The 56,570-nt window shown below is 73.1% G+C and carries 54 protein-coding genes and 1 pseudogene (2 of these 55 running past the window's edge); 32 read left to right on the plus strand and 23 right to left on the minus strand.

Features of this window, described 5'->3' with window-relative positions:
* Positions 1-248, minus strand: partial view of a pseudouridine-5'-phosphate glycosidase gene (locus GA0070604_RS07560; protein WP_091116422.1) — the 5' portion only. The gene continues 688 nt to the left of window position 1, outside the view; the window shows 248 of its 936 coding nt (coding positions 1-248); its start codon is at positions 246-248; its stop codon lies off the left edge, out of view.
* An 88-nt stretch (positions 249-336) separates the two neighbouring features.
* Between GA0070604_RS07560 and GA0070604_RS07565 the strand changes: the two genes are divergently transcribed.
* The 3 genes from GA0070604_RS07565 (at position 337) to GA0070604_RS07575 (ending at position 3,170) form a co-directional block, all read left to right on the plus strand.
* Positions 337-555, plus strand: coding sequence for a DUF3039 domain-containing protein (locus GA0070604_RS07565; RefSeq protein WP_091116426.1), 219 nt, complete (start codon positions 337-339; stop codon positions 553-555).
* A 40-nt stretch (positions 556-595) separates the two neighbouring features.
* Positions 596-1,246: a trimeric intracellular cation channel family protein gene (locus GA0070604_RS07570; RefSeq protein ID WP_091116429.1), complete on the plus strand. Its 651-nt coding sequence runs from the start codon at positions 596-598 to the stop codon at positions 1,244-1,246.
* Positions 1,247-1,436: 190 nt separating this feature from the next.
* A complete protein-coding gene (locus tag GA0070604_RS07575) occupies positions 1,437-3,170 on the plus strand; it encodes a DEAD/DEAH box helicase (protein WP_091116433.1) in 1,734 nt (577 codons plus the stop codon).
* Between the two features lie 254 nt (positions 3,171-3,424).
* Here GA0070604_RS07575 and GA0070604_RS07580 read toward each other — a convergent pair whose 3' ends face one another.
* Together GA0070604_RS07580 and GA0070604_RS07585 are read right to left on the minus strand one after the other, a co-directional pair.
* Positions 3,425-3,658, minus strand: coding sequence for a DUF7455 domain-containing protein (locus GA0070604_RS07580; RefSeq protein WP_091126956.1), 234 nt, complete (start codon positions 3,656-3,658; stop codon positions 3,425-3,427).
* Positions 3,659-3,905: 247 nt separating this feature from the next.
* Positions 3,906-5,516, minus strand: a complete 1,611-nt coding sequence (locus tag GA0070604_RS07585; protein ID WP_091126957.1) for an RNA polymerase sigma factor — start codon at positions 5,514-5,516, stop codon at positions 3,906-3,908.
* A 283-nt stretch (positions 5,517-5,799) separates the two neighbouring features.
* Here GA0070604_RS07585 and GA0070604_RS07590 point away from each other — a divergent pair, with 283 nt between their 5' ends.
* Positions 5,800-6,621: an inositol monophosphatase family protein gene (locus GA0070604_RS07590; protein ID WP_091116436.1), complete on the plus strand. Its 822-nt coding sequence runs from the start codon at positions 5,800-5,802 to the stop codon at positions 6,619-6,621.
* Positions 6,622-6,690: 69 nt separating this feature from the next.
* On the opposite strand, the gene GA0070604_RS07595 is transcribed toward GA0070604_RS07590, so the two are convergent.
* Positions 6,691-7,206 (minus strand): LytR C-terminal domain-containing protein, encoded by a 516-nt coding sequence (locus tag GA0070604_RS07595; protein WP_208602236.1) that lies wholly within the window; start codon positions 7,204-7,206, stop codon positions 6,691-6,693.
* A gap of 435 nt (positions 7,207-7,641) precedes the next feature.
* Here GA0070604_RS07595 and GA0070604_RS07600 point away from each other — a divergent pair, with 435 nt between their 5' ends.
* Entirely contained in the window at positions 7,642-7,938 is a 297-nt protein-coding gene (locus GA0070604_RS07600) for a DUF4193 domain-containing protein (protein ID WP_073835372.1), read from the plus strand.
* Positions 7,939-8,139: 201 nt separating this feature from the next.
* On the plus strand, positions 8,140-8,970 hold the full coding sequence (locus GA0070604_RS07605; RefSeq protein WP_091116443.1) for a hypothetical protein: 831 nt from the start codon (positions 8,140-8,142) through the stop codon (positions 8,968-8,970).
* 6 nt (positions 8,971-8,976) lie between these two features.
* On the opposite strand, the gene GA0070604_RS07610 is transcribed toward GA0070604_RS07605, so the two are convergent.
* Positions 8,977-9,477: a DUF3093 domain-containing protein gene (locus GA0070604_RS07610; RefSeq protein WP_091116446.1), complete on the minus strand. Its 501-nt coding sequence runs from the start codon at positions 9,475-9,477 to the stop codon at positions 8,977-8,979.
* A gap of 86 nt (positions 9,478-9,563) precedes the next feature.
* Here GA0070604_RS07610 and dut point away from each other — a divergent pair, with 86 nt between their 5' ends.
* The 4 genes from dut to GA0070604_RS07630 all read left to right on the plus strand — a co-directional run bounded on the left by dut (position 9,564) and on the right by GA0070604_RS07630 (position 12,028).
* Positions 9,564-10,061: a dUTP diphosphatase gene (dut, locus tag GA0070604_RS07615; protein WP_091116449.1), complete on the plus strand. Its 498-nt coding sequence runs from the start codon at positions 9,564-9,566 to the stop codon at positions 10,059-10,061.
* 25 nt (positions 10,062-10,086) lie between these two features.
* Positions 10,087-10,764, plus strand: a complete 678-nt coding sequence (locus tag GA0070604_RS07620) for a DUF3710 domain-containing protein (protein ID WP_091116452.1) — start codon at positions 10,087-10,089, stop codon at positions 10,762-10,764.
* A 203-nt stretch (positions 10,765-10,967) separates the two neighbouring features.
* A complete protein-coding gene (locus GA0070604_RS07625; RefSeq protein WP_091116455.1) occupies positions 10,968-11,348 on the plus strand; it encodes an OB-fold nucleic acid binding domain-containing protein in 381 nt (126 codons plus the stop codon).
* Entirely contained in the window at positions 11,345-12,028 is a 684-nt protein-coding gene (locus GA0070604_RS07630) for a DUF3159 domain-containing protein (RefSeq protein ID WP_091116458.1), read from the plus strand. Before GA0070604_RS07625 ends, GA0070604_RS07630 begins: the two co-directional genes overlap by 4 nt.
* Before the next feature lie 37 nt (positions 12,029-12,065).
* Here the strand turns inward: GA0070604_RS07630 and GA0070604_RS07635 are convergent, their stop codons facing one another.
* Both GA0070604_RS07635 and GA0070604_RS07640 read right to left on the minus strand, forming a co-directional pair.
* Positions 12,066-12,755 carry a potassium channel family protein gene (locus tag GA0070604_RS07635; RefSeq protein ID WP_091116463.1) on the minus strand — a complete coding sequence of 230 codons (690 nt, stop codon included), beginning with the start codon at positions 12,753-12,755 and terminating at the stop codon, positions 12,066-12,068.
* Between the two features lie 3 nt (positions 12,756-12,758).
* Positions 12,759-13,424 (minus strand): potassium channel family protein, encoded by a 666-nt coding sequence (locus GA0070604_RS07640; protein ID WP_091116466.1) that lies wholly within the window; start codon positions 13,422-13,424, stop codon positions 12,759-12,761.
* 146 nt (positions 13,425-13,570) lie between these two features.
* On the opposite strand from GA0070604_RS07640, the gene GA0070604_RS07645 reads away from it, so the two are divergent.
* From GA0070604_RS07645 to dxs, 4 genes are all read left to right on the plus strand, one after another.
* Complete coding sequence (locus GA0070604_RS07645; RefSeq protein ID WP_091126958.1) at positions 13,571-15,640, plus strand: APC family permease; 2,070 nt, start codon at positions 13,571-13,573, stop codon at positions 15,638-15,640.
* Positions 15,641-15,711: 71 nt separating this feature from the next.
* Positions 15,712-16,941, plus strand: coding sequence for a class I SAM-dependent RNA methyltransferase (locus tag GA0070604_RS07650; protein WP_091126959.1), 1,230 nt, complete (start codon positions 15,712-15,714; stop codon positions 16,939-16,941).
* A gap of 12 nt (positions 16,942-16,953) precedes the next feature.
* Positions 16,954-18,201 carry an anhydro-N-acetylmuramic acid kinase gene (locus tag GA0070604_RS07655; RefSeq protein WP_279615671.1) on the plus strand — a complete coding sequence of 416 codons (1,248 nt, stop codon included), beginning with the start codon at positions 16,954-16,956 and terminating at the stop codon, positions 18,199-18,201.
* A 71-nt stretch (positions 18,202-18,272) separates the two neighbouring features.
* The gene (gene dxs, locus GA0070604_RS07660; protein ID WP_091116473.1) at positions 18,273-20,216 is read left to right on the plus strand and encodes a 1-deoxy-D-xylulose-5-phosphate synthase; all 1,944 of its coding nucleotides are present in this window, start codon (positions 18,273-18,275) and stop codon (positions 20,214-20,216) included.
* Positions 20,217-20,300: 84 nt separating this feature from the next.
* On the opposite strand, the gene GA0070604_RS07665 is transcribed toward dxs, so the two are convergent.
* Entirely contained in the window at positions 20,301-21,491 is a 1,191-nt protein-coding gene (locus GA0070604_RS07665; protein WP_091126960.1) for a hypothetical protein, read from the minus strand.
* A 147-nt stretch (positions 21,492-21,638) separates the two neighbouring features.
* Here GA0070604_RS07665 and GA0070604_RS07670 point away from each other — a divergent pair, with 147 nt between their 5' ends.
* The gene (locus GA0070604_RS07670) at positions 21,639-23,522 is read left to right on the plus strand and encodes a DUF6311 domain-containing protein (RefSeq protein WP_091116476.1); all 1,884 of its coding nucleotides are present in this window, start codon (positions 21,639-21,641) and stop codon (positions 23,520-23,522) included.
* Here GA0070604_RS07670 and GA0070604_RS32285 read toward each other — a convergent pair.
* The gene (locus GA0070604_RS32285) at positions 23,512-23,700 is read right to left on the minus strand and encodes a hypothetical protein (protein ID WP_167363367.1); all 189 of its coding nucleotides are present in this window, start codon (positions 23,698-23,700) and stop codon (positions 23,512-23,514) included. The genes GA0070604_RS07670 and GA0070604_RS32285 overlap by 11 nt on opposite strands.
* On the opposite strand from GA0070604_RS32285, the gene GA0070604_RS07675 reads away from it, so the two are divergent.
* Positions 23,690-24,967: an outer membrane protein assembly factor BamB family protein gene (locus tag GA0070604_RS07675; protein WP_167363408.1), complete on the plus strand. Its 1,278-nt coding sequence runs from the start codon at positions 23,690-23,692 to the stop codon at positions 24,965-24,967. The two genes, GA0070604_RS32285 and GA0070604_RS07675, sit on opposite strands and share 11 nt — an antisense overlap.
* A 5-nt stretch (positions 24,968-24,972) precedes the next feature.
* A complete protein-coding gene (locus GA0070604_RS07680) occupies positions 24,973-26,229 on the plus strand; it encodes an outer membrane protein assembly factor BamB family protein (protein WP_091126961.1) in 1,257 nt (418 codons plus the stop codon).
* A 1-nt stretch (position 26,230) separates the two neighbouring features.
* On the opposite strand, the gene GA0070604_RS07685 is transcribed toward GA0070604_RS07680, so the two are convergent.
* Entirely contained in the window at positions 26,231-27,451 is a 1,221-nt protein-coding gene (locus tag GA0070604_RS07685; RefSeq protein WP_244161782.1) for a peptidase C39 family protein, read from the minus strand.
* A gap of 163 nt (positions 27,452-27,614) precedes the next feature.
* Here GA0070604_RS07685 and GA0070604_RS07690 point away from each other — a divergent pair, with 163 nt between their 5' ends.
* The 3 genes from GA0070604_RS07690 to GA0070604_RS07700 all read left to right on the plus strand — a co-directional run bounded on the left by GA0070604_RS07690 (position 27,615) and on the right by GA0070604_RS07700 (position 30,007).
* The gene (locus GA0070604_RS07690) at positions 27,615-28,283 is read left to right on the plus strand and encodes a response regulator transcription factor (RefSeq protein WP_091116487.1); all 669 of its coding nucleotides are present in this window, start codon (positions 27,615-27,617) and stop codon (positions 28,281-28,283) included.
* Entirely contained in the window at positions 28,280-29,440 is a 1,161-nt protein-coding gene (locus tag GA0070604_RS07695) for a sensor histidine kinase (RefSeq protein ID WP_091116491.1), read from the plus strand. The genes GA0070604_RS07690 and GA0070604_RS07695 overlap by 4 nt, the downstream gene beginning before the upstream one ends.
* Before the next feature lie 180 nt (positions 29,441-29,620).
* Complete coding sequence (locus GA0070604_RS07700) at positions 29,621-30,007, plus strand: VOC family protein (RefSeq protein ID WP_091116494.1); 387 nt, start codon at positions 29,621-29,623, stop codon at positions 30,005-30,007.
* Positions 30,008-30,075: 68 nt separating this feature from the next.
* On the opposite strand, the gene GA0070604_RS07705 is transcribed toward GA0070604_RS07700, so the two are convergent.
* From GA0070604_RS07705 to GA0070604_RS07720, 4 genes are all read right to left on the minus strand, one after another.
* The gene (locus tag GA0070604_RS07705) at positions 30,076-30,963 is read right to left on the minus strand and encodes a hypothetical protein (protein ID WP_244161783.1); all 888 of its coding nucleotides are present in this window, start codon (positions 30,961-30,963) and stop codon (positions 30,076-30,078) included.
* A gap of 225 nt (positions 30,964-31,188) precedes the next feature.
* Positions 31,189-32,577: an IS701 family transposase gene (locus GA0070604_RS07710; RefSeq protein ID WP_091126962.1), complete on the minus strand. Its 1,389-nt coding sequence runs from the start codon at positions 32,575-32,577 to the stop codon at positions 31,189-31,191.
* A 1,019-nt stretch (positions 32,578-33,596) separates the two neighbouring features.
* On the minus strand, positions 33,597-35,663 hold the full coding sequence (locus GA0070604_RS07715) for a 3-hydroxyacyl-CoA dehydrogenase NAD-binding domain-containing protein (RefSeq protein ID WP_091116497.1): 2,067 nt from the start codon (positions 35,661-35,663) through the stop codon (positions 33,597-33,599).
* On the minus strand, positions 35,660-36,856 hold the full coding sequence (locus GA0070604_RS07720) for a thiolase family protein (protein ID WP_091116501.1): 1,197 nt from the start codon (positions 36,854-36,856) through the stop codon (positions 35,660-35,662). The genes GA0070604_RS07715 and GA0070604_RS07720 overlap by 4 nt, the downstream gene beginning before the upstream one ends.
* Positions 36,857-37,055: 199 nt before the next feature.
* Between GA0070604_RS07720 and GA0070604_RS07725 the strand changes: the two genes are divergently transcribed.
* Together GA0070604_RS07725 and GA0070604_RS33870 are read left to right on the plus strand one after the other, a co-directional pair.
* A complete protein-coding gene (locus tag GA0070604_RS07725; protein WP_091116504.1) occupies positions 37,056-37,421 on the plus strand; it encodes a PadR family transcriptional regulator in 366 nt (121 codons plus the stop codon).
* A 33-nt stretch (positions 37,422-37,454) separates the two neighbouring features.
* Positions 37,455-37,577 (plus strand): hypothetical protein, encoded by a 123-nt coding sequence (locus GA0070604_RS33870; protein ID WP_279615673.1) that lies wholly within the window; start codon positions 37,455-37,457, stop codon positions 37,575-37,577.
* A 116-nt stretch (positions 37,578-37,693) separates the two neighbouring features.
* On the opposite strand, the gene GA0070604_RS07730 is transcribed toward GA0070604_RS33870, so the two are convergent.
* Complete coding sequence (locus tag GA0070604_RS07730; protein ID WP_091116508.1) at positions 37,694-39,010, minus strand: ribonuclease D; 1,317 nt, start codon at positions 39,008-39,010, stop codon at positions 37,694-37,696.
* Between the two features lie 228 nt (positions 39,011-39,238).
* Between GA0070604_RS07730 and GA0070604_RS07735 the strand changes: the two genes are divergently transcribed.
* Positions 39,239-40,702, plus strand: coding sequence for a trypsin-like peptidase domain-containing protein (locus GA0070604_RS07735; RefSeq protein WP_091116510.1), 1,464 nt, complete (start codon positions 39,239-39,241; stop codon positions 40,700-40,702).
* A 124-nt stretch (positions 40,703-40,826) separates the two neighbouring features.
* Positions 40,827-41,846, plus strand: coding sequence for a hypothetical protein (locus GA0070604_RS33360; RefSeq protein WP_244162268.1), 1,020 nt, complete (start codon positions 40,827-40,829; stop codon positions 41,844-41,846).
* A gap of 61 nt (positions 41,847-41,907) precedes the next feature.
* Here GA0070604_RS33360 and GA0070604_RS07745 read toward each other — a convergent pair whose 3' ends face one another.
* A complete protein-coding gene (locus tag GA0070604_RS07745; RefSeq protein WP_091116513.1) occupies positions 41,908-42,483 on the minus strand; it encodes a DUF3000 domain-containing protein in 576 nt (191 codons plus the stop codon).
* A gap of 196 nt (positions 42,484-42,679) precedes the next feature.
* Here GA0070604_RS07745 and hemE point away from each other — a divergent pair, with 196 nt between their 5' ends.
* Genes hemE through hemQ form a run of 3 tightly spaced genes read left to right on the plus strand, consistent with a single transcriptional unit; the run spans position 42,680 to position 45,943 of the window.
* Positions 42,680-43,825, plus strand: a complete 1,146-nt coding sequence (hemE, locus tag GA0070604_RS07750; RefSeq protein ID WP_091116517.1) for a uroporphyrinogen decarboxylase — start codon at positions 42,680-42,682, stop codon at positions 43,823-43,825.
* Between the two features lie 10 nt (positions 43,826-43,835).
* Positions 43,836-45,245, plus strand: a complete 1,410-nt coding sequence (gene hemG, locus GA0070604_RS07755; RefSeq protein WP_091126964.1) for a protoporphyrinogen oxidase — start codon at positions 43,836-43,838, stop codon at positions 45,243-45,245.
* On the plus strand, positions 45,242-45,943 hold the full coding sequence (hemQ, locus tag GA0070604_RS07760; RefSeq protein WP_091116521.1) for a hydrogen peroxide-dependent heme synthase: 702 nt from the start codon (positions 45,242-45,244) through the stop codon (positions 45,941-45,943). Before hemG ends, hemQ begins: the two co-directional genes overlap by 4 nt.
* A gap of 47 nt (positions 45,944-45,990) precedes the next feature.
* Here the strand turns inward: hemQ and GA0070604_RS07765 are convergent, their stop codons facing one another.
* The 4 genes from GA0070604_RS07765 to msrB form a co-directional block, all read right to left on the minus strand.
* Positions 45,991-47,085 carry a lytic polysaccharide monooxygenase auxiliary activity family 9 protein gene (locus GA0070604_RS07765; protein ID WP_091116524.1) on the minus strand — a complete coding sequence of 365 codons (1,095 nt, stop codon included), beginning with the start codon at positions 47,083-47,085 and terminating at the stop codon, positions 45,991-45,993.
* Between the two features lie 136 nt (positions 47,086-47,221).
* Entirely contained in the window at positions 47,222-47,671 is a 450-nt protein-coding gene (locus GA0070604_RS07770; protein ID WP_091116527.1) for a GNAT family N-acetyltransferase, read from the minus strand.
* Between the two features lie 93 nt (positions 47,672-47,764).
* The gene (locus tag GA0070604_RS07775; protein WP_091116531.1) at positions 47,765-48,025 is read right to left on the minus strand and encodes a Prokaryotic metallothionein; all 261 of its coding nucleotides are present in this window, start codon (positions 48,023-48,025) and stop codon (positions 47,765-47,767) included.
* Between the two features lie 35 nt (positions 48,026-48,060).
* Positions 48,061-48,465 (minus strand): peptide-methionine (R)-S-oxide reductase MsrB, encoded by a 405-nt coding sequence (msrB, locus tag GA0070604_RS07780; protein WP_091116534.1) that lies wholly within the window; start codon positions 48,463-48,465, stop codon positions 48,061-48,063.
* Positions 48,466-48,512: 47 nt separating this feature from the next.
* On the opposite strand from msrB, the gene ligD reads away from it, so the two are divergent.
* Positions 48,513-49,541 (plus strand): non-homologous end-joining DNA ligase, encoded by a 1,029-nt coding sequence (ligD, locus tag GA0070604_RS07785; RefSeq protein WP_091116538.1) that lies wholly within the window; start codon positions 48,513-48,515, stop codon positions 49,539-49,541.
* 150 nt (positions 49,542-49,691) lie between these two features.
* On the opposite strand, the gene GA0070604_RS07790 is transcribed toward ligD, so the two are convergent.
* Genes GA0070604_RS07790 through GA0070604_RS07800 form a run of 3 tightly spaced genes read right to left on the minus strand, consistent with a single transcriptional unit; the run spans position 49,692 to position 50,478 of the window.
* Positions 49,692-49,967: a hypothetical protein gene (locus GA0070604_RS07790; protein WP_091116543.1), complete on the minus strand. Its 276-nt coding sequence runs from the start codon at positions 49,965-49,967 to the stop codon at positions 49,692-49,694.
* Positions 49,964-50,227, minus strand: coding sequence for a DivIVA domain-containing protein (locus tag GA0070604_RS07795; RefSeq protein ID WP_091116547.1), 264 nt, complete (start codon positions 50,225-50,227; stop codon positions 49,964-49,966). The genes GA0070604_RS07790 and GA0070604_RS07795 overlap by 4 nt, the downstream gene beginning before the upstream one ends.
* Positions 50,224-50,478, minus strand: coding sequence for a hypothetical protein (locus GA0070604_RS07800; RefSeq protein ID WP_091116550.1), 255 nt, complete (start codon positions 50,476-50,478; stop codon positions 50,224-50,226). The genes GA0070604_RS07795 and GA0070604_RS07800 overlap by 4 nt, the downstream gene beginning before the upstream one ends.
* Positions 50,479-50,684: 206 nt before the next feature.
* On the opposite strand from GA0070604_RS07800, the gene GA0070604_RS07805 reads away from it, so the two are divergent.
* The 4 genes and pseudogenes from GA0070604_RS07805 to GA0070604_RS07820 all read left to right on the plus strand — a co-directional run.
* Entirely contained in the window at positions 50,685-51,566 is an 882-nt protein-coding gene (locus GA0070604_RS07805) for a helix-turn-helix domain-containing protein (protein ID WP_091116553.1), read from the plus strand.
* Positions 51,556-51,735, plus strand: a pseudogene (locus tag GA0070604_RS33365) (DUF397 domain-containing protein); the annotation flags it as partial. The gene GA0070604_RS07805 and the pseudogene GA0070604_RS33365, both read left to right, overlap by 11 nt.
* A gap of 217 nt (positions 51,736-51,952) precedes the next feature.
* A complete protein-coding gene (locus GA0070604_RS07815; protein WP_091116561.1) occupies positions 51,953-55,132 on the plus strand; it encodes an ABC transporter permease in 3,180 nt (1,059 codons plus the stop codon).
* Positions 55,129-56,570, plus strand: partial view of an FtsX-like permease family protein gene (locus tag GA0070604_RS07820; protein ID WP_091116563.1) — the 5' portion only. It continues 1,279 nt past the right edge of the window; 1,442 of the gene's 2,721 nt are visible here — the first part of the coding sequence; the start codon lies at positions 55,129-55,131; the stop codon falls past the right edge of the window. Before GA0070604_RS07815 ends, GA0070604_RS07820 begins: the two co-directional genes overlap by 4 nt.

Genomic DNA, 56,570 nt, shown 5'->3' on the forward strand with positions numbered 1-56,570 from the left:
TCGACCGTGGCGAGCCGGGTCAGCTGCGCGTCGTCCAGGCCCACGATCAGCTCGCCGGCGACCATGCCGATGGTGGCGGGAACCGCCCCCGCGTCCCGGACCGTCTGCTCGATCCGCCGGGCGACCAGCAGATTGTCCGGCCGGGGGAGGCCGTGCGAGACGATGGTGCTCTCCAGGGCGACGACAGGACGCCCGTCGCGCCGGGCGTCGGCCACCTCGGGGCCGAAACTGATGTGAAAGTTGGTCACTTCCGTTACGGTACGGGCCGCGCTCGGGCCGGCCTGCGGTGGACCGGCCCCGCGGGACCTGCAAAACTGGAAAGTTGGAGGTGTAGACGTGAGCACACAGGTTCTCGAGCGTCCCGAGCTGAAGGACGCCGACACCGGTCCCGAGATGTTCCACTACGTGCGCAAGGACAAGATCGCCGAGAGCGCGGTCATGGGCACGTTCGTCGTCGCGTTGTGCGGGGAGACCTTCCCGGTCACCAAGGCCGCCAAGCCGGGGTCGCCGGTCTGCCCGAAGTGCAAGGAGATCTACGACTCCTGGGAGGAGTGACCGTGGGCGGCCCCGCCGCCCGCCCACGTACCCTTCGCCGGTGACCACCTCCACCGTCCTGCTCGTCGCCGACCTCACCGGTGTCGCGGTCTTCGCCGCCTCCGGCGCCTCCGCGGCGGTGGCCAAGCGGCTCGACCTCTTCGGGGTGGTCTTCGTCGGCGTCGTCGCGGCGCTCGGCGGCGGGATTTTCCGTGACCTGGTCATCGACGAGGTCCCGCCGCTGGCCTTCGCCGACTGGCGGTACGCGGTCACCGCGGCGGCGACCGCTGCCGCCGTGTTCTGGCTGCACCCACAGCTCGCCCGGCTGCGCACCACCGTGCTGCTGCTCGACGCGGCCGGTCTCGGCCTGTTCACCGTCACCGGCACGCTCAAGGCCCTCGACGCCCACGTCCCGGCGGTCGGCGCCTGCATGATCGGCATGCTCACCGCGATCGGCGGCGGCCTGGGCCGGGACCTGCTCACCGGGGAGATTCCGGTGGTGCTGCGCCGGGAGATCTACGCCCTCGCCGCGCTCGCCGGGTCGATCATGGTGGCCCTGCTGTCGGCGTACGGACAGGCGCACGCGGCCGGGCTGATCCTCGCCGCCGCCTTCGTCTTCGTACTGCGGGTGATCTCGCTGCGGCGGCGCTGGTCCGCCCCGGTCGCCACCCTGCGTCCGCCCCGCACCGGCGCCCGCGGCCCAGGGGGCTGAGCCCGACGGCGGGCGTGGACGGCGTGGGCCGGCGGATGTGACCAGCGTGGCGTCGAGTGGGGAGAAGCGGCCCCGCTGGTTATGCTGAGTCGGCCTTCGCGGCACGGATGCGCGAGGGCCTTTTCATGGGCGGCGATACCCGTGGCCCTCGGCCCGGACCCGCCGTCGTGCGGTCGGAGAGGAGCTACGGGTGGCACCGCGGTTGCCGGCGCTCGACACGTTCCCGCCCCTGCGTGCCTGGCAGCGCAAGGCGATGGTGGACTACCTGCGTCGCCGTGCCGAGGACTTCACCGCGGTCGCCACCCCGGGCGCGGGCAAGACCACCTTCGCCCTGCGGATCGCCGCGGAGTTGCTGAACGACGGCACCGTCGAGGCGGTCACCGTGGTCGCCCCGACCGAGCACCTGAAGACCCAGTGGGCGCAGTCCGCCGCCCGGGTCGGCATCCAGCTCGACGCCGCCTTCCGCAACGCGGACCTGCACTCCTCCGCCGACTTCCACGGCGCCGTGATCACGTACGCCCAGGTCGGCATGGCGCCGCAGGTGCACCGGCGGCGCACCATGACCCGGCGCACGCTGGTCATCCTCGACGAGATCCACCACGCGGGTGACTCGCGTACCTGGGGCGACGGGGTCAAGGCGGCCTTCGAGCCCGCGGTACGCCGGCTGATGCTCACCGGTACGCCGTTCCGCTCCGACGACAACCCGATCCCGTTCGTCAGCTACGAGCGGGGCGGGGACGGGCTGCTGCGGTCCCGCGCCGACTCCGTCTACGGCTACTCCGACGCGCTGCGCGACGGCGTGGTCCGCCCGGTGCTCTTCCTGGCGTACTCCGGGGAGACCCGGTGGCGCACCAACGCGGGGGAGGAGTTGGCGGCGCGGCTGGGTGAGCCGATGACCCAGGACCTGATCGCGCAGGCCTGGCGTACCGCCCTGGACCCGGCCGGCGACTGGATGCCGCAGGTGCTGCGGGCCGCCGACGCCCGGCTGACCGTGCTGCGCGACGCGGGCATGCCCGACGCCGGTGGCCTGGTGATCGCCACCGACCAGCAGACCGCCCGCTCGTACGCCAAGCTGATCGAGCAGCTGACCGGCGAGAAGGCGGCGGTGGTGCTCTCCGACGACCAGGGCGCCTCCGCGCGGATCGCGACGTTCGCGGCGTCCGAGCAGCGTTGGCTGGTGGCGGTCCGGATGGTCTCCGAGGGGGTCGACATCCCCCGACTGGCGGTCGGCGTCTACGCGACCAGCGCCAGCACCCCGCTCTACTTCGCCCAGGCGATCGGCCGGTTCGTCCGGGCCCGGCGGCCCGGGGAGACCGCCTCGGTCTTTCTGCCCAGCGTGCCGCACCTGCTCGGGCTGGCCAGCGAGATGGAGGCCGAGCGGGATCACGTGCTCGGCAAGCCGAAGGAGTCCGACGGCTTCGACGACGACCTGCTGGAGCGCGCCCAGCGGGACGACCAGGCCAGCGGCGAGCTGGAGAAGCGGTTCGCCGCGCTCTCCGCGACCGCCGAACTGGACCAGGTGATCTTCGACGGGGCGTCCTTCGGCACCGCCGCCCAGGCCGGTACGCCGGAGGAGGAGGAATACCTCGGCCTCCCGGGGCTGCTCACCGCCGACCAGGTCTCGTTGCTGCTCACCAAGCGGCAGGCCGAGCAGCTCGCCGCGCAGAAGCGTAGGGCCGCCCAGCGGGCCGCTGAGCCGGCCGCTGCGGCCCCGGCGACGGTCTCCCCACCGATGAGTGCCGCACAGCGCCGGGTGGCGCTCCGGCGGCAACTGAACGCTCTGGTGGCCGCCCAGCACCACCGGACCGGGCAGCCGCACGGCAAGATCCACGCCGAGCTGCGCCGGATCTGCGGCGGTCCGCCGAGCGCCCAGGCCACCATCGAGCAGCTCGAGGAACGCATCGCCACCGTCCAAACCCTCTAGCCCCACCCGCCCCCCGTGGCCCGGCCGCCGCAGTCCGAGGTGCCCCTGATCACTACTCCATGGCGGCGCCCTGATCGACTCCATGTGCGGCACGTGGCGGTGTCGGTGGGTGCCGGAGACCGCCCTTTGCGGTGCGTGGAGTGGATCAAGGGTCAAGCGGGCGGTGTGTCGGGGAGTGGGCGGTGGTGGTGCGAAAAGGCCGGCCGGAGGCACCTCTCGGTTGCCTCCGGCCGGCTCTATGTCGGGTTACGGACTCAGTTCGCCATCAGATCGGCGCCACGCCAGCTGAACTCCGGGTCCGTCGCGTACCGCACGGTGATCTTCACGAGATCCTCCGCGTACTTGTTCGCGTGGTGTCCACAGAACACCAGCTCGCTCCCACCCGCCAGAGTGATCCGGAGCTTGCCGGCAGCATTGCAGCGGTCGCACCGTTCATCGGCGGCCGGGGGGCTCACCGTCTCGGGCGGCGGCGTGAGGGTCGCGGTCATCGCCTTCCTCCTCTGGTCGTCACCGATGAACACTCTCTTCGGTCGTTGCTCACCTATCGTGCAACACCCTGCTCGGGCCCTGCCTTCCCTGTGTGCCCGCGGGGGACCGAGGTCACACCTGGCGTCGAGACAGTGTGCCGTGCACCAAGGGTGCCACGTCAACGATCACAAACTGGCAACCGACCGAGCACCATATGAGTGTTCTACGGTTGGTGATCGAACCGACACGACTGGTTGACGTGCGCGGTCAGTCCAGGTAGTCGCGGAGCACCTGGGAACGCGAGGGATGCCGCAACTTGGACATGGTCTTGGATTCGATCTGTCGGATGCGCTCCCGGGTCACGCCGTACACCTGGCCGATCTCGTCCAGGGTGCGGGGCTGGCCGTCGGTGAGGCCGAAGCGGAGGCGTACCACGCCCGCCTCGCGCTCGGAGAGCGTCTGCAGGACCTGCTGGAGCTGATCCTGCAGCAGCGAGAACGAGACCGCGTCGACCGCGACCACGGCCTCCGAGTCCTCGATGAAGTCACCGAGCTGGCTGTCACCCTCGTCACCGATGGTCTGGTCGAGCGAGATGGGCTCCCGGGCGTACTGCTGGATCTCCAGCACCTTCTCCGGTGTGATGTCCATCTCCTTGGCCAGCTCCTCCGGGGTGGGCTCGCGGCCCAGGTCCTGGAGCAGCTCGCGCTGGATCCGGCCGAGCTTGTTGATCACCTCGACCATGTGCACCGGGATGCGGATGGTGCGGGCCTGGTCGGCCATGGCGCGGGTGATGGCCTGGCGGATCCACCAGGTGGCGTAGGTGGAGAACTTGTAGCCCTTGGTGTAATCGAACTTCTCGACCGCGCGGATCAGGCCGAGGTTGCCCTCCTGGATCAGGTCGAGGAAGGCCATGCCCCGACCGGTGTAGCGCTTGGCCAGCGAGACGACCAGTCGCAGGTTCGCCTCGAGGAGGTGGTTCTTGGCCCGCTCGCCGTCCCGGGAGATCCAGAGCAGGTCGCGCTGCATGTCGCGGGTGAGCTTCTCCTCGCCCTCCTCGGCGGCGCGCAGCCGCTCGGCGGCGTAGAGGCCGGCCTCGATCCGCTTGGCGAGCTCGACCTCCTGCTCCGCGTTGAGCAGCGGCACCTTGCCGATCTGCTTCAGGTAGGCCCGGACGGAGTCGGCGGAGGCGGTCAGCTCGGCGTCACGGCGCGCCTGCTTGAGCGCCTCGGACTCCTCGTCGTCCCACTCGAAGTCGTTGTCGTTGGCCGAGTTGGCCGCGTCGGCCTCGGCGGCCTGGGCCAGCTCGGCCGGCTCGTCGACCACCACGTCCTCGATCTCGGCGGCCAGCTCCTCCGGGTCGATCTCACCCTCGGGGCCCTCGCCCTTGGAAGCGGCCTTGGCCGGCTTCGCCCCGGCGGCCTTCGCGGCCACCGTCGCCTTGGTGGCCCGGGTCGCCTTGGTGGCCTTCGCCGGAGCGGCGGCCTTCGCGGCCACCTCGGCGGTGGTGCCGGCGGCCTTACGCGCGGTCGCCTTCCGCGGGGCGGGGGCGGTGGCCTCCTCGGCGGCCGGCGCCTGCTTCGGGGCGGGCGCGGCGGCCTTCTTGGTGGTCTTGGCGGTGGTGGCCCGGGAGGCCGGCGTGGCGGACCGGGCGGCGGCCACCCGGCGGCGGGTACTGGCGGAGCCGTCCACGACCACCGTCACCCCCGCCTCGGAGAGCGCACGCAGGATCTTCTTGGCCTGGGCCGGGGTCACCTCAGCGGACTCGACGGTGCGCGCGAGCTGGGCCGACGTGAGCTGGCCGCCAGCGCTCTGCGCGTGGGCGATCAGGGTGTCGGTGAGCGAGCGAACGTCGGCGCCGGTCTGGCGGGGATCTGTCACGAAGACCTTCCGGAGGCGAAGAGCGAGCACGGCCGGGTCGTCCGGCGCAGCACGGAACGCCGTGCCGGGCGAGTCGTTGAGGAACCCTCGTGTCCCGGGCCGGCCGGTCGCGGGCGGTCCGTGGCGCGTGGGCAGGGTGAATTGTAACGCCGTCTGCGGCGAACATCCCCCGCCGCACGGCGTAACGGCGGTGTGGACCACCGATTCGACGCAGATGTGGACTTTGTAAGGATGATACTCGCGCTCGGCCGGCCGGTACCGGTCGTGCGGGAAGGGGACGAACATGATCCGCTCGGCGCCCACTCCGCCGGAACTGCTGGAGATCGCCGTCACGGTGGCCCGCGACGCCGCCGCCACCGCGTACCGCATGCGGGCCGAGGGGGTGTCCGTCGCCGCGACCAAGAGCACCGCCACCGACGTGGTCACCGCCGCGGACCGGGCCGTCGAACGGCAGGTGCTGGACGCCCTGCGGAAGCTCCGGCCGGACGACGCGGTGCTCGGCGAGGAGTACGGCCCGGGGGAGACCGGCCCGGCCGCCGACGGCGGGGTGCGCTGGATCGTCGACCCGATCGACGGCACGGTCAACTACCTCTACGGGCTGCCGTACTGCGCGGTCTCCCTCGCCGCCGAGGTGGCCGGCGAGGTGGTGGCCGGGGTGGTGCGCAACATCGTCACCGGGGAGGAGTGGACCGCCACCGCGGGCGGCGGTGCCTGGCGGGACGGGGAGCGGCTGCGCTGCTCCACCGAGACCGACCTGGGGCAGGCGCTGGTGGCCACCGGGTTCGGCTACGCCGCCGGCCGCCGGGCGCACCAGGCCCGGGTGGTCGCCGAGCTGATCCCGCACGTCCGGGACATCCGTCGGATGGGTGCCGCCGCGCTGGACCTCTGCCTCGCCGCGGAGGGGCGGCTGGACGCCTACTACGAGAAGGGGCTGGCCGCCTGGGATCTGGCCGCCGGTGGGCTGGTGGCGCGCGAGGCCGGGCTGTTGGTGACCGGCCTGGCGGGTCGGCCGGCCGGCCCGGACCTGGTGATCGCCGTGCCGCCGGCGCTCTTCGAACCGCTGCACACCCGGCTGGCCGCCCTGGACGCCTCCGGCGGGCCCTGACCCGGCGGTGCCGGGCCGGCCGGGAGGTGCCCCGACTCGCGGGGCGACACCTGGCCGGCCCGGGGCGGGCTACTTGTCGCTGGGTGCCGGGCAGGTGCCGGCCGGAGCCACCGGGGAGCCGAGGTCGCCGAGGGACTGGTTGACCTCGGTGGTGGTGGCCAACTGCTGGAAACTGTTGCCCAGGACCACGTCGACCGCGTCGTCCTTGCGGTTGATGTCGAACTGCCGCTCGGCATTGTCGAGGAAGTACGCGCGCAGCAGGTGCGCGCCGCCGACGCCCTTGGGGCCGAAGCGCAGCACCGCGACGCCGTCGAAACCGCTCGTCGCGTTGCCCACCTTCGCGACCTGGAACTTGCGGTTGCGGAAGTCGTCGGCCACGCTGCCGGCCCGACCGGGCTCGTCGGTGGCGTTGTAGACGTTGATCTTGACTTCCTTCGGCTCGTGCAGCGCGACGTCGGCCAGGGGCCAGCCCTTGGGGCAGCCCTTCCCCGTGCCCGCGTTGCTCTGGGTGTCGCGGACGATCGCGACGACCACGAAGACCAGGGCGAGGACCGCCAGCAGACCGACGACAACGAGTGCCCGCACTCGCGCAAAACTCATCTGGGCGCTCCCGCACAGTGGTTGGGTGGCGGCGGCCGCTGGCGGTCGGGCCGCCCCGCCGGCCGTCGAGTACGCCGCTGAGGTTAACGGTTGTCCGGCCGTCGCGTGGAAACAGTCCGACATGCCGGCGCGCCACCGGAGGAACGGGTACTACTACCCCTATCTTCGTGTCGCCTGAGTCACATTGGGAACAACTTCGGGGGCGGGGGCGTACATCTCTGCCACGAGGACGGTATACATTGCCTCGCCCAAAGGGGGGTAAGGTTCCGTGCTCGCGGGAAGTTCCTGTCCGGGCGGGACTCGGCCCACCGGTCGTGGGGTCGGGTGACCGACACAAATGGTGGCCGGCCAGTGGAACCGAAGCACGTCCTCCGGCGTTACAACCGGAAGCGACCATATCGATATGGGAGAGTGAAACCGATGGCCACCGACTACGACGCCCCGCGTCGCGACGAGGTCGACCTCGGCGAGGACAGCCTGGAAGAGCTCAAGGCCCGGCGGGTCGACTCACAGTCGGGTGCCGTGGATGTCGACGAGGCCGAGGTCGCCGAGAGTTTTGAGCTGCCTGGTGCCGACCTGGCCGACGAGGAGCTCACGGTCAAGGTGCTACCGATGCAGCAGGACGAGTTCCGGTGCGCTCGCTGCTTCCTGGTTCACCACCGCAGCCAGCTGGCGGTCGAGCGTAACGGCGAGCTGATCTGCCGCGAGTGCGCCTGATCGAGATCCGTGTCACCAGCGGCGGCCTCCGTGACGGGGCCGCCGCTGATCGAGTCACCGTGCACACCTGGCGATGAGCTGCTTGACTCGTACTGGCGGCTGCCGCGCCGGGTGAGTACGGGAGGGCGGGCACGTGAGCGAGCGAAGCATCCGGCTCAGTAGCGTGGCGTCTCGCGCTCGGGAGCGGAGCGAGGCGGCGGCGTGAGCGGGCGCGGGCCCGGTGGACCGGGCGCCGAGGGGCCGACCGACGGCGGCGACGTCGAGCGGGCGGCTCCGGCCGGCCCGGACGGTGAGGCGGACCAGCTCGGCGAGACCGTCGCGGCGCTGACCGCCGACGACATCGCTCCGGGCCGGCGTCGGCAGTTGCTCGCCCGGGTGGCCGGCCAGGCCCGGTCCCGTGGCCTCACCGACCTGTTCAAGCCGAAGGCCGCGCTCCGCTGGATGACGGAGACCATCGCCGAGGTCGCCCCGCACGTGCCGGTCCGCGACCTGGCCACGCTCCGGCGGCACTTCCCCGGTCTGAACGACGACGAGTTGGCCGAGCGCCTGATCCGCAACGCCGCCCGGGCCACCGCCGGCGTCGGCGCGGCCGGCGGTGGCGTCGCCGCGGTCGAGTGGACGGTCGCCCCGACGCTGCTCTCCGCGCCCGTGCTGCTGGCCGCCGAGACGATCGCCGTGGTCGCGATCGAGCTGAAACTGGTCGGGGAGCTGTACGAGGTCCACCGGGTGCCGATGCCCACCCGTGGCAGCGAGCGCGCCGTGACCCTGGTGCAGTCCTGGGCCGGCCAGCGGGGGGTCAAACCGATGATGCCGGGGGTCGGGGTGAGCGCCGTGCTCGGCACCGCCGCCCGGCGGGAGCTGCGCGACCGCCTGCTACGCCGGTTCGGCCGGAACCTGACCACCCTCGGGCCGTTCCTGACCGGAGCCGCCGTCGCCGGCTACCTCAACCGCCGGGCCACCCGGACCCTCGCCGACCAGCTCCGCAAGGACCTGCGCCGCCAGGCCCGGGCGCTGCCACCCGCCTGGCCCTGACCCGGCTCAGCCGGCGTCGCGGGCGGCGAGGATCGCCGCGGCGAGCTCCCCCGGGCGGCGCGTGCTCACCACCCAGAACGGGGTCGGATCAGCCGGGTCGTCGAGCACCACCTGCACCGCGCCGCCGATCCACGGGCGCTGCACCACGAAGGCGAGCGGATCGGAGCCGACGCCGAGCACCTCGCGCCGGCCGGCGGTGTCCAGCGGGACCGCGTCAGCCACGTGGCGCACCGGGAGGCGGGCGTCGTCCACCCGCAGCTCCCCGTCGTGGACCGCGACCCGGATCCGGCCCAGCCAGGCCAGCACGACCACCGCCGCCGGGATCAGCAGCACGAACGGCAGCCAGGACCGCAGCCCGGAGGCGCCCATCCAGAGTTCGGCGGCGAGCAGCCCGGCGGCGGCGAGCCCGGCCGGCCAGGCCCACCAGGGCAGCCGGAGCCGCTCCGCGTACTCCGGCGGGACGGCCACCGGCGACGCCGGGGCGGACGAGGACGACGACTGGCGCACAGTCCGAGGGTACGGCGCACGACGGGCCGGGCAACCGGCAGGATGGCAGGGTCACCCCCACAAGGACCGGACGGAAGAGGAAGAGCGTGACAGACGTCGTACCCGTGCCCGTACGGCAGCTCGACCCGGAGCTGCCGCTGCCGGCGTACGCCCATCCCGGCGACGCCGGCGCGGACCTGGTGGCCGCCGCGGACGTGGAGCTGCCGCCGGGCGGCCGGGCCCTGGTGCCGACCGGAGTGGCCATCGCGCTGCCGGAGGGGTACGTCGGTCTGGTGCATCCCCGATCGGGGCTGGCGGCCAGGCTCGGCGTGACGGTGCTCAACGCGCCCGGTACGGTCGACGCCGGCTACCGAGGTGAGATCCTGGTCAACCTGATCAATCATGATCGGGAGACGCCGGCGAAGATCAGCCGGGGCGACCGGATCGCGCAGCTCGTCGTCCAGCGGGTCGCGCGGGCCGAGTTCCGGCCGGTGGCCGAGCTGCCCGCGTCCCGGCGCGGGACCGGCGGCCACGGGTCGACCGGCGGACACGCCGGGCTGGTCCCGGCACCGGCGGACGGGCACACGGAAGAGGTGGCAGGGTGAGTGCGAACAGCGGAGGGTGGGCGCAGTGATCTTCTCCCGAAAGCGGGCCGACGAGGCGCGGCACGCGCGTGACGAGCGGACCACCGAGGTCCTCGACACCGAGGAGACCGGGGATCCGACCCCACCGGCGCGTGGCCCGTACGACGTCTCCGAGGCGCCCGACGAGCCCCGGCTCGACCTGGGCAGCCTCCAGATCCCGGCGGTGCCCGAGGTCGAGGTGCGGGTGCAGGCCGACCCGCAGGGCGTGATCCAGCAGGTCGTGCTGGTGCACGGCGAGAGCGCGTTGCAGCTCGGCGTCTTCGCGGCACCCCGCTCCGAGGGCATCTGGGACGAGGTGCGCGAGGAGATCCGGCAGTCGCTGTTCAACGACGGCGCCGCCGCCCAGGAGGTCGAGGGGGAGTACGGCACCGAGCTGCGCGCCCGGGTCCGCACCCCGGACGGCCTGACCGACCTGCGTTTCGTCGGCGTCGACGGCCCGCGCTGGATGGTGCGCGGGGTCTACCAGGGTGGCGCGGCCACCGACCCCGCCGCGGCCGGCCCGCTGGCGCTGTGCCTCAGCGGCCTGGTGGTCGACCGGGGGCAGGAGGCCAAGCCGGTCCGTGAGCCGCTGCCGCTGCGGCTGCCCCGCGAGGTGGCCGAGCAGCAGGCCGCCGAGCAGCAGGCCGCCGGGCAGCCGCCGGCACCCGGCCAGCGCGAGGCCTGAGCCCCGTACCCACACCGGGCCCGGCCCCGTCGGCATCTCGACGGGGCCGGGCCCGTGTCGCGGTACGCGGGTGAGGCACTCCGCACTTACGCCGGGTCCGCGAGCGGGGCGGTTCGGCGTACGCTGGCGGGACGGTTCCGGCATCCCGGGGCCGGGCGGCGCCGGCGCGGGCCGGCCAGCGTGGAGAGGGTGACGCGGAGGTCATGACGACCGACGAGAGCCGGCTGTCGCTGCGGCGTCTCCTGCATCGGCTCACCGCGAGCGAGGCCGAGATCGAGGCGCAGGAGCTGCGCCGGGAGAGCGCCGAGTCGGGTGGCACGCCGGCCCACCAGTGCGCACGGGGCCAGGTGGTCTCGGTCACCGGGCGGCTGCGCACGGTGGTCTACACGCCCCGGACCAACCTGCCCACCCTGGAGGCGGACCTCTACGACGGCAGCGACGTGGTCACCCTGGTCTGGCTGGGCCGGCGGCACATCGCCGGCATCGAGCCGGGCCGGCACCTCACCGCCCGTGGCCGGGTGGCCGTCCGGGACGACCGCAAGGTGATCTACAACCCGTACTACGAGCTGGAGTCGCCGAAGTGACCACCGGACAGCACCCGACCGCCGAGCCGGAGCTCGGCCCGGAGGACGAGGAGCGGCTGCCCAGCCTCGCCGAGCAGATGGCCGACCAGCTCGGCGGCTGGCGGGGCCTGGTCGAGTCGAGCATCCCCGTGGTGGTCTTCGTGATCGCCAACGTGGTGGGCGAGCTGCGCCCCGCGGTGATCGCCTCGGTGGCCGTGGCGCTGCTGATCGCCGGGCTGCGACTGGCCCAGCGTCGGCCGGTCCGGCACGCGGTCAACGGCCTGTTCGGCATCGCCATCGGCGCCGCCATCGCCTGGCGTACCGGCAACGAGCGGGACTTCTATCTCCCCGGCATCCTCTACGGCATCGGCTACGGCCTGGCCCTGCTGCTGTCGGCCGCGGTGCGGCAGCCGCTGGTGGGCTGGATCTGGTCGGTGCTGGTGGCCAAGGGCAAGTCGGAGTGGCGGGACGATCCGCGGCTGGTACGCACCTTCACCCAGCTCACCGTGCTCTGGGGCGTGGTCTGGCTGGCCAAGGTGGGCGTGCAGGCCGGGCTCTACCTGGCCCACCAGGACACCGCGCTGGGCGTGGCCCGGCTCGCCCTGGGTTACCCGCCGTACGCGCTGCTGCTGTTGATCACCATCTGGACGGTGCGCCGGGTGACCCGGGAGACCGCGCCGACCCCGTTGCCGGGGGCCTGAACAGCCCCCGGGCGCACCGGTTCGGGCGGATGGGCGCTCAGCCCTGGTCGTTGCCGCGCTCCACGCTGGCCGGACCGAGGATCACCGCCCGGACGTCGTCCTCCACGGCCGCCGTGCACACGAAGATCAACTCATCGCCGGCCTCGATCGGGTCGTCCGGGCTGGGCACCAGCACCCGCTTGCCGCGCAGGATCGCCACCAGCGCCGCGTCCCGGGGAAGCGGCACCGCGTGGATCGGCTGGCCCACGTACGGCGCGCTGGGCGGCAGGGTGATCTCGACCAGGTTCGCCTCGCCCTGCCGGAAGGTCATCAGCCGGACCAGGTCGCCGACCGTGACGGCCTCCTCGACCAGGGCGGCCATCACCCGCGGCTTGCTCACCGCGACGTCAACGCCCCACTGCTCGGTGAACAGCCACTCGTTCTCCGCCCGGTTGACCCGGGCGACCACCCGGGGCACCGCGAACTCGGTCTTGGCCAGCAGTGACACCACCAGGTTGACCTTGTCGTCGCCGGTGGCGGCCACCACCACGTCGCAGCCGGCGATGTTGGCCTCCTCCAGGCTGGCCAGCTCGCACGCGTCGGCGAGCACCCACTCGGCCGCCGGCACCCGGTCCGGGCGGAGCATCTTGGGTTGCCGCTCGATCAGCATCACCTGGTGCCCGTTGTCGATCAGCTCCTGGGCGATGGACCGGCCCACGTTGCCCGCGCCGGCGATGGCGATGCGCATGGCTCAGTGCCCTCCTTCCGGCGGCGCCGCCGCCACCGACGTGGCCGGACCGATGATGTCGTCGGTCACCAGCATGAAGACCTGGTCACCCTCCTGCACCACACTGGAGGCGGTGGGCAGGGTGCCGATCCCGAACCGGGTCAGGTACGCCACCCGGGCCCCGGTGGACTCCTCGAGCTGTCGCAGCGGCCGGCCGATCCAATCCTTGTGCACCGGCACCTCGATGATCGACACGGTGCTGGTCGGGTCCCGGAAGATCTCGACGTTGCCCTCGGGCACCAGGTGCCGCAGCATCCGGTCGGCCGTCCACCGGACCGTGGCCACGGTGGGGATGCCGAGCCGCTCGTAGACCTGGGCGCGGCGCTGGTCGTAGATGCGGGCGGCCACCCGGGAGACGCCGAAGGTCTCCCGCGCCAGCCGGGCCGAGATGATGTTGGAGTTGTCGCCGCTGGAGACCGCCGCGAAGGCGTCCGCGCGCTCGATGCCGGCCTGGCGCAGCACCTCGCCGTCGAAGCCCGCGCCGGTCACGGTGATGCCGGCGAAGTCCGGTCCGAGGCGGCGGAACGCGTCGGCGTCCTGGTCGATCACCGCGACCGAGTGGCCGCGGGACTCCAGGCTGTGGGCGAGGGTCGACCCGACCCGGCCGCATCCCATGATCACGACATGCACGGCGTCTGCTCCTCCCACGGTGCGCCCCGGTGGGCCCGTCGACTGCGAGCCTGCCACGTCCCCTCGACAGGCGGGGGATCGACCGTACCGCGTGGGTGATCAGCCACCCCCACCACGGCCGCCGGGTGGTCGTACTCTTGGCGGTTGTGGCCAGACCCACCTCGCTGCTGAAGCGACTCCTCGTCGGTCGACCGTTCCGGTCCGACCGGCTCCAGCACACCCTGCTGCCGAAACGGATCGCCCTGCCGGTCTTCGCCTCGGACGCGTTGTCCAGCGTCGCGTACGCGCCGGACGAGATCCTGCTGACGCTCTCCATCGCGGGCGCGTCGGCGTACGTCTTCTCGCCGTGGATCGCGCTCGCGGTCGTGGTGGTGATGCTCACCGTGGTGGCGAGCTACCGGCAGAACGTGCACGCCTACCCCTCGGGCGGCGGCGACTACGAGGTGGCGACGGTCAACCTGGGGCCGCGCGCCGGCCTGGCGGTGGCCAGCGCGCTGCTGGTCGACTACGTGCTCACCGTCGCGGTCTCGATCTCCTCCGGGGTGGCCAACCTCGGCTCCGTGCTTCCCTTCGTGGCCACCCACAAGGTGCTCATCGCGGTCATCGCGGTGACCCTGCTCACCGCGATGAACCTGCGCGGCCTGCGTGAGTCCGGCACGGCGTTCGCCATCCCGACCTACGGCTTCGTGATCGTGGTCGGCGGCATGCTGCTCACCGGCCTGGTCCGCATCTTCATCCTCGGTCACGACCTGCGCGCGCCCAGCGCCGGCCTGGAGATCCAGGCCGAGCACAGCGTCACCGGTTTCGCGCTGGTCTTCCTGCTGCTGCGGACCTTCTCCTCGGGCAGCGCCGCGCTCACCGGGGTGGAGGCGATCTCCAACGGGGTGCCGGCGTTCAAGGCGCCGAAGAGTCGCAACGCGGCCACCACGCTGCTGCTGCTCGGCCTGATCGCGGTGAGCATGCTGTTCGGCATCATCTGGCTGGCCCGGCTGACCCGCCTCCAGTTCGTCGAGTCCGCCAGCCAGATCATCTCCGGGCCGGACGGGTACGTGCAGAAGACCGTCACCACCCAGCTCGGCGAGGCCGTGTTCGGCCGCGGGTCGGTGCTGCTCTACGTGGTCGCCGGGATGACCGCGCTGATCCTGTTCCTGGCCGCCAACACCGCCTTCAACGGTTTCCCGGTGCTCGGCTCGATCCTGGCCCAGGACCGCTACCTGCCCCGCCAGCTGCACACCCGGGGCGACCGGCTGGCGTTCTCCAACGGCATCGTGTTCCTCGCCGTCTTCGCGGCTGTGCTGATCATCGGTTTCCAGGCCGAGGTGACCCGGCTCATCCAGCTCTACATCGTCGGCGTGTTCGTCTCGTTCACGCTCTCCCAGGCCGGCATGATCCGGCACTGGAACCGGCACCTGCGCCGCGAGCGGGACCCGGAGGCGCGCCGCCGGATGGTGCGCGCCCGGGCGATCAACGGCTTCGGCATGGTGCTGACCGGCACCGTCCTGATCATCGTGCTGGTCACCAAGTTCCTGCTCGGCGCCTGGATCGCGATCGCCGCGATGGCGGTGATCTATCTGCTGATGCTGGCCATCCGCCGGCACTACGACGGGGTCGCCGCCGAACTGGAGCCGACCGAGGCCCGCGGCATCCTGCCCGCCCGCAACCACGCCATCGTGCTGGTCAGCAAGCTGCACCAGCCGACGCTGCGGGCCATCGCGTACGCCCGGGCCACCCGGCCGGACACGCTGACCGCGGTGACGGTGAACGTCGACGAGAAGGACACCCGGGATCTACAGGCCGACTGGGAGCGGCGCGAGCTGCCCGTGCCGTTGACCGTGGTCGACTCCCCGTACCGGGAGATCACCCGGCCGATCCTGAACTACGTCGCCTCGGTCCGCCGCGAGTCGCCCCGCGACGTGGTCACCGTCTTCATCCCCGAGTACGTGGTGGGCCGCTGGTGGGAGAACCTGTTGCACAATCAGAGCGCGCTGCGGCTGAAGGGGCGGTTGCTCTTCGAGCCGGGCGTGATGGTGACCAGCGTGCCCTGGCAGCTCGCCTCCACGGCCAGCAAGAACCTGGACCGGCTGGACGCCACCCTCAGCCGCGGCCCGAAGCGGGGGCCCCGGGTGGCCCCGCGCAGCACGCTGCCGCCCGCCGTTCCGCCGGTGGTCTCCGCCCCGGCGCCGGAGAGCGGCCCGAGCACGGAGGAGCGCGAGTGACCGGCGGAGCTGCCGAGCGCGCCGTGACCGCCAGGGCCGCCGGGAGCGGCGCGTCCACCGAGGTGGCCGGGATCGGTGGCCGGCGTGGGCTGGAGGAGGCCGAGCGGGTCGAGCTGACCGTGGACGCGGTCGCGCCGGGCGGGCACTGTGTGGCCCGGGTGGACGGCCAGGTGGTCTTCGTCCGGCACGCGCTGCCCGGCGAGCGGGTGGTGGCCGAGGTGACCGAGCTGCACCGGGGCTTCGCCCGAGCCGACGCCGTGGAGATTCTCGTCGCCTCGCCGGACCGGGTCGAGCCACCCTGCCCGTACGCGAAGCCGGGCCGCTGCGGCGGCTGCGACCTCCAGCACGTCGCGCCCGAGGCCCAGCTCGACTGGAAGACCGCCGTGGTGCGCGAGCAGCTCACCCGGCTCGGCGGCCTCACCGACGGGCAGGTCGACGCGCTCGACGTCCGGGTGGCGGCACTGCCCGGCGGGCCGCTCGGCTGGCGCTCCCGGGTCCGCTACGCGGTCGACGGGGCCGGCCGGGCCGGGCTGCTCAAGCACCGCTCGCACGAGGTGGTGCCGGTCGACCGCTGCCGGATCGCCCACCCGGCCATCCAGGAGCTGCCGGTGCTGGCGGCCGGCGGGGCCCGCTGGCCGGACGCCGACGCGGTGGAGACGGTCGCCTCGACCGGCGGAGACGTGACCGTCACGGCGTTCGCCGCGGGGTCGCCCACCCCGGTCAGCGGTCCGGACCCGGTCCGCGAGGTGGCCGCCGGCCGGGAGTGGCGGCTCCCCGCGTCCGGCTTCTGGCAGGTCCACCCGGCCGCGGCGGACACCCTGGTCGGCGCGGTCCTCGACCTGCTCGACCCGCGCCCCGGCGAGACCGCCTGGGACCTGTACGGCGGCGCCGGGCTCTTCGCCGCGGCCCTCGCCGGCCGGGTCGGCGACGCCCGGGTCACCCTGGTCGAGTCCGCCGGGCAGGGGGTGGCCGCGGCCCGGGAGAACCTGGCCGACCTGCACCCCGTGGAGGTGGTCGCCGCCCGGGTGGAGACCGCGCTGGCCCGCCGCCGGGTCACCGGCCCGGTCGACCTGGTGGTCCTCGACCCGCCCCGCTCCGGGGCCGGCGCGCCGGTGGTGCGGCACATCGCCGCCGCCGGCCCGCGCGCGGTGGCGTACGTGGCCTGCGACCCGGCCGCCTTCGCCCGGGACGTACGCGCCTTCACCGGGCTGGGTTGGCGGCTGGCCGCGCTGCGTGGCTTCGACCTGTTCCCGATGACCCAGCACGTCGAGTTGGTCGGCCTCCTGCTGCCCGCCGCCTGAACCCGGTGGCGGGTGTTAACAGGGGACCCTTCCTCTACCTCAAGCGTTAACAGGGGCCCTTCCTTGCGAATCGTCGGGTTGATGTCGGGGACGTCGTACGACGGGGTGGACGTGGCGGTGGCCGAGTTCACCCGGGACGGGGAGACGCTGCTGCTGCGCCCGTTGGGGCACCGTGGCCTGGACTACCCCGACGACCTGCGCGCCGAGATCTCCGCGCTGCTGCCGCCCGGGGCCACCACGATCGAGGCGGTCTGCTGGCTCGACAACCGGCTCGGGGAGGTCTTCGCCGAGGCGGCGGCGATCGGGGTCGAGCTGGCCGGGGGCCGGGTCGACGCGGTGGTCTCGCCGGGGCAGACCGTCTTCCACTGGGTCGAGGCGGGGCGGGCCCGGGGCACCCTGCAACTCGGCGCGCCGGCCCGGGTGGCCGCCCGGGTGGGCGTACCGGTGCTGCACGACCTGCGGTCGGCGGACGTGGTGGCCGGCGGTCAGGGCGCGCCGCTGGTGCCGGCCTTCGACGCGCTGCTGCTCGACCCGGCCGACCCCGCGCCGCCCGCGGCGCTCGACCTGGACGGCCGCGCGCCGCGGGCGGCGCTCAACCTCGGCGGGATCGCCAACCTCACCGTGGTCGCCCCCGGCGCCCCCGTCCTCGGGTACGACGTGGGCCCGGCCAACGCGCTGCTCGACGCGGCGGCCCGGCGTTTCCTCGACCGGCCCTGTGACCTCGACGGGGCCCGTGCGGCGGCCGGCCGGGTGCACCCGCGCCTGCTGGAGCTGCTGCTCGCCGAGCCGTACTACGCCGCGCCGCCGCCCAAGTCCACGGGCAAGGAGCTGTTCCACGGCGGCTACCTGGACGGGAAGCTGGCCGCGCTGGGTGAGCCGGTGGCCGCCGACGACGTGCTCGCCACGCTGACCGAGCTGACCGCCCGGACGGTCGCCGCCGAGTGCGACCGGTTCGGGGTGACCGAGGTGGTCGCGGCGGGCGGGGGCGTGCGCAACCGGACCCTGCGCGCCCGGCTGGCCGCGCTCGGGCAGGGGCGGTGGCGGCTGCGGACCACCGACGAGCTGGGGGTGCCGGCGCAGGCCAAGGAGGCGTACGCGTTCGCCCTGCTCGGCTGGCTCTCCTGGCACGGGCTGCCCGGGGCGATCCCGTCGGTGACCGGGGCGTCCCGGGCCGCCGTGCTGGGCTCCTGGACCCCGTCCGGCCCGGCGTACGCGGCCGTGCCACCGGCCCCGCCGCGCCGGCTGGTCGTCACCGCGTGACCCGGCGCTCACCCCGGCCGAGATCCATGGTCGGGCTGCGGGCCGGTGGGCGGCCGATAGACTCTTCGTTCATGAGTGTTGAAGAGGACACGGCCAACCACGGTCGGCTGCTCGGCACCGTCCGGGGCCCGCAGGACGTGAAGCGGATGACCGCCGAGCAGCTGGACATCCTCGCCTCCGAGATCCGTGACTTCCTGATCGCCAAGGTCTCCCGCACCGGCGGGCACATCGGCCCCAACCTCGGGGTGGTGGAGCTGACCCTGGCCATGCACCGGGTCTTCGACTCGCCGCGGGACCGGCTCCTGTTCGACACCGGCCACCAGGCCTACGTACACAAGATCATCACCGGCCGGCAGGAGGGTTTCGACAAGCTCCGCCAGCGTGGTGGCCTCTCCGGCTACCCCAGCCAGGCGGAGAGCGAGCACGACCTGATCGAGAACTCGCACGCCTCCACCGCCCTGTCGTACGCGGACGGGCTGGCCAAGGCGTACGCGCTGCGCGCCGAGAAGCGCTGCGTGGTCGCCATGGTCGGCGACGGCGCGCTGACCGGTGGCATGTGCTGGGAGGCGCTGAACAACATCGCCGCCGCCGGCAACCCGCTGGTCATCGTGGTCAACGACAACGGCCGGTCGTACGCGCCGACCATCGGCGGCCTCGCCGACCACCTCTCCTCGCTGCGGCTCAACCCCGGCTACGAGCGGGTGCTCGACACCGTCAAGGACGCCCTCGGCTCGACCCCGCTGGTCGGCAGGCCGATGTACGAGGTGTTGCACGCGGTCAAGAAGGGCATCAAGGACGCGGTCGCGCCGCAGGCCATGTTCGAGGACCTCGGCATCAAGTACGTCGGCCCGGTCGACGGCCACGACGTGGCCGCGGTCGAGTCGGCGCTGCGCGCCGCGAAGAACTTCGGCGGCCCGGTGATCGTGCACGCGGTCACCCGCAAGGGCTACGGCTACCGCCCGGCCGAGGAGGACGAGGCGGACTGCTTCCACGGCCCTGGGGCGTTCGACATCCAGACCGGCAAGCTCGTCGCCGCCCCCTCGGTGAAGTGGACCCACGTCTTCGCCGACGAGCTGGTCGCGATCGCCGACGAGCGGCCCGACGTGGTCGGCATCACCGCCGCGATGGCCGAGCCGACCGGGATCGCCAAGCTGGCCCGCAAGTACCCGAAGCGGGTGTACGACGTGGGCATCGCCGAGCAGCACGCCGCCACCTCGGCGGCCGGCCTCGCCATGGGCGGGCTGCACCCGGTGGTGGCCGTCTACGCCACCTTCCTCAACCGCGCCTTCGACCAGGTGCTGCTGGACGTGGCGATGCACAAGCTGCCGGTCACCTTCGTGCTGGACCGGGCCGGCATCACCGGCCCGGACGGGCCGAGCCACTACGGCATCTGGGACATGTCCGTCTTCGGCGTGGTGCCGGGCCTGCGGATCGCCGCCCCCCGCGACTCGGCCACCCTGCGCGAGGAGCTGCGCGAGGCGGTCGCCGTGGAGGACGGCCCGACCGTCCTCCGCTTCCCGACCGGCACCGTCGCCGGTGACCTCCCGGCCGTCCGCCGGGTCGGCCCGGTCGACGTGCTGGCCGAGTCGGCGCGTACCGACGTGCTGCTGGTCGCGGTGGGCTCCTTCGCCGGCCTCGGCATGGAGGTGGCCGCCCGGGTCGCCGAGCAGGGCTACGGCGTCACCGTGGTCGACCCGCGCTGGGTCCGCCCGATCCCGGCCGAGCTGGTCCAGCTGGCCGCCGGGCACCGCCTCGTCGTCACCGTCGAGGACGGGGTGCGGATCGGCGGCGTCGGAGACGCGCTCGGCCAGGCCATGCGGGACGCCGACGTCCGGGTGCCGCTGAAGGACCTGGGCGTGCCGGCCGACTGGCACCCGCACGGCACCCGGGCGCAGATCCTGGCCGACCTCGGCCTGACCGCGCAGGACGTGGCCCGCGACGTCACCGGCTGGATCTCCGGCCTGGACGCCGACTCCGTCGAGCCGCCCGCCGACCGGGCCGCCGCCAAGAACTGACGACGTACGCCGAACGGGCGGCCCGGCCTCACGCCGAGCCGCCCGTTCGACATCGCGCGTCGCGCCCACCCGTCCGGTGTCGGGTCAGCCACCGACGGAGCGGTACCAGGTCTTCTCCGGTGCCGCCAGGCTGAACGTCAGGGGGCGGTCCGGCTGCGGCACCACCACCAGCCCCGGCCGATCCAACAGCAGCGCGGCCGCCGGGGGTGCGGCGAACGAGGTGTCCCGGTTGGCGCGCCAGCTCAGCACCGCCAGCGTCTGCCCCGGCACCGGCAGGCGGTACGCCTGGAGCGTGGTGGACCGGTCGGCCGCGGAGACGACCGGCGTCCCGCCGTCGGCCGGGCGGTAGACCACCGCGGTCATCGTGCCGGTGGCGCTCTCCCAGCTCAACTGTTCCAGGTCGCCCGGCTCGCCGTCGCCCAGCGCGACCTGGCCCAACGACCGGACCGCGATCTTCTCCACGGGCCAGGACGCCGGGACCGAGCGTGGCCTCGGCCCGTCGCCGTTGCGGCGCGGAACGCTGCCGAAGGGCCCGGTGTCGCCGCCGAGGACGCAGGTGTCCAGCCCGGCCAGGGCGCGTTTGCCGGCGCCGGACTCGTCGCGGACCAGGGGATAGCGGGGGGCGGCGGTGGCCGTACCCAGGTCGAGGAAGCGGTCCGCGGCCCGGCCGCGCGGCAGCGACCGGGTGGGGCGCAACGTCGCGGTCAGCTCCACCGCCTGGCAGGGTGGCACGGCGACCGGCTCGGTCAGGCCGTCGGTGCTGGCCAGCGCCCGGCCGTCCGGGCCGAGCAGTCGCTGCACCCGGGCCGAGGTGAGGTAGCGGCGGCCGTCCGGGAGCCGGACGGGCAGCACGTCGGAGTAGACCAGGTAGCCGGGGTCGGTGTACTCGCTGGCGTGGTCCACCCGCCACCGGTCCCCGTGGCGTCCGAGTTGCAGCAGCCAGGAGGCGCTCTCGCCGGGCACGTCGGCGGCGACCAGGGCCAGCGGGGCTCCGGCCACCTGGCCGGCGAAGAGGATGCCGGACGAGGGCAGGTGCGCCCGGTCGTCGACCGGCGAGCGCCAGCCCCGGACGGCAGCGGTGATCTCGGCTCGCGTGGCGGCGTCGCCGGTCAGGCTGCCGCGTGCCGGCCAGACGGTCAGCGGCCCGTCCAGGCTGTCGTAGCCGGCCCGCAGGTCCGCCGGCTGCCGCGCGGCGACGGGACCGCATCCGGCCGCGGCCAGCAGCAGGGCCAGCAGCGCGGTGGCGGCCGTGCCGCGTCGGCGGACTCTGGCCACCCGTACGCCCCCGATCGCGTCGTCGGTTGTGTTTGGCAGCCACATGGTACGAGATGTCCGGCCACACCGGTCCCCGCCCCGTTGGCTATCCACAATGGAGGTAGGTGATTCGCGGCCATTTTCCGGCTCCAGTAGAATCCGCCTACTGTGTCGCTTGCCGAGCCCCGTGTCGATTCGTCACCGGATGCCGACGTCCTGACCCGCTCCGCCTCCGTCACCTCCGGCGGCGTCGTCGAGTCGGGACCTCCCGCCCAGCGGCTGTCGTCCGATGCCCAACCGGGCCGTTCGACGCCACGCCGACGGTGGACGCCGCGCCGCCTCGACGTCGCCGTGTCCGGCGTCTTCCTGCTCGCCGCGCTCTGGGTGACCAGCCGGATCTGGGTCGACCCGGCCGGCCGGGTCGCGGCCCTCTACAGCGGCGATCCCGCGGTGATGCAGTTCTTCCTCGCCCACTCGGTGCGCGTCGTGCTGCACGGCGAGTTCCCGTTCTACACCGAGCAGTTCAACTATCCGGACGGGGTCAACCTGATGGCGAACACCGCCATCCTGGCCCTGGGCATCCCGATGGTGCCGATCACCGTCCTGTTCGGACCGGCGGTCTCCTTCGTCACGCTGGTGACGCTCGGCCTGGCCGGCACCGCCGCCGCGTGGTACCGGATGCTCTCCCGGCACGTCGTGCGCCACCGGCTGGCCGCGGCGGTGGGGGGCTGGTTCTGCGGGTTCTCGCCGGCCATGCTGTCGCACGCCAACTGGCACCCCAACATCATCGCCCAGTTCCTGCTGCCGTTCATCGTCTGGCGGGTGCTGGTGCTGACCCGCTCCACCCGCCCGGTCCGCGACGGCGCGCTGCTCGCCCTGCTGATCACCGTGCAGGCGTTCATCAACGAGGAGATCCTGCTCTTCACCGCGCTGGCCTGCGGCGTGTTCCTGCTCGCGGTGGTCGTCCAGCAGCGTGAGCGGTGGGCCACGGCGTGGCGTCCGCTGGGGACCGGGCTGGCGGTCTGCGCGGTGCTCGCCGGCGCGCTGCTGGCGTACCCGCTCTGGGTCCAGTTCGCCGGGCCGATGGCATACCACGGGCTCAGCGACACGGTCCGCGACTACGACAACGACGTCGCCGCGTTCTTCGCCCAGGGCTCGCCGACCCTCGGTGGCAACGAGCAGGCGAACGTCAACCTGGCCCCGAACTACGCCGAGGAGAACGCCTTCTTCGGGTGGAGCCTGTCGTTGCTGGCCGTCGGCATCGTGTTCTGGCTGCGCCGGGAGGTGCTGGTCCGGGCGCTCGCGGCGACCGGGCTGTTCTTCGCGGTGCTCTCCCTCGGCGAGCGGGTGACCTGGTGGGAGCGGCATCTGTTCACCGGCCCGTGGGACCTGCTGGTCCGGCTGCCGCTGCTCGACGCGGTGGTGCCCACCCGGTTCGGGCTGATCACGACCGTGGTCGTCGGGGTGCTGCTGGCGTTCGCTGTCGAGCGGGCCCGGTCGCTGCGCACCGTCGACCGACGGACCGTGCGTACCCTCACCGCCGCCGGGCTGGTGTTCGCGCTGCTGCCGATCGCGCCGATGCCGTTGCAGGTGACCGACCGCCCGCCGGTGCCGCAGTTCATCACCGCCGACCGCTGGCGGCAGTACGTCGGCCCGGACCAGACCCTGGTGCCGGTGCCGGTGCCCAGCATGGGCAACACCGACCCGATGCGCTGGGCGGCCAGCGCCGACCTGGCCTTCCGGATTCCCGGCGGCTACTTCCTCGCCCCGCGCAACGGGGTCACCGGTGATCCGGGCCGCTTCGGCGGTCGGCCCAGCGGCATCGGGGTGCTGTTGGCGGAGGTCGCGGCCACCGGGCGTACGCCGGTGCTGGACGACCGGCAGCGCCGTCGATTCCTCGACGAGCTGCGGCACTGGCGGGCAGCCATCGTGGTGCTGCCGCTGGACCAGCCGAACGCCGAGCCGCTGCGGCGGACCGTCGAGCAGCTGGTCGGCCCCGCCCGCCGGGAGCTGGACGTCTGGCTCTGGGACGTACGCACCCTCACCAGTTGAGGGAGGAGCGGGACCCGCCCGTCGCCCACTCCGGCCAGTAGTTGAGGGCAACGAGAACGCCGAGCAACGCATAGGCTCCGATGGCCAGCGTGCCGGCGCGGGCCGCCCGGTGTGCCCCAAAGGCGGTTCTGCCGAGCCGCCCGACCGTGGTGTTGGAGAGGGCTGACGTGACGGTCATCGATCTGGGTGAGCTCCGCGACGACAGCGCGCCTGACCGGCCGGCCCGGCCGCCCCGAGCCGTCGGCCGCCCGTACCGGTGCGTCGCGGTGCTGCTGGCGGCGCTGGTCACCCTTGCCGGCGCGGCGCCCGCACCGCGCCGGATCGCCGCCACCGTGCCGGGTGGTCCCGGCGCGGCGGCGTTCGTCGTCGACGACCGCGTGTACGTGGTGGAGCCCGCCGACCCGGAGCGCGGCACCGGCCGCCGGCTGGTCGCGTACCGGGTGACGGCGTACCGGCCGCGGGCGCTGTGGCAGAGCCCGCTGCCCGGCGGTGGCATCGTCGAACTGGCCCGGATGGTGGACGGGCGGCTGCTGCTGACCGGCCGGACCACCAACGACGCCGGGTGGGAGACGACCGCCCTCGACGCCACGACCGGACGGCTCGGCTGGCGGCGACCCGGGGCGGCCTTCCTGGCGGGCGACGTCGTGTTCCTGTACACGAGCGACGGCGACGGTGCCGACGAGACCCGCCGGATCGACGCCCGCACCGGCGAGACACTGTGGTCGATGCCGACCACCTCGGCCGATCTGAATCTGAGCCGGGGACCGGCCGGGGTGGAGCGGGTGGTGCTGGCGCACGACTCCGGCCTGACGGAGGTCTTCGACGCCGCCTCCGGCGTCCGGCTGGTCGCCCGCGACCTGCGTACCGGTGAGCCGCCCTTCAGGGGGCGGGCGGTGGTGGTCGACGGCCTGCTGCTGGTGATCGACGCCGCCGGCGGCACGGTGACCGGCTACGACCTGGACCGGCTGGACCCACACTGGAACGTCCCGCTGCCGTCGGTCGACTACGCCGAGCGCTGCGGCCGGTCGCTGTGCCTGTACCGGCAGGACGGTGGGGTGTGGGTGGTCGACCCGGCCACCGGCGCGACCCGGTGGAGCGATCGCCGGTGGGTGGCGGCGACTGCGGCGGCCGATGGGCTGCTGCTGGTCGCCGAGCTGGCACCTGCCGCCTCCTCCGTGCTGGCCGTGGTGGAGGAGGCCACCGGCCGGCTGGTCGCCGAGTTCGGCGAGTGGCAGGTGGTTCCGCGCGGCGACGAGGACGGCCCGATGATCGGGGTACGGCCGGACGGCGACGGCCGGCTGCTCGTCGCCGAACTGGACCCGGCGGTCGGGCAGGCCCGGATCCGCGACGCCCTGCCCGGCGTCCTCGTGGCGGACTGCCGGGCCGGGGCGCTGCTCGTCTGCCACCGGACCGATGGCAGTCTCGTGCTGTGGTGGAACCGGTGAATCGGATGATCGAGCTGGGGGAGCTGCGGCACGGCGACGAGCCCGAGCCGTCACCGGCGCCACGCCGTCCCTCGGCGGCGTCGGCCCGCGTCGTGGCGCTCTGCTGCGCGGTACTGCTCACCCTGGCCGGGGCCGCGCCGGTACCCCGCCTGCCGTCCGGCGTCACCGTGCCGGCCTCGCCGGACGCCGGCTTCCTGGTCCTCGCCGACCGGCTGGTGGTGGCCACCGGCGGACCGGGCACGACCGGCCGCGGCGACCGGCTGGTCAGCGGGTACCGGTTGCCCGACGGCGCGCCGGTGTGGCGGTTCAGGCCGCCCGCCGGCGACGATCTGCTCGGGTTGTGGACGGTGGCCGGTCTGCTGCTGGTGGCGAGCGGCTCACCCGACGACGGCCGCACCGCGGCCCTGGATCCGCGTACCGGCGCGACGCGCTGGCAGCAGCCCGGCTACCCGACCCTGACCGAGGCGGGCGGGGTGATCCTGGAGACGTCCGGTGCTGACGGGAGGCGCGCGGTCCGGGCGGTCAACCCGGCGACCGGAACGGCCCGGTGGTCGCTCCCGTCGCTCGGCGACCGGATGGTGTACGGGTTCGGGGGCCGGGGCGTGACCGCGATGGTGGTGCTCGGCGGCGACGGGCAGGTCGAGGTGTACGACGCCGACTCCGGCTCGCTGCGGCGGGCCGACCGGCTGCCCTCGACCGTCGACCAGTCTTACCGCTGGCCGCAGGTGCTGGGCGACGTGCTGCTGTTCGGCGACGCGTCGGGCGAAGTCACCGCGTACGGCCTGGACCGGCTGGACCGGCGGTGGACCCTTCCGGCGCGGTCGGAGGACTGGTTCGCCGACTGCGGCGAGCTGATCTGCCTGAGCGGCCGGTCGACCGGCCTGTGGGCGTACGACCCGGCCACCGGCCGTCTTCGTTGGCGCGACGACCGCTGGCGCGGCGCCTTCCCGGTCGACGGCCGGCTGCTCGTCGACGGCCCCACCGAACGGGACGTGGTGGAGTTGGCGGTGCTCGACCCCGGCACCGGCCGCACGCTGGCCCGGCTGGGTCGCTGGCGGCTGACCGCGATCGGCTCCCGGTCGCTCGGCATCCGCTCCGTCACCGGGGACCGCACGCTGGTGGCGGAGCTGGACGTGTCGGCCGGTCAGGCCCGGACCCTCGCGGTGCTCCCCGGCTCCTGGAACGGCTGCACCGCCGCCGCTGCCGTGCTGGTCTGCCAGCGCCGGTCCAGCGGGCTGGTGATCTGGCCACTGGACCGGTGAGTCACCAGTTGGCCTGGGCGGGTGCCGGGGGCAGCGGCACCGAACCCGGCCGGACCACGTACGCGACACCGCCGCTGCCCGCCTGCCAGGCCGCCTCGAACGGCGCCCGGGGCACGGTCCGGCGCACCGCCTCGTCGTCCGGGGCGTACGGGTCGTTGAGCACCGGGTCGCCGTCGGCGGTGAAGCCGACCAGCACCATCAGGTGCCCCCGGGTGTCGTAGTCCAGCCCCGGCACCTGGCCGGCGGTGAAGGCCGCGGAGACGATCAGCGGGATGCCGGCGGCGACGAACCGCTCCGCCTCGGCCAGGCCCCGCAGCCGGGTGACGAACGCGTCCACCCCGTGCCGGCCCGCGTACGCGGTGTTGAACGCCCAGTTCCCGGCCCCGGCGTACGCGTGGTCGTAGCAGTGCCGGGCGGCGTGCACCACCACCGGCCGGGGGCCGGGCGGGTCGACCCAGGCGTACCGGTCGGGGGTGGGACCGGCGCCCCAGAAGTCCAGCACCATTGAGACGCAGGTGGGGCTGCACCAGGAGTCGCCGCCGCCACCCCAGCGGGTCTCTCCGCCGGCGTGCAGTCGCTGTGCGTAGCGGGGCACGTCGAGCACCCGTCCCCGGGCGTCCGCCTCGTCGGCCGGCCCGACCGGCGGCGTGTCGTCCGCCGACGCCGGGGCGTCGGTCCGCTCCACGGCCTCCGCGCAGGCGACCGCGCCGACCGTGTGCAGCACCGGGGTCGCGGCCAGGCCGGCCCTCCGGTACAGGGTGACCCGGACCTGCCAGCCGGTGGCCGCCGCGCGCAGCAGGCCGAAGGTGTCCACCTTCGCCCACGCCTCGTCCCGGGTCTGCCCCGGCACCGAGCTGCGGTGGATGGTCGTGTCGTCGGCGGCCCAGTGCCCCAGGTCGTACCAGTCCGTGGACGGTCTGCCCTCGTACCGGCCGCGCAGTTCGACACGCAGCCAGCAGCCCTCCGGGGTGTCCCCGGTCCAGGACGGCACCACCTCGTCGACCGGGAAGCCCAGCTCCACCGCCGGGGAGGTCCACGTCGCCAGCTCGTATTCGGCGGTGTCGCCCGAGTGCGGCTCGGTGTGCTCGACCCGGCCGGCCGGTGCGCCGATCACGAGGCCGGCCGCCCCGGCGGCCACCCCGTCGGCCGTGCCGAGCGCCAGGTCCGCCGGGAACCGGAAGCGCCGGTACGCGATGTCCCGCCCCGGGTCGACAGCGGGCATGGCGGGCTCCATCCGTTCGGTGCCCGGGCCGGTGGCCGGGGAGCGGTGGTCAACGGGTGCCGGGAAGCATGTCGTACCTGAAGGATTTTTGCAACGACGGCGAGGGACGCTTGGTTGGCGGCCGGCACTAGGTTGTCGGGAGGTCACGAGGCGGGAGGCCGGGATGCGGGTACTGGTGGTCGAGGACGAGCGGAACCTCGCCGACGCGATCGCGCGTGGGTTGCGCAAGCGCGGCATGGCCGTGGACGTCGCCTACGACGGCGACACCGGGCACGAGGCCGCCTTCGTCACCCGGTACGACGTGGTGATCCTGGACCGGGACCTGCCCGGCGTGCCCGGCGACCGGATCTGCGCCGACCTGGCCGCCTCCGGCACCCTGACCCGGGTGCTGATGCTCACCGCGAGCGGCACGGTCGCCGACCGGGTCGAGGGGTTGCAGCTCGGCGCCGACGACTACCTGCCCAAGCCGTTCGCCTTCGACGAGCTGGTCGCCCGGGTGCAGGCGCTCGGCCGGCGGGCCACCCCGGCCGCCCCGCCGGTGCTGACGCTGGCCGACCTGGTGCTCGATCCGGCCCGCCGGGTGGTCACCCGCGGCGGCGTGCCGGTCGACCTCACCAACAAGGAGTTCGGGGTGCTGGCCGAGCTGCTCAAGGCGCGCGGCGCGGTGGTCTCCAGCGAGGAGCTGCTGGAGCGGGTCTGGGACGCGAACACCGACCCGTTCACCACCATCGTCCGGGTCACCGTCATGACATTGCGCAAGAAGCTCGGTGACCCGCCACTGATCGAGACGGTGGTCGGGGCCGGCTACCGCACCGCCGGGGCGGCGTCATGAGCCGCCGACGGCGGTTGCGCCCCACCCTGCGGCTACGGCTCACCCTGCTCAACGGGGTGCTGCTGGTCGGGGCCGGGGCGATCCTGGTGCTGCTGGCCTGGCTGCTGCTCCGGGACGGGCTGCGCCCGGCCGACGACCTGCTGCCCGGCACCACGGTGGTGCTCGCCGACGGCCGCACCCTCGAAGCCGGGCAGTGGCAGGGGCAACTGGTCGACGCGGCCTCGCGGGAGCTGCTGCTCAAGGGATTCGGTGCGCTGCTGGCGATCGGCGTGGTCGGCGTCGCCGGGGCGTACCTGGTGGCCGGTCGGGCACTGCGCCCGCTGCACCAGGTCACCGCCACCGCCCGCCGGCTCGGCGAGGCCACGCTGGACCAGCGGATCGGCTGGTCCGGCGCCGACGACGAGGTGGCCGAGCTGGCCAAGACCTTCGACGCGATGCTGGACCGGATCGCCACCGCGTTCGAGGCGCAGAAACGCTTCGTGGCCAACGCCTCGCACGAGCTGCGTACCCCGCTGGCGGTGATGCGTACCGAGATCGACGTGACGCTCAGCGACGACGAGTCGGACATCGCCGACTACCGCCGGATGGCCACCGTGGTCCGGGACGCCTCGGGGCGGGCCAACGGTCTGGTCGACGCGCTGCTGGTGCTGGCCCGCAGCGAGGCGCAGGCCGGGCGTCGGCTGGCCCGTCGGGTCGAGAGCGACCTCTCGGTGGGCGCCGCCAACGCCCTCTCGGCGATGGCCGGCGAGGTGGAACGGATCGGCCTGAAGGTGCACACCGCGCTGAGCCCGGCGCCGGTGGTCGGCGACCCGGGGCTGCTCGACCGGCTGGCCGGCAACCTGGTGGAGAACGCCGTCCGCTACAACCACCTGCACGGCCGGCTGTGGATCCGCACCGGCAGTGACGGGCAGCGGTCCTGGCTGGTGGTCGGGAACACCGGCTTCGAGGTCGCCCCGGCCGACGTGCCGGGGCTGTTCGAGCCGTTCCGCCGCGGCGGCCAGGAGCGCACCGGCGCCCGCGGTTCCGGCCTGGGGCTCTCCATCGTCCGGGCGGTCTGCGACGCGCACGGCGGGACCGTCAAGGCGGTCGCCCAGCAGGGCGGCGGCCTGGAAGTGACCGTCACCCTGCCCTCCGCCGACGCCCCGGCCGCCACCTGACCGGCGTGTCCCACGCCCCGCCTTGTGTGCAGAGCGGAGGTGGTGGCATGATCTGCCGCGTCAGCCCGGCATACGGAAGGGGGTGTGGTCGATGTCCACCGTGAACAGTCCCGCGCCCCGCCCCGGTTCCCGCTGACCTGATCCACTCCCGCGGGGCGCACTCCATCAGGAGGAAGCACCGTGAGTGCACAGATCCACTTCGTGACCTGCGAGACCGACGACCCGTACGCCCTGGCGAGCTGGTGGGCGAAGGTGCTTGACCGGAAGTTGCACGACGACGACCACCCGGGCGACCCCGAGGCGATGCTCGTCGCGCCCGACGGACACGGCCCAGACCTGCTCTTCGTACGGGTGGGGGAGCGGCACGGCAAGGGCGCGTTCCACCTCGACCTGCACCCGGCGGACGGCACCCGGGACGCCGAGGTCGAGCGACTGCTCGGCCTCGGCGCCACCCTGGTCGCCGATCGGCGCCGGCCGGACGGCACCGGTTGGGTGGTGCTGGCCGACCCGGAGGGCAACGAGTTCTGCGTCTGCCGCAGCCCGGCGGAGCGGGCCGCGGCGCACTGATCCACGCAGCGAACCGGGCTTCCGCCAGCTTGCTTGGCGGGGGCCCGGTTCGCTGATTTTCCGGAGGGTCAGTTCTTCTTCTCAATCTCGGCCCGCAGCGCGGCGAACTGCGGCTGGAGGTCGGCGGCGGACTTGAAGTAGATGACGACCGTCCCGACGCTGCCCCGGTCGGCCCAGGCGCAGACGCCCACCGGGATACCGCTGGCGTCGCCGTCGCCGCACTTGGCTTCGCCGCCCAGCGGGCCGGCGTCGATCGTCTTGAACTCCTTCACCCCGAGGGCGGTGCCCATGCCCTTGGTGAAGTCATTCAGGTTCTTCGTCGGGTCGGCCTGCAGGACGGTCGCGCCAGCCATCAGGACCATGTCCTGCTTGGCCGGGTCGCCGTAGATGCCACTGACGACGCTGGTGGCTCCCGGCACGTTGTCCTTGAACGACGTCTTCATCTGCTCGACAGCGGGCTGGAGCTCCGGCATTGTCAGCTGCGGTCGGCCGCCCAGCGTCTCGGGCTCGACCAGGCGGGTCTTGGTGGCGTCGACCACCTCGTTCACCGCGTCCTTGCCGAGGGCGTAGAGGGCCACGCCGCCACCGACGCAGAGCACCACCACGACGGCCAGGATGATCAGCAGGATCTTCCCGACGTTGGACTTCTTCTTCGGCGGCGGGCCGGCGGGGGCACCGAAGCCCGGCTGGCCGGCCTCCGGGTATCCGCCGGGCTGCTGGGGAGCCTGCGGGTAGCCGCCACCGTACTGGGGCTGCTGCGGCGGCTGGTAGCCGCCGGGCGGCTGCTGCGGCGGGGGTAGGAACCGGGGTACGGACTGGACGGCGGCTGCGACATGATCTTGGTCAGCTCCTTGGAGAAATCTGGACGCGTGATCGTATCGAGCCCCGCTGACGGGCGTCGTCCGCCCGGAGCGGGCGTGACGAAACCGGAACCCGCTCGTGACCGAGGAGGCCACGCGGTGTCCCGGGCTTGGACGGCACGTGATCCACAGGGCGTGCGATCGCGTCGTGCGGAAGCGGCGTCGCGTGGACCGGGGGCAGACGCGTCGTAGGCCACCTGGGCACGAACTGTTCAGTGCTAATAGTGCTTTGTTAGGTTGGGACGAGTTGGCGGCAGAGGGGGCAGAACCCGAGCCAGGTCGCGAGCAAGTACTGCAATTGCCGCAGGACCGCGTACAGGCTCAGGTCTGCCCCATTGCTTTTGGGTGTGCCATCCGTAGTTGGGTGAGGAACAGTTGGGCGGCCGCGGTGAGGGTGACGTGGCGGTGCCAGCCGATCCAGGAGCGGCCTTCGAAGTGGTCGAGTCCGAGGGCGGTTTTGAGTTCGCGGTAGTCGTGCTCGACGCGCCAGCGGCTTTTCGCCAGGCGGACGAGTTCGGTCAGTGGTGTGTCGGCGGGCAGGTCGGACAGCCGGTAGTCGGTAGGTTCGTCCTGGTCGGGAGGCCATTGCACGAGCAGCCAGCATTCGGGCAGGACACCGTCGTCACCGCGGTGGGGCCCGCGTCGGACGGCCCGGCCGGCGGGACGCACCCGCAGCGCGAAGAAATGCCCGGACAGCTCACCGGCAGGCCGGTCCGGGGCGCGGTCAGGTGCGGGCAGCCGGGCACGCCAGCGCACCAAACTTGTTGCGTCGGCGCCATGGGTGAGGGCGAGGTCCTTCAGGCTGCGGGCGGGCTGCGGGTATCTCGGTGTGGGGTGCTTGCCGACTCCGGCGTAAGGGACCTCGGCGGGTTGGGCGTCGCCGGGTTGAACGGTGGTGCTCGACGTGGTCGCCACGATGTATGTGATGCCGCGTTCGGTCAGGCCCTGACGGAACTCCGCGACCTGGCCGTAGCCGGCGTCGGCGGTCAGCAGCGGCGGACGCAGCCCCCACGCGGCCAACTCGTCGAGCATTTCCAGGGCCATTAGCCACTTCGGCCGATACCGCTCTGTGTCGGGGATTTTCGACGACGCCCGCCGCCGGCGGATCTGGTCGATCTGCTCCTCACGCGGCACCTGCACACGCGCATGTGGTTTCTTCGCCCCGGCCTGGTCGAGGGTGACCGGCTGCTGGCGCAGCCTGCGGGCATGCGGGTTCGCGGGCTTGCCGTCCCCGTCAGGGACGCAGGTGTCGTCCCAGGACTCCGGCACGAACAGCCGCCAGTCCAGCACCGCCGAGGCGGCGTCGGTCGCCGCGTGGACGCTGACGGCGATCTGGCAGTTGGCGACCTTGCCGAGCGTGCCGGAGTACTGCCGGGCCACGCACGCCGATGCCTTGCCGTCCTTGGGGAACCCGGTGTCGTCCACCACCCACACCTGCGGCGTCACCAGCTCGACCGCGGCCGTCGCCAACCGTCGCCGCACACCACCGACATCCCACGTGGAGGACGTCAGGAACTGCTGCAGTTGCTGGTGATCGACCCCAAGCCGTTCAGCCATCGGCTGCATCGACTTACGCCGGCCGTCCAGCATCAGCCCCCGCAGATACCGCAAACCGGTCGCTCGCTGATCCGACCGCGGCAACCCTGCGAACACCCCTGCCGCGAATTCCTCCAACTGCGCCCGCACCCGAACGAGTTCCCGCTCATCCACGCACCGCCCAAGCACCAGCACGACGCTCATACAAGCGACACGCCACAGCGACCTAACAAAGCACTACTAAGCGCCCGTCTGCGGGGTGACATCCCCGTCGAGCGTCGGGCAGGCCCGTTGCCCGCAGTGGACAGGGGAGGCGGGCAAACGTGAGCATCCGTTGGATGTGGTGCGGGAAGCCCCGATTTTCAGCCGCAGGCAAGCCGCACCTTCACCTGGCCGATGATCAACGCCGATTAAGGCACTTCCAGGCTGCGGGGATGCATCCCGGATTGAAAATTCCTTGCTGGTCGTATCGGTTAATCCGTGGGATGACCTGCGCTGCTGCCTCTTAACCCGGTCGGGCGTAGATATTCGGCTTGACTATCCACATTGGCATGTGCTAAGTATTTACCGCAGCCGAGACACTTGATGATTGCTAGCAATGTGTGACACGCTGCATGTCGGTCCTTGAAAACGGGAGGGATAAGTTGAAGAAGAAAGTTCTCAGGGCTTCAGTTTGTGCGGCATTTTTGTCGGCGCTGGTAGTAGGTGTTAGCTCACCCGCCCAAGCCGCCTGGGTCTTCGTGTCGAGCGCCCCTCACACGCAAGAAGGGCATGCGCTGTGCATCTCGTCGGCGGCGATACTTAACGCCTACGGGAGCTATAATTACAGGTGCACTGACGTCGGGTACGCCTACCATGTGCAGAAGGAAATCTAGGTAGCGGCGGTCCAGAAAGCGCATAAGCCCGCAGTGGGTTGCTGGTAGGGCCGGAGATGTCTCTTTTGCCTCTGTTGATACATTCCTGCGGACATGGTTCCTTCGAGTTGGCCCCTGCTGCATTTGGAACGTTCGGCGATGAGGTATAGGCGCACCTCTACGCGCTAGCCTTCCGCTTACCGCAGAAGGCGACCCGTAAAGACGATCGCGGTGGCCGAACCGTCCGGGCGGGACGGCGGCCACCGCGATCGCGGGAAGCGGCGCGTGGACTAGGCTGACGGCGCCGGATCGCGGCGCGGCGTCAGACCGGCGGCGTCGTCACGGCAGGCTGGCCACTCCGCGCGGCAGGAACCGCCGGCCGGTCACCCGCTCGGTGGCGCCGGTCCGGTCCAGGTACGGCGTGACGCCGCCCAGGTGGAACGGCCAGCCGGCGCCGAGGATCATGCACAGGTCGATGTCCTGCGCCTCGGCGACCACGCCCTCGTCGAGCATCAGCCGGATCTCCTGCGCCAGCGCGTCGAGGGCGTTCTGCCGCACCTGCTCGGCGGTCAACGGCTGGTCGCCGACCACGAGCAGCTTGGCGACCTCGGCGTTGATCTGGTCGTCGACCACGATCGGCTGGCCGGAGTCGGCGATCCGCTTGAGGTTCTCGCTGACCCCGAACCGGTCCGGGAAGGCGGCGTGCAGCGTGCCGCCCACGTGGTACGCCACGGCCGGGCCGACCAGCTGGAGCAGGGCGAGCGGGCGCATCGGCAGACCCAGCGGGTCCAGCGCGCTGTCCGCCACGTCCAGCGGGGTGCCGGCGTCGACGGCGGCGAAGACGGTGCCGAGGAAGCGGGTCAGCAGCCGGTTGACCACGAACGCCGGGGCGTCCTTCACCAGCACCGACGACTTCTTGAGCTGCTTGCCGACGGCGAACGCGGTGGCCAGGGTGGCGTCGTCGGTCCGCTCGCCCCGGACGATCTCCAGCAGCGGCAGTACGGCGACCGGGTTGAAGAAGTGGAAGCCGACCACCCGCTCCGGGTGCTCCAGCTCCGCCGCCATCGCGGTGACCGAGAGCGAGCTGGTGTTGGTGGCCAGCACCGCCTCCGGGGAGACGATCTTCTCCAACTCGGCCCAGACCTGCTTCTTGACCGCCAGGTCCTCGAAGACCGCCTCGATGACGAAGTCGGCGTCCGCGAGGACGCTCTTGTCGACCGAGCCGCTGACCAGGCCGTACAGCTTCGCGGCGGTGCCCTTGTCCATCCGGCCCTTGCTGACGGCCTTCTCGATCTGGGTGTGCACGTAGCCGACGCCCTTGTCCACCCGGGCCTGGTCCAGGTCGGTCATGACGACCGGCACCTGGAGGCGGCGGGCGAACAGCAGCGCGAGCTGGCTGGCCATCAGGCCGGCGCCGACGACGCCCACCTTGGTCACCGGGCGGGCCAGACCCTTGTCCGGCGCGCCGGCCGGCCGCTTGGCCCGCCGCTGCACCAGGTCGAAGGCGTACAGGCCGCTGCGCAGTTCCTCGGAGAAGACCAGGTCGGCCAGGGCCTCGTCCTCGGCGGCGGTGCCGGCCGCGAAGTCGCCGTCCTTCGCCGTCTCCAGCAGGTCGAGGGCCTTGTACGCGGCCGGGACCGCGCCGTGCAGCCGCTGGTCGAGGGTCTGCCGGGCGAAGTAGAGCACGCCCGCCCACATGTCCTTGTCGACCTCGGGCCGGGTCACCGTGACCTCGCCCCGGACCACGCCGGCGGCCCACTCCAGGGACCGCTCCAGGAAGTCGGCCGGCTCCAGCAGCACGTCCGCGATGCCCATCTCGGCCGCCTGCTTCGGCTTGAGCATCCTGTTCTGCATCAGCGGGTTCTGCAGGATGACCTGGGTGGCGGCCGGGATGCCGATCAGGTTCGGCAGCAGTTGGGTGCCGCCCCAGCCGGGCACCAGGCCGAGCGAGACCTCGGGCAGCGCGAGCGCCGTGGCCCCGCCGGAGAGCGTCCGGTAGTGGCAGTGCAGGGCCAGCTCCAGGCCGCCGCCCATCGCCGCGCCGTTGACGAAGGCGAAGGTCGGGATCTCGCTGTCCTTGAGCCGGGCGAAGACCCGGTGGCCGAGCCGGCCGATCTCCAGCGCCTGCTCGCGGTCGGCCAGCAGCGGCAGGCCGGTGATGTCCGCGCCCACGCAGAAGATGTACGGCTTGCCGGTGACCGCGATGAACGCCGGGTTCGCCGCCAGGGCGGCGGTGACGGCCTCGTCCAGGCTGGCCAGTCCGGCCGGGCCGAAGGTGTTCGGCTTGGTGTGGTCGAAGCCGTTGTCCAGGGTGATCAGGGCGGCCGGACGGTCCAGCCCGGGTACGTTCACCTGGCGCAGCAGCGCCCTGGTGACGACCTCGTTCGGTGCGGCGAGCGCGCTCACTTGTCTCCACCCTCCCAGTTGGGGTTCTCCCAGATGACCGTGCCGCCCATGCCGATGCCGATGCACATGGCGGTGAGGCCGTAGCGGACCTCTGGGTGCTCGGCGAACTGCCGGGCGAGCTGGGTCATCAGCCGTACGCCGGAGGAGGCGAGCGGGTGACCGATGGCGATCGCACCGCCCCACGGGTTGACCCGCGGGTCGTCGTCGGCGATGCCGAAGTGGTCGAGGAAGGCGAGCACCTGCACGGCGAACGCCTCGTTCAGCTCGAACAGGCCGATGTCGTCGATGGTCAGGCCGGCGATGCGCAGCGCCTTCTCGGTCGACGGGATCGGGCCGACGCCCATCACCTCGGGCTCGACGCCGACGAAGCCGTACGACACCAGCCGCATGGCGATCGGCAGGCCCAGGTCGCGGGCGGTCTCCTCGGCGACGATCAGGGCGGCGGTGGCGCCGTCGTTCAGGCCGGCCGCGTTACCGGCGGTGACCTTGCCGTGCGGGCGGAACGGGGTCTTCAGGCCGGCGAGCTTCTCCATCGAGGTGTCCCGGGGCGCCTCGTCCGTGGTGGCCAGGCCCCAGCCGTTCTCCTCGTCGCGGATGGCGACCGGCACCAGGTCGCCCTGGAGCTTGCCGTTGGCGTACGCCTTGGCGGTCTTCTGCTGGGAGGCGAGCGCGAACGCGTCGGTGCGCTCCTTGGTGATGTGCGGGACCCGGTCGTGCAGGTTCTCCGCGGTGGCCCCCATGACCAGGGCGGACGGGTCGACCAGCTTCTCCGCGATGATCCGGGGGTTGGGGTCGACGCCCTCGCCCATCGGGTGGCGGCCCATGTGCTCGACACCGCCGGCGATGGCCACGTCGTACGCGCCCATGGCGATGCCACCGGCGACGGTGGTGACAGCGGTCATCGCGCCGGCGCACATCCGGTCGATGGCGAAGCCGGGCACCGTCTTGGGCAGGCCGGCCAGCAGGGCGGCGGTGCGGCCGATGGTCAGGCCCTGGTCGCCGATCTGGGTGGTGGCCGCGATGGCGACCTCCTCAACCCGCTCCGGCGGCAGCTGCGGATTGCGTCGCATCAGCTCGCGGATGCAGCGGATCACCAGGTCGTCGGCGCGGGTGTTGGCGTACATGCCACCCGCCTTGCCGAAGGGGGTGCGGACGCCGTCGACGAAGACGACATCCCGAACTTCACGGGGCACTTGGAGCCTCCTTTTCGACCATAAATTCGGCCATGGGCGCCGCCAGGGGGCGCTACAGGCCGAATGAAGGTCGCCGGCACTGGCATTTCCCTCGGATGCTACTCGTCAGTAACCATCGCCGTCACCACCCCCCATGTGGCCCGCCCCACATTGGGTGAAGTAGTCGACGACGCATAATAGTGGCGCTACTATGCGTCGCATGATAGCTGCGGAGGGTTCGGGGGGCGGGGACCGTCAGGCCCAGCTGCTCCGGGGCGTCCTCGACATGTGCCTGCTGGCGCTGCTGGATCACGAACCCGCCCACGGTTACGAGCTGGTCCGCCGACTGGACGCCGCCGGCCTGGCGGGGGTCGGCTACGGCACGGTCTATCCCCTGCTCACCCGGTTGCGGCGGCTCGGCCTGGTAACCGACGCGGTGCAGGAGAGTCCGAGCGGACCGCCCCGAAAGGTCTACGCGCTCAGCACGGAGGGCAGCAGGCGGCTCGCCGCCTGGAAACAGCAGTGGAGGACCTTCGCCGACACGGTCGACGCCGCGATCACCGACGCGCCCACCACCGGGAGGTAGCCGTGCAGGACGCTCGACAGCACCGCACTGCCGGTGCTGCTGGCCGAGGCGGCCCTGGTGGGTGGCGCGCTGGCCGGGGCGACGGTGCTGGCCCGCCGGTGGGCGCTCGCCCCCGCCCTGCGCGACGCCCATCCCCGAGCCGCCGGAAGCCACTGACCACCACCCGCACCCCGCACAGATGCGCGTTGATCAAGAAGTTTGCGTCAGTGAATCGGCGTGTCGCGGACGCAAACTTCTTGATCAACCGGGAAGGCGGGGGTCGGACCGGTGGGTCAGGGGCCGGTCAGGGCTTGGGTGAGGGTGGGGAGGAGGAGGGTGATCTGCCATTCGCGGGCGCCGGAGGTGCGGAGGGTGTCGGCGACCGTGTTCTCGGTGATCTCCTCCGGTGGTTGCCAGGCCAGGCGACGGATGTAGTCGGGCGCGATCAGGTTCTCCGGCGGGAGGTTGTGCGCGCCGGCCGTACCGACCACCACCTCCCGGCAGCGGGCCAGCCGGGCGGCCGCCACCGGGTCGCGCTCCGCCCACCGGTGCGGCGGGGGCGGGCCCTCCACGACCGGGGTCACCGGCAGCGCGTCGTCGGGCAGCTGACGGGCGTCGTCCAGGGCCGCCAGCCAGGTACGGGCCAGCCGGCGCACCGAGCGACCACCGAAGCCGGGCAGGGTGAGCAGGGTCTTCTCGTCCTTCGGGTCCAGCTCTGCCGCGGCCACGATCGCCGAGTCCGGCAGCACCCGCCCCGGGGCCGCGTCCCGCCGCGCGGCGATCTGGTCCCGGGCGTACCAGAGGGAGCGCACCCGCGCCTGCGCCCGGGCACCGCGTACCCGGTGGATGCCGGAGGTGCGCCGCCACGGCTCGGCCCGTACGCGAGGCGGACGGGCGCCGTTGCGGACCAGTGCGGCGAACTCCTCCGCCGCCCACTCCGACTTGCCCTGCCGGCGCAGCTCCTCGTCGAGGGCGTCGCGCAGGTCGACCAGCATCTCCACGTCCAGCGCCGCGTACGTCAGCCAGGACTCCGGCAACGGCCGGCTGGACCAGTCCGCCGCCGAGTGGTGCTTCTCCAGTGTGTAGCCGAGTAGCTGTTCGGTCAGCGCGGCAAGACCGACCCGCTCGAACCCGGCCAGCCGAGCGGCCAGTTCGGTGTCGAAGAGCCGGCGTGGGCGCAGCCCCACCTCGGCAAGGCAGGCGAGGTCCTGGCTGGCGGCGTGCAGCACCCACTCGGCCTCGGCGATCACCGCGTCCAGGGCGGAGAGGTCGGGCAGCGGCAGGGGGTCGATGAGCACGGTGCCGGCGCCGGCCCGACGCAACTGCACGAGATAGGCCCGCTGGCTGTAGCGGTATCCGGAGGCGCGTTCGGCGTCCAGGGCCACCGGGCCCATGCCCGCCGCGAAACGCGCCACGACCTCGTCGAGCTCGCTCGGTGCGGCCACCGGCGTGGGGGTGCCGTCGCGGGGCGCGGTCAGCGGCACGGGGCCGCCGGTGCTGGGTTCGGTCCCCGCGTCCGCGGGCTGCGGCACGGCCGACGACGGATACGGTGAGGCCTCTCCCGCACGACTTTCGGCGGCCCGACGGCGCAGGGGTGGTTCGTCGGTCACCTGACAACCCTAGTTCGCCGGACGATCCGGTGTGCGCAGCCGGTCCGCCGTGTGTCGGCGGGATGGCCGGCGAGTGTCATGATCGGCCCGGGTGGCGTCGGCGTGGCATGGTCGGACAACGGGGAAGACAAACCCCGTTTCGCGCCGGTACGGTCCATCGAGCCGCGGCGGGTGTCGAAGGCCGCGTAGCGGCATCAACCGGGGAGTTCACGGGGAGGGCTAACGATCATGACGGCTGGGTACCGAGCCGGCGACGGGGTGCCGGGGCAGGGCGCCGACGAGAGGGCCGACGGCACCCTGCCGATCGGCTCCGGCGGCGGCTTCGCCGCCCCGTCCGCCGTCCCGGGCGCTGTCGGGCACGGGCCCGGAGCCCAGTCCGCGCCCGTTCCGGCCCAGCCCGCTGGCGCTCCTGGTCAGCTCGGTGCCGCTCCGGGCCAGTCCGGAGTAGTGCCGGGTCAGTCCGGAGTAGTGCCGGGTCAGTCCGGAGTAGTGCCGGGTCAGTCCGGAGTCGTGCCGGCTCAGTTCGGCAGCGTGCCGGGTCAGCCAGCCGCGCCGGCCAGCCGGGCAAGCTGGCCCCCGGCGGCCAACAGCGGTCAGTGGGGCGGCCCGACCGGCATCCCCACCGCCCCCCGCGCCCAGGGCGCGTGGCCGCCGGCCCAGCCCGGCAGCGCGCCCGGAGGACTGGCCGCCGCGCCGGGAGGACCGGCCATCGCGCCTGGTGGACCGGCCATCGCGCCGGGAGGGCCGGTGATCGGGTCTGGGGGTCTGGCGGCCGCGCCGGGAGGACCGGGCGCTGCGCCGGGAGGGCTCGTGCTCGGGTCGCCGTATCCGGGGCAGCCGGCCGTCGGGACGGATTACCCGGGGCAGGCCGGCCCGGGGACGGCGTACCCCGATGGGCCGGCGGACGGGCCCCGGCGGCGGGGCCGGCTGCCGGTGGTGGCGCTCGCGCTGGCCGGGGTGCTGGCGGTGGTCGCGGGCGTGCAGGCGTACCAGATTTACCGGCTGGACAGCCGGCTCGCCGCCACCGACCGGCGGCTGGCCGAGGCACAGGGCGCGGACGGCCGCCGCCTGGACGGCCTGGAGACGCGCGCGGAGGCCCTGGAGAAGCAGGCCGGCGCCGCCTTCAACCCGGAGGCCGTGGCCAGCGCGGTGCTGCCGAGCGTGTTCCGGGTCCGGGCCGGTGATTTCACCGGTACGGCCTTCGCGATCGGCAAGCCGCCGTCCGGCGGCGGCACCACGCTGCTCACCAACTTCCACGTGGTGGAGTCGGTCTACGACGGGGGCGGCCGGAAGGTCTTCCTGGAGCGGACCGGCCAGCGTTTCGAGGCCACCATCGTGAAGGTCGAGAAGGACAAGGACCTCGCCCAGTTGCGTACCACGGCCCGGTTCACCGGGCTGGTCGCGGCCGCCGCGTCGGTCCGGTCCGGGCAACAGATCGTGGTGGTCGGCGCACCGCTGGGCCTGCAGGACAGCGTGACCACCGGGGTGGTGAGCGCGTTCCGTAAGGACGAGGACGGCTCGGGCCCGGTGATCCAGTTCGACGCACCCATCAATCCCGGCAACTCCGGCGGTCCGGTGATCAACGGATCCAAGGAGGTCGTCGGCATCGCCACCGCCAAGGCCCGGGACGCCGAGGGCATCGGCCTCGCGGTGCCGATCAAGACCGCCTGCGACACATTCAAGATCTGCTGACCGGCGTCGCCCGGTCGTCCTGACCATCTCCCCGCACCGTTCGGCGTGGCGCAGATCACGCCATGGCGCAGCTTCCCTGCCCGTCGGGGCTACCCACGGGGATCAGCAACCTGGAGGAAACGACATGTCCCAGCCACCGACCGGAGCGGAGGGCTACCCGCCCCAGCCGCCGGGCGGCACCGTCTACGGGGCCGGCCAGCCCGTACCCCAGCAGCCTGCGGCCGGCCAGGCGCCGACCGAGCCGTTCCCGGCCGCGCAGCCCCCGGCTGGCCAGGCGCCGACCGAGCCGTTCCCGCCCGCGCAGCCCCCGGCTCAGCCGCCGTTCCCGCCTGCGCAGCCTGCGGCTCAGCCGTTCCCGGCCGCGCAGCCTGCGGCTCAGCCGTTCCCGGCCGCGCAGCCTGCGGCTCAGCCGTTCCCGGCCGCGCAGCCTGCGGCTCAGCCGTTCCCGGCCGCGCAGCCTGCGGCTCAGCAGTACGGCGTGTCCGAGCCGGCCCGGCCCCAGCCCGCCCCGCCGTTCCCTGCCCCGCCGGTTCCCGGCCAGTACGCGCCCGGCGCGGCCCCGGTTTCCGCGCCCGGTGCCGCCCCGGTCTCCGCGCCCGGCTACCCGCAGCCGATGTCGGCGCCGCCGATGTCCGCCCCGCCGATGTCCGCCCCGCCGGTCTCCGGACCCGGGTTCGGGACGCAGCCGATGTCGGCCCCGCCCGGTGTCGTGCCGCCGTACGGGGCGCCCGCGGCGGGCGGTCGCCGGGGGCGCAGCACCCTGGTCCTCGCGCTCGTCGCCGGGCTGCTGCTCGTCCTCGGTGGCGTGATGACCGGCTTCTACGTCAACACGAACGGGAAGCTGCATGTCTCCGAGAAGAAGGTCAGCCAGCGGGACGGCACGATCGAGGCGAACCGGCAGGAGATCGACAAGCTCAAGGCCGATCTGCAGTCGGTGCGGGACAAGCTCGCCGACACCGAGCAGGACCTGACCGGCACCAAGAACGACCGGGACGAGCAGGCCCGGCAGAAGAAGGTCATCGCCAACTGCCTGGACAAGCTCACCACCGGCCTCGCAGCGGCGTCCCGGGGCGACAAGGCGGCCTTCGACAAGGCCACCAAGGGCCTGGACAAGATCTGCGACGAGGCCGACAACTACCTGTGACGGTCTGCCGTACGGGCCGCTCCCGAATTTTCGGGGCGGCCCGTCGCGGTGTTTCGGCCGTTCAGGCGGCGCCGGCCGGGCGGCGGGAGGAGAGGGCCGTCACGCCGGGTGGCGGCAGGCCGGCCGTCGAGGCGAGCAGGGCGCACCAGCCGAGCAGGTGCGGGGCCAGGTCGACGCCGAGCGGCGTCCACGACGCGCGGATCTCGATGTCCCCGGCGGTGGGCGGCCCGGCCAACTCGCCGAACCGGGTGGAGAGCGTCTGGGTGACCGTGCCGCCGATCGCCAGGTATCGCGCGTCCTGCGCGTCCAGCGCGTCGGTCAGCCAGGTCCAGCCCACCCCGGGTAACAACGGGTCGCTGGCCAGGTCCACCTCCAGTTCGGCGGTCACGTAGGTGACCAGCCGCAGGGTGCCATGCCACGCCTCGTGTCCGGCCGGGTCGTGCAGCAGGATCAGCCGCCCGGTGGCCACCTCGTCCTCGTCGCGGAGCACCGCCGCGGAGAGCGCGAACGCGTACGGGGCCAGGCGCTGGGGGGCGCCGACCTCCTCCAGCACGATCTCGGCGCGGGGTGTCACCGATCGCAGCCCGGCGACCGCGCGAGCGAAGGTTTCGGGGAGCGCGATCGGGGGGCCATGCAGGCAGACTATGCCGCCGCCCGCCCGCGCCGGGCGACGCCGCGCCGAGCGGGTCGGTCACGATCATGTGACAGCGGGGGCAGGTGTTAGCAGGGGGCCCTTCCTATACCGCAGGCGTTAACAAGGGGCCCCTCCTTCTACGTCACAAAAGGTGACGGGGGCGGCGGGCCGGATCGGCCGGCGTGGCACGATTGCCGCGATGAGTACCGACACCACGGGCACTGCGGCCCGAGACGGACAAACCCGCCACGGTGGGCCGGCCGGCTCACCCTTCGTCCGCGCCTGCCGGCGTGAACCCGGGCCGCACACCCCCGTGTGGTTCATGCGCCAGGCCGGTCGCTCCCTGCCGGAGTATCGCGCGATTCGGGCCAACGTGCCGATGCTGGAGTCGTGCCGTCGTCCCGAGCTGGTCACCGAGATCACCCTCCAGCCGGTACGCCGGCACGGGGTCGACGCGGCGATCCTGTTCAGTGACATCGTGGTGCCGGTGGCCGCCGCCGGGGTCGACCTGGACATCGTGCCCGGCACCGGTCCGGTGGTGGCGGAGCCGGTCCGCACCGCCGCCGACGTCGACCGGATCCGCCCGATCAGCCGCGACGACGTGTCCTACGTGGACGAGGCGGTCCGGCTGCTCGTCGCCGAGCTGGGCGACACCCCGCTGATCGGCTTCGCCGGCGCCCCGTTCACCCTGGCCAGCTACCTGGTCGAGGGCGGGCCGTCGCGGAACCACGTGAAGACCAAGGCGCTGATGTACGGCGACCCGGAGCTGTGGCACGCGCTCTGCGACCGGCTGGCCGAGGTGACGCTGTCGTTCCTGCGGGTGCAGATCGACGCCGGGGTCTCCGCGGTGCAGCTCTTCGACTCCTGGGCCGGGGCGCTTTCCGAGGCCGACTACCGCCGCTACGTGCTGCCGCACTCGACCCGCGTGCTCAGCGGCCTGGCCGACGCCGACCGCTCCGGGTCGCGGCGCGGCGACGGACGCGCCGAGCCGGAGCGGTCGCCCGGGGTGCCCCGGATCCACTTCGGGGTGGGCACCGCCGAGCTGCTCGGCGCGATGGGCGAGGCCGGTGCCGACGTGGTCGGCGTGGACTGGCGTACGCCGCTGGACGTGGCGACCCGCCGGATCGGACCGGACAAGGCCGTGCAGGGCAACCTCGACCCGTGCGTGCTGTTCGCCCCCTGGCCGGTGGTGGAGGCGGAGGTACGCCGGATCCTCGACCAGGGGCGGGCCGCCCCCGGTCACGTGTTCAACCTCGGTCACGGCGTCCTGCCGGAGACCGATCCCGATGTGCTGACCAGGGTGGTCGCGCTGGTGCACGAGCTCAGCGCGCGGCCCGTCGAGTAGGGGAGTGACCATGGCGCGACCGAGCCGGGTGGCGATCGTCGGTGGTGGGATCACCGGGCTGGCGGCCGCCGTCCGGTTACGCGAGCGCGCCCCCGCCGGCACCGATATCACCGTGTACGAGCAGTCCGGCCGGCTCGGCGGGAAGTTGCGTACCGGCGAGCTGGCCGGTGGCCCGGTCGAGTTCGGTGCCGAGTCGTTCCTGATGCGCGACCCGGCCGGCGGGGACTCCGCCGTGGTGGCCCTGGTCCGCCGGCTCGGTCTGGCCGAGTCGATCGTGCACCCGAGCGTCGGGCAGGCCGCGCTGGTCGTCGATGGCGGGCTGCGCCCGGTGCCGGGCGGCACGCTGGTCGGCGTACCGGGGGATCTGAACAAGGTGGCGGCGGTGGCCCGGCCGGCGGCGGACGCCGACCGGGACGCCGGCCGCCCGCTGCTCGGCCCGGACGCCGACGTGCCGGTCGGCGCGCTGGTCCGCGCCCGCCTCGGCGACGAGGTGGTGGACCGGCTGGTCGACCCGATGCTCGGCGGCGTCTACGCGGGCCGGGCCGACGACCTCTCCCTGGCCGCCACCATGCCGGCCCTGGCCCGGACGGCCCGGGTCGAGCACACCCTGGTCGGGGCGGTCCGGGCCGCGCAGGCCGCCGCGCCCCGCACCCCCGGCGCGCCGGTCTTCGGCACCCTGGCCGGTGGGCTGAGCACCCTGGTCGAGGCGGCGGCAGCCGCCAGCGGCGCGACGATCCGCCGGGACGCGGCGGTCCGCGAGCTGCACCGCACCGCCACCGGCTGGCGGCTGACCGTCGGCCCCACCCGGGAGGCCGAGTACGTCGAGGTTGACGCGGTGGTGCTCGCCGTGCCGGCCCGCCCGGCCGCCCGGCTGCTCGCCGGCACGGTGCCCGAGGTGGCCGCCACCGTCGGCGAGCTGGACTACGCCAGCGTGGCGTTGATCACCATGGCCCTGCCGGAGCCGGAGCTGCCGGAGCTGTCCGGGTTCCTGGTGCCGGCCACCGAGGGGCTGCTGATCAAGGCGTCGACGTTCTTCACCACCAAGTGGGGGCACCTGCGCCGGGCGGACGGGGTCGCCCTGCTCCGCGCCTCCGTCGGCCGGTACGGCGACGAGACGTCGTTGCAGCTCACCGACGAGGACCTGGTCGCCACCGTGCACCGGGAGGTGTCGAAGGTGCTGGGTGTTTCGCTGCCCACCCCGATCGACCGGCACGTGCAGCGGTGGGGCGGGGCCCTGCCGCAGTACGCGCCCGGCCACCTCGGCCGGGTGGCGGCGGTCCGGGCGGCGGTGCGCGCCGCCCACCCGACCCTGGCCCTGGCCGGGGCCGGCTACGACGGCGTCGGCATCCCGGTCTGCGTCCGCTCGGGCGAGACCGCGGCCGAGGAGATCATCACAGCACTGGGAGGATCGGCAGCATGACCGAGCAGACCAACGCGGCGCGGCTGCGGGAGCTCAACGAGACCATCCGCTACACGATGTGGTCGGTGTACCGGGCCACCAGCCCGCTCCCGTCGCTGCGTGAGAACGTCGTCGACGAGGTCGAGTCCCTCTTCGGCGAGCTTGCCGGCAAGGACGTCACCATCCGGGGCACGTACGACGTGTCCGGCCTGCGTGCCGACGCGGACCTGATGATCTGGTGGCACGCCTCGTCGAGCGACGAGCTGCAGGACGCGTACCTGCGGTTCCGCCGGACCGCGCTGGGCCGGGCGCTCACCCCGGTCTGGTCACAGCTGGCGCTGCACCGGCCGGCCGAGTTCAACAGGAGCCACATTCCGGCGTTCCTGGCCGGCGAGGAGCCTCGGGCGTACATCTGCGTCTACCCCTTCATCCGCTCGTACGAGTGGTACCTGCTGCCGGACGCCGAGCGCCGCGAGATGCTCGCCGAGCACGGGCAGATGGCCCGCGGCTACCCGGACGTGCGGGCCAACACGGTGGCCTCCTTCGCTCTCGGCGACTACGAGTGGATGCTCGCCTTCGAGGCCGACGAGCTGCACCGGATCGTCGACCTGATGCGCGACCTGCGGGCCTCGCGGGCCCGCCGGCACGTCCGCGAGGAGGTCCCCTTCTACACCGGTCGCCGCCGGTCCATCGCCGACATCGTCACCTGCCTGCCCTGACGCGAGGGGCCCCGGCGTGGTGCCGGGGCCCCTTTCTCATCCCCTCGTCAGAGGGTCGCGGTGCAGCTCGGAGTGGGGGTGGCACTGTTGCCGGAGGCGAGGAAGCCGAAGGTGGTCTGCCCCCCTGCGGCCAGTGAGCCGTTGAAGGTCTCGTTCCGGGCGGTCACCGTGGACCCGCTGCTGGTGACGACGGCATTCCACGCCTGGCTGATCTGCTGGCCGCTCGGGAACGTCCAGCTGACCGTCCAGCCCTTGACCGCCGAGGCGCCGGCGGTCACGGTGACCTCACCCTGGAAGCCGCCCGTCCAGGAGTTGGTGATCCGGTAGGTGGCGGAGCAGCTTCCGGCCGGCGCGGTGGTCGGGGGAGCCGTCGTCGGCGGGCGGGTGGTCGGGGGAGTGGTGGTCGGCGGGGCGGTGGTCGGCGGGGTGGTGGTCGGCGGGGTGGTCGAGCCACCGAAGTCGACGTCGCTGCAGATGTAGTAGGACTGGTCCATGTGGCTGGCCTGCCAGATGGTGTAGACGATGTGCCGGCCGCTGCGGCCCGGCGCGTTCACCGGCACCTGGATCGACACGCCGTCCGTCTCCCGCGTCCACTGGCTCGCCGGGGTGTTGCCGATCTGCCCGGCCAGCTCCAGGTCGCTCCACGCCAGCGGCTTGCTCAGCGCGTTGAAGCCCTGCTTCGTCACGTACACCCGGATGTAGTCGGCGCCGTGGCTGGCCTGGTCGAAGAACTTGAGCCGGAAGTTGTTGCTGACCGACGTGGTCTTCCAGGCGCCGACCGCGTCGAGGGCGTTGTACCGGCCGGACTGGGTGTGGCCGCCGCTGCACAGCTGGCCGTCCGGGATGGCCGCCTGGTGGTTGCCGGCGACGCCCTCGCGGAACAGGCCGTTCCAGTTCCACATGGCGTTCGGGTCGGCCTGCCAGGCCTGCCAGCACATCGGGTCCTGGGTGGCCATCGCCGGGTTCTGGAAGTCGCCGCCCCAGCGCTGCCAGCAGCTGTAGTTGCGGGATGCCGGGTCCACGACGGACCCGTGTGCGGAGGCCGGGCTGGCCATGACGGTGGTGAGCAGCGCCGCGACGAGGGTGCCGACGGCGAGGAACGCCGTCGCGACCAGGGTGCGGCGGCGGTGCGGAGTGGACATGTGAGCCTCCGGGGATGGGGTCGGTTGACGACGCCCGGACGGCGCGGAGTTGCCCCTCCTACGCCCGGTTGGGTGACTCCCGCGACGGCTCTGCCTGGCACGCTTTCACATAAAAGCGGCGTACGTCAATGTCTGTTCACGTGGCCGGCCGGCTCTCCCGCCGCATCGGGGTGTGCGGGATGCCGTCATCGAGGTAGTCGGGCCCGCTGACGGCGAAGCCGTGGCCGGCGTAGAAGCCGACCAGGTGGCTCTGCGCCTCCAGCACGCACGGGCCGGCGCCGACCAGGGCCAGTGCCTCGGTCATCAGCCGGCCGCCCAGGCCCGCGCCGCGCGCCGCCGGCGCCACCACCACCCGGCCGATCCGCGCCACGCCGCCGGGGTCGGCCAGGATTCGCAGGTACGCCACCACTGCGCCGTCGCGGGTCAGCCAGAGGTGCCGGGTCCCGGCTTCGACGTCCCGGCCGTCCAGTTCCGGGTACGGGCAGTTCTGCTCCACCACGAAAGTGTCGATGCGCAGCCGGAGCAGGTCGTGGAAGGTGCGGGCGTCCAGCTCGGCGAAGCTCGCGACGTGCGACTCGATGGGCATCCCGCGATGTTAGGTCGCGGCCGGGGTGGCGGCCCGGCCGACCCGGGCCAGGTTGCCGGCCCGGCGCGCGAACGGCGGCGGTGTGGAGCGGGCTCAGGCGGGGCGGGCGCCGACCGTGTCGCGGATCTCGGCGCCCTGCTCGCCCTCCACGGCGCGGGCGCAGTGCGCGCAGCAGAAGAAGCGGCCGGACACCTCCACGCCGTGGCCGACGATCTTGATCTGGCAGTGCTCGCAGATGGGTGCCATCTTGTGGATCGCGCACTCGAAGCAGTCGAAGGTGTGCGTGGCCCCGCTGGCCGTGCGCACCTCGAACGCCATCCAGTAGTCGTTGCCGCAGACCTCACAGGTAGCCATACGAAACCCCCCGAAAACGGACGTATGGCCCTAGGTTAGCGAGGTTCGAGCCGGATGGAGACCGAGTTCACGCAGTGCCGGGTGTTCTTCGGGGTGAAACCCTCGCCCTCGAAGACGTGTCCCAGGTGGCTGTCGCACCGGGCACAGCGGATCTCCGTACGCCGCATGCCGAGGGTGTTGTCGGGGATCTCCTTCACCGCCCCCGGAATGGCGTCGTCGAAGCTCGGCCAGCCGCAGTGCGAGTCGAACTTGGCCTCGCTGCGGAACAGCTCCGCGCCGCAGCCCCGGCAGTGATAGACGCCGGGAGTCTTGGTGTCGACGTACTCGCCGGTCCACGGCCGCTCCGTGCCGGCCTGGCGGAGCACCCGGAACTCCTCAGGGCTCAGCCGGACCCGCCACTCGTCCTCGGTGGTGGGCAGTTCGCTCTCGGAAAGACTCACCGGTCAACGGTACGCCGGGCGTCGGTGGTATCGCATATCGTCGCGCAATGGCTGGCAGCAAGGCCGCAGCCGAGGAGATCGAGGTCGCCGGGCACACCGTGCGGCTCAGCAGCCCGGACCGGGTGATCTTCCCGCAGCGCGGCTTCACCAAGGCGGACGTCTTCCACTACTACGTCTCGGTCGGCGAGGGGATCATGCGCGCCCTGCGCGACCGGCCGACCACGTTGCAGCGCTTCCCCGAGGGCATCGAGAGGGAGATGTTCTTCCAGAAGCGGGTGCCGACTCGGGGCGTACCCCCGTGGGTGTCGACCGCGGAGATCAGCTTCCCCAGTGGTCGGAAGGCCGCGGAGCTCTGCCCGGCCGACCTGGCGCACGTGGCCTGGGCCGCCCAGATGGGCACCGTGGTCTTCCACCCGTGGCCGGTCCGCGCCGCCGACGTCGACCAGCCGGACGAGCTGCGGATCGACCTGGACCCGCAACCCGGCACCGACTTCGCCGACGCGGTCACCGCCGCCGGCGAGCTGTGCGCGCTGCTGGCCGAGCTGGGCGTGACCGGCTGGCCGAAGACCTCGGGGGGCCGGGGCGTGCACGTCTACCTGCGCATCCAGCCGCGCTGGACGTTCGTCGAGGTGCGCCGGGCCACCATCGCGCTGGCCCGCGAGCTGGAGCGCCGCCGCCCCGAGCTGGTCACCACCGCCTGGTGGAAGGAGGAGCGCGGCGCCCGGGTCTTCGTGGACTTCAACCAGATGGCCCGGGACCGGACCATCGCCTGCGCGTACTCGCTGCGGGCCAACGCGCGGGCCACCGTCTCCACCCCCGTCGACTGGGACGAGCTGACCCAGGTCGACCCGGACGACTTCGACCTGCGCAGCGTGCCGGCCCGGCTGGCCGAGCGGGGCGACCCGCACGCCGGCATCGACGACGCCCCGTGGGACATCACCCCGCTGCTGGAGTGGGCCGAGCGGGACGCCGCCGCCGGGCAGGGCGACCTGCCGTACCCGCCCGAATACCCGAAGATGCCGGGCGAGCCGAAGCGGGTGCAGCCCTCCAAGGACCGCGACCGCCCCCGAAGCTGACCGCCGCCGCCGCCGCCGTCCCGTCCCGTCCCGTCCCGTCCCGTCCCAGATCGTGCTCGATCAGGGAAGTAGTGGCATCGGAGCCCGCGCGACACCACTCGATCCAGGATTGAGCACGATCTCGCGAGGCACGGCGAACCCCAGGGCAGGTCAGCCGGCGGTCGTGGGGCCGGCCGAGTCGTCGGTGGGTGCGCAGGGGCCGTCGTGGTCGTCGCGGCGTCGGCAGCGGCGGGTGGTGTCGAGCCGGGCGTCACACCAGATTCGGGTACGCACGAACTGGCGGTCCTCCTCGCTGAGTGTGGTCTCGCCGAAGTCGATGGCGGTGACGTGGCCGAGGGAGTCGCGGAGGGTCACGGCGAGGGCGGTGGCGTCGTCCACGCTGGTCAGTGTGGTGGGCAGGTGGATGATCCAGCGGGGCGCGGTCATCGCGGCTGCCGGCTGTCGGGGGTGCCCGGGTCGCGGTGGCGGCAGTGTCCGTGGCGGGACTGCCACTGTCGTAGGGCCTGGCGGATGCGTTCGGCCTCGGTGGTCGCTGTGATGAGTTCGCGGTGGAGGCGTTCGAGTTCGTCGGCGACGTGTTCGAGGTGGTCGCGTACCTGGGTGGGGTCGAGGCCGCGCCAGCGCCGGTCGAATACGGCGGCGCGGACGTGGTGTGGCAGCAGGCGGTTTCTGGTTCCGTAGATCATGGCCGGGGCGCTTCCTGTTCGGCGATCATCGCGTGGATCTGCCGTTCGGTGAGGCCGCGTTGGTCGAGGATCCGGCGGCCCCAGCGGTGCAGTCGGCAGGGGTGGGGCGCCCGGTCGTTGCGGCAGCGCGGCCCGTCGGGCCACTGCTCGGCGGCGTGCACGAGGATCGCCTTGATCGCGAAGGTGACGTCCTCGGCGGTGACGTAGGGCGGTAGGGGGATGTCGCCGAGGATGTCGTCGATCGAGTCCATGATCCTCCCTCTGTCGAATGGCGGCGGTGCCCGGGGCGGGCGCCGGGATGAGGTTTCGGGGGAAGAGCACCCGCCCCGGGCGGGACCGCCCGAGATTCTGCGGTCATCCACGATGGTCATTTCCGGTCTGGTCTGCCGCAATCTTTTGGAGCAGAATGCGAACCAAGGGATGAGGTGCCTTACGCGACGACAGCAAAGGAGATGACGTGGACGACTCGGGAAGCACCGTCCCGCGTAGGCAGCTCGGCAGATACTTGAGAGAAATTCGCGAGAACGCGCATGTGACGGTGACCGCGGCGGCGAAGGAATTGGAATGGTCGGCGCCCCGGATCTGGCGTTACGAAACCGGCCAGGTCTCCATGCACCCGAACGACGTGGAGGCGATGTGCCGGGTCTATGGCGCATCCCGGGAAACCATCGAAACGATGCGGGCGCTGGCCCGCGAAACCAAGGCCCACGGCTGGTGGCACAGCTACGGCGAGGCGATCAAGGACTGGTTCAAGCTCTACGTCGGTTTGGAAGCCGCTGCCACCAAGATCCGAAAGTACGAAGCAAACCTCGTGCCGGGCTTGTTGCAGACCGTTGAGTACATGACCGAGGTGATCGCCACCGACAATCCGCACATGAGCGAGGCGGAGCGGCAAGCCAAGGCTGACGTCCGACTGCGTCGACAGCGGCTGCTGGCTCGGGCGGTGCCCCGGGCGCCCTACTTCGACGTCATCCTCAACGAGGCGGTATTGCGTCGGCCGCTGCGCGACCGGCTGGCGATGGTCCGGCAACTCGACGCCTTGGTGGCGGCGAGTCAGCGGCACAACATCACCCTCCGGGTGCTGCCGCTGCATGTCGGACTGTTCCGCTGTGCATCGGCCGGGACCTTCACCATGCTCGACTTTCCCACCGATGTGCGGGAGCCGGAGCCGACCACGATCTATATGGACGGCCCATGCGGTGCGGCCTACCTTGACAAGGCGCACGAGATCCAGACCTATGAGGATGCCTGGGCCTCGCTCACTGAGCGGGCGCTCGGTGCCGGTGAGTCCCGTGAGCTGATCACGGCAATCGCGAAGGAGATGACCGATGAGGCGTGACGGGGTATGGCGCAAGTCATCCCGATCCGGTGGCGAGGGGGACTGCGTCGAGGTGGCGGGTTTCGCCGAGGCGGTTGGCGTTCGTGACAGCAAGGACCGGCAGGGGCCGGTGCTGAGCTTCGACCCGGCGAGCTGGGCCCGGTTCGTCGCGGCGACCTGCGCCGATCAGTTCGGCGGCGCGTCCAGCCCGTCGGGCGCGGCACGAGATGCGGCAGGTCGTGGTCTTCCGGAGGCCGGATACAGCCACATGCCGCACATGGAGTGGATCGTGGGGACGGGGCCCAGCGAACGGCAGGTAACGATCATGTAACGGGCGCGAACCTTTCCCGGCCCTCGACCGGTCTCCCTTGTCATCGGCCCGACCGGGGGCCAGGGGAGGGCATCGGATGAAGTTGGTGTGGAGGCGGGCCGTCGAGGCGCGCGGGCTGCTACTCGCCGCCGCGATCGCGGCCCTGGTCGCGGTCGCGCTGGTCACCGGGCTCTCCGACTACAACCGTCGAGCCGTCGACGCCGGCCAGCGGGCGGTGCTCGCCGCCGCCCCGGCCGAGGAGCGCAGCCTGCTGGTCAGCGGCTCCGGCGGCCCGGACGCCGCGGCGTACGCCGAGCGGGACCGCGCGGTCCGCGCGCAGTTCGCCGGCGGGCTGGGTGGCACGGCGGTGTCCATCGCCGCCGCCAGGTACGGCACCGGGCGTGAGCTGACCGGGGATCTCGGCGCGGCCAGGATCGGCAACGACCCGATGTTCGCCAACCTCGCCACGTTGGCAGACCTGCCCGCGCACGCCGAGCTCACCGCCGGCTCGTGGCCGACGCCCGGGGCGACGCCGTTGCAGGTGACGCTGCCCGAGAAGATCGCCGGCCAGCTCGGGCTGCGGACCGGGGACCGGGTGCCGCTCTACGACCGTGGCGCCGAGCGGGCCAGTGCGGTGGTGGTCGCCGGCACCTGGCGGCCCCGCGACCCGAGCGAGCCGTACTGGTGGTTGGCACCGGGCGTGGGCGACAGCCAGGGGAGCGGCGCGGTCACCTCGTACGGGCCGTTCGCGCTGGACCAGGCCGACTTCGCGCGCACCTTCCCCGACTCCACGTCCGGCGCCTGGGTGGTCGTGCCCGACCTCGCCGTCGTCGAGCCGAGCCGGCTGGCCAGGGTCAAGGCGGCGGTCGCCACGGTTGCCCAGAAGATTCCCGAGGCCACCGGTCTCGGCTCCTCCGCCCAGACCGTCAGCCACCTGGACCGGCTCGCCGACCGGCTCGGCCGGGCCGACCTGGTGGGGCGGTCCGCCCTGCTCACCCCGCTGCTGCTGATCGTGGTCCTCGGCGGGTACGCGCTGGTGCTGGTCGCCGCGCTGCTCAACGAGGACCGGCGGGCGCAGACCGCGCTGCTGCGCGCCCGGGGGGCCGCCCGTGGCCAGATCGCCGGCCTCGCCGTACGGGAGGCGACCCTGGTGGTGGCCCCGGCCCTCCTGCTGGCACCACCACTGACCGCGGAGGCGGTGCGGTGGATCGGTGCCGACCTGCTCCTGGCCGACGCCGCGCTCGGCCAGGTCTGGGCGGTGGCGGTCACCGCCGCGGTCGGCTGCCTGCTCGCCATGGTGATGCCGGCGCTGCGCCGGGCCGGCACCTACGTCGCCGACATGGCGGCCCGGTCCCGCCCGACCCGGGGCGCGGCCGTCCAGCGGGCCAGCGTCGACCTGGCGCTCGTCGCGCTCGCCGTGCTCGCCTGGACCCAGCTGCGGCAGTACTCCTCGCCCCTCGCGGGGGCCGGCGGCCAGCTCGGCATCGACCCACTGCTCGCCGCCGCGCCCACCATCGGCGTGCTGGCCGGGGCGGTGATCGCGCTGCGGCTGCTGCCGCCGGCGACCCGGTTCGCCGAGCGTTTCGTCGACCGGCGACCCTGGACCGCCACCATTCTCGGCATGTGGCAGGCAGGCCGCCGGCCGCACGCCGGACCGGTGCTGCTGCTCGCCCTCGCCGTCGGCAGCAGCACCCTGGCCTGGTCGCTGATGGCCTCCTGGGACCGGTCCCAGGAGGACCAGGCCCGGCACACCGTCGGGGCCGACCTGCGGCTGACCGAGCGCAACGGCGCCGCGCCGGGCGACCGGGCCGCCGCGCTGGCCGCGGTGCCCGGCGTGGAACGGGCGCTGCCGGCGTGGCGCGACGACATCCGGCTGGGCCGCAAGGACCTGCCGGTGAGCGTGGTGAGCCTGGACGCGACCGGGGCGAAGGGCCTGCTCCGGCTCGACGACGCCGTCGGTGACGCGTCCGCGTCGGCACTGCTCGACCGGCTGACGAGCGGCCGCCCCGCGCCTGCCGGGGTCACCCTCCCGGCCGGTGCCCGGCAGCTCTCCGGCACCGTCCGTACTCCGACGTCCTCCCCGTTCGGGGAGCCGCGGGTCGCCGTCGCGGCGCTGCTCACCAGCGACGACGGCACGAGCTGGCGCCTGCCGCTCGCGGTGGGGCAGGGGGACCGGCCGGTGCCGTTCTCCATTCCGCTGCCCGAAACCGGTGGTACGCCGCTGCGGCTGGCCGGTTTCGAGGCCGACGCGGGTCCGGCGACCGCCTACCGCTACCGGCTGCGCCTCGACGGGCTCCGGCTCACCGACGCGGGCGGGGGCACACTGCCGCTCGCCCTCGGCGCCGGCTGGCGGCTGACCGATTCCCTGACCGGCCCGGGCGCACCGGCCCGGTTCGACGGCGGCACCGTGGACGTCACGCACGAGGTGAAACTGCCGGAAGGGCTCCTGCAGTTCGCGCGCCAGCCGCCCTCCCGGTTCGCCGTGGTGCCGACCGGGGACGACCCACCGGTGCCCGCGCTCATGACACCGGGCGCAGCAGCGGCGTTGAACCTCCACGACGGTGACACGGTCACCCTCACCCTCTCCGGGGTGTCCCTGTCGGTCAAGCTGGTCGGGCTGGTCGCGGCCGTGCCCGCCACCGAGCGGGACGGGATCCTGCTGAACCTGCCCACCGCCGTCGACTGGCTGGTGCGGCACACGGGCACGGTCCGGCCGATCTCCGAGTGGTGGCTGGACACCGGCGGCGACCACGCCGCCGCGGCGGCGGCCGTCGCCGACCTGCCCGGGACCGCCCTGCTCGACCGGCGCCAGGTCGCCGCCGAGGCGGCCCGGGACCCGTACTGGTTGGGGGCCCGCACCGGGTTGCTCGCCGCCGCCCTCGGCGCCGTGCTGCTCGCCCTGGTCGGCCTGGCGGTCGACGTCTGGGCGACGACCCGGCACCGGATGACGGAGTTCGCCGTGCTGCACACGCTCGGGGCGACACCGCGCCTGCTGGCCCGGGCGCTCCTGGCCGAACAGTCCTTCCTCGCCGGCATCGGTGTCGGGGTGGGTCTGCTGGTCGGGGCGGGAGTCGCGGCCACCATGGTGCCGTTGGTGATCCTCACGCCGGCCGCCGGCCGGCCGGTGCCCGACGCGGCCTTCATCCTGCCCTGGGCGCCGGTCGGGGCGACCGCGCTCGGGCTGCTGGCGGTCGCACTGACGTTCAGCGCCGTCATCACCGCCGGCATCCGCCAGCGGGTGGCCGCGGCCCAGCTTCGGATCGGGGGAGAACGATGAGTCTGCTGGCGGTCGCCCGGCGGGTGCGGGCGTACGGGGGGCACTTCCTGCTGCTCGCCGTGCTGACCCTGGTTACCGCGCTGCTGATCACGGCGGTGCCCCGGGTCGCGGACCGGCTGACCGGGCAGGGGCTGCGCGAGCACGTCGCGGGCCAGAAGGCGGCCCTGCGCGACCTGACCTACACCTCGAAGCCGATGATGGCGGCGAAGACCGACACTCGGATCGCCGCCATCGAGGCCCGCGAGTTGGACACCATCCAGGACCGGATGCCCGCTGCCGTCCGTGGGGTGATCGGCGAGCGGTGGTATCAGGCGCAGACCACGTTCGGCCGGCTGCGCGGTCCGCGGCTGACCCCCGACAAGGGTCTGATCGACATCAGCATGCGGGTGGTCAGCGGCATCCAGGAGGCGGCCACCCTGGTCGAGGGACGCTGGCCCGACACGGACCCGGACAACGCGATCGAGGTGGCGCTGGCCGATACGGTGGCCGGCCGGCTCGGGCTGCGCGCCGGCGATCGGCTCACCTACAGCCTGCTGGACCCGGACGGCAAACCGTTTCTGGTCAGCCGGGTCGTGGTGGTGGGTGTGTTCCGGCCGAACGATCCGACCGACGGGATCTGGGACGGGCTGCCGTCGCTGCTGCGGCTCACCGAGCCCGAGGGTGACGGCAAGCCGTTCCTGAGCGTCGGGGTGACCAGCGAGCGCGGCTTCGACAGCGCCGCGGCCGCCGGCTGGGGGATCAGCTTCGGCTGGCGTTACCGCATCGCACCGGACCGGCTCACCGCGGATCAACTCACCGCGCTGATCGACGGGCTGGCCGCCCTGGAGCGGACCCGCCCGGCCGGGCTCACCCTCACCCAGGGCGTCGACATCCCGCTGCGGCGCTTCGCCGAGTCGCTCGCCGCGGCCCGTACGTTGCTCGCCGTCATCGCCGCCGGGCTGCTCACCACCCTGGCCGGCCTGGTCCTGCTCGCCGCCCGGGTGGCGGCGCGTCGGCGCCGCTCCGAGTACGTGCTGATCCGCGCCCGGGGCGGCTCGACCGCCGGGGTGCTGCGCCGTGGGCTGGCCGAGTCGGTGCTGGTGCTGCCGCTCGCCGCCGGCGCCGGTTGGCTGCTCGCCGGACTCCTCCCCGGCCAGGGCGCCGACCTGCGCTGGGTACTGCTCGCCGCGGTGGCGGCCACGCTGCTCCCGCCGGTCACCGCGCTCACCGCCACGCGGGGCGCTGGGCGGGCCGATCTGGTCGGCGCCCGCTCCACCACCGTGCGGCTCACCGTCGAGGTGACCGTGCTCGTGGTCGCCGCGCTCGGGGCGTTCCTGCTGCGCCGGCGCGGGCTGACCCTCGACGGGACGGTGGACCCGCTGCTGGTGTCGGTGCCGGTGCTGCTCGCGGTCGCCGCGGCGCTGGTCGCGCTGCGCGCGTACCCGTGGCCGCTGCGGCT

This window comes from Micromonospora eburnea (assembly GCF_900090225.1).
GTDB lineage: Bacteria > Actinomycetota > Actinomycetes > Mycobacteriales > Micromonosporaceae > Micromonospora > Micromonospora eburnea.

Excerpts from the sequence above, each read along its gene's own strand:
- GA0070604_RS07580 (WP_091126956.1), bottom strand. The coding sequence starts at position 3,658 with ATGACCGCGACCCTCACGCCGCCGCCCGAGACGGTGAGCCCCCCGGCC.
- GA0070604_RS07590 (WP_091116436.1), top strand. The coding sequence starts at position 5,800 with ATGATCCGCTCGGCGCCCACTCCGCCGGAACTGCTGGAGATCGCCGTC.
- GA0070604_RS07600 (WP_073835372.1), top strand. The coding sequence starts at position 7,642 with ATGGCCACCGACTACGACGCCCCGCGTCGCGACGAGGTCGACCTCGGC.
- GA0070604_RS07625 (WP_091116455.1), top strand. The coding sequence starts at position 10,968 with ATGACGACCGACGAGAGCCGGCTGTCGCTGCGGCGTCTCCTGCATCGG.
- GA0070604_RS07635 (WP_091116463.1), bottom strand. The coding sequence starts at position 12,755 with ATGCGCATCGCCATCGCCGGCGCGGGCAACGTGGGCCGGTCCATCGCC.
- dxs (WP_091116473.1), top strand. The coding sequence starts at position 18,273 with ATGAGTGTTGAAGAGGACACGGCCAACCACGGTCGGCTGCTCGGCACC.
- GA0070604_RS32285 (WP_167363367.1), bottom strand. The coding sequence starts at position 23,700 with ATGACCGTCACGTCAGCCCTCTCCAACACCACGGTCGGGCGGCTCGGC.
- GA0070604_RS07680 (WP_091126961.1), top strand. The coding sequence starts at position 24,973 with ATGATCGAGCTGGGGGAGCTGCGGCACGGCGACGAGCCCGAGCCGTCA.
- GA0070604_RS07685 (WP_244161782.1), bottom strand. The coding sequence starts at position 27,451 with ATGCCCGCTGTCGACCCGGGGCGGGACATCGCGTACCGGCGCTTCCGG.
- GA0070604_RS07690 (WP_091116487.1), top strand. The coding sequence starts at position 27,615 with ATGCGGGTACTGGTGGTCGAGGACGAGCGGAACCTCGCCGACGCGATC.
- GA0070604_RS07695 (WP_091116491.1), top strand. The coding sequence starts at position 28,280 with ATGAGCCGCCGACGGCGGTTGCGCCCCACCCTGCGGCTACGGCTCACC.
- GA0070604_RS07725 (WP_091116504.1), top strand. The coding sequence starts at position 37,056 with ATGATAGCTGCGGAGGGTTCGGGGGGCGGGGACCGTCAGGCCCAGCTG.
- GA0070604_RS07735 (WP_091116510.1), top strand. The coding sequence starts at position 39,239 with ATGACGGCTGGGTACCGAGCCGGCGACGGGGTGCCGGGGCAGGGCGCC.
- GA0070604_RS33360 (WP_244162268.1), top strand. The coding sequence starts at position 40,827 with ATGTCCCAGCCACCGACCGGAGCGGAGGGCTACCCGCCCCAGCCGCCG.
- hemE (WP_091116517.1), top strand. The coding sequence starts at position 42,680 with ATGAGTACCGACACCACGGGCACTGCGGCCCGAGACGGACAAACCCGC.
- hemG (WP_091126964.1), top strand. The coding sequence starts at position 43,836 with ATGGCGCGACCGAGCCGGGTGGCGATCGTCGGTGGTGGGATCACCGGG.
- hemQ (WP_091116521.1), top strand. The coding sequence starts at position 45,242 with ATGACCGAGCAGACCAACGCGGCGCGGCTGCGGGAGCTCAACGAGACC.
- GA0070604_RS07765 (WP_091116524.1), bottom strand. The coding sequence starts at position 47,085 with ATGTCCACTCCGCACCGCCGCCGCACCCTGGTCGCGACGGCGTTCCTC.
- GA0070604_RS07770 (WP_091116527.1), bottom strand. The coding sequence starts at position 47,671 with ATGCCCATCGAGTCGCACGTCGCGAGCTTCGCCGAGCTGGACGCCCGC.
- GA0070604_RS07775 (WP_091116531.1), bottom strand. The coding sequence starts at position 48,025 with ATGGCTACCTGTGAGGTCTGCGGCAACGACTACTGGATGGCGTTCGAG.
- ligD (WP_091116538.1), top strand. The coding sequence starts at position 48,513 with ATGGCTGGCAGCAAGGCCGCAGCCGAGGAGATCGAGGTCGCCGGGCAC.
- GA0070604_RS07790 (WP_091116543.1), bottom strand. The coding sequence starts at position 49,967 with ATGACCGCGCCCCGCTGGATCATCCACCTGCCCACCACACTGACCAGC.
- GA0070604_RS07795 (WP_091116547.1), bottom strand. The coding sequence starts at position 50,227 with ATGATCTACGGAACCAGAAACCGCCTGCTGCCACACCACGTCCGCGCC.
- GA0070604_RS07800 (WP_091116550.1), bottom strand. The coding sequence starts at position 50,478 with ATGGACTCGATCGACGACATCCTCGGCGACATCCCCCTACCGCCCTAC.
- GA0070604_RS07815 (WP_091116561.1), top strand. The coding sequence starts at position 51,953 with ATGAAGTTGGTGTGGAGGCGGGCCGTCGAGGCGCGCGGGCTGCTACTC.